The sequence below is a fragment of the Thioalkalivibrio sp. ALE12 genome (assembly GCF_000381105.1).
Lineage (GTDB): Bacteria > Pseudomonadota > Gammaproteobacteria > Ectothiorhodospirales > Ectothiorhodospiraceae > Thioalkalivibrio.
Window position 1 is genome coordinate 225,498 of sequence record NZ_KB905906.1, and the last position, 54,536, is coordinate 280,033.

A 54,536-nucleotide genomic window follows, 5' to 3' on the forward strand; every position below is an offset into this window, starting at 1 on the left:
CGGCTGCGCCGGTGGGGGTTACGGGGCTGACAGAGATGTCATTGACACGTGCGGCCACCGGCGCCTCTTGCGCCAGTGCCGAACGAAACGCATCCAGGCGAGCCGCGTCCCCCTCGACCTGGATCACCACGCCCTCGGGCGTGTTGCCGACCGTGCCGGCCAGCGCCAGCCGTTTTGCCAGCGCCGCGACGAATGGGCGAAATCCCACGCCCTGCACCCGGCCGGTGACGACCAGGCGCCAGCGCTCCCGCGCCGGGCTAAGTGTCGCGGGCGTGTTCACGCCACGTCCAGGCTCCGCAGCAGGATCTGTTGCGCCTCGGGGTGGGTCTCGTCGTCGGAGGTCTCCACCTCCAGCTCGGCGCCCTCGGCCAGCGTGCCGCGGGTGCCATCCTCGAAGTGCTCGCGAAAATGCTCCGGCGTGATGTGCGACAGCGCGCCCAGCCAGACCCGCACCCGGGTGACCCGCTCGGCGTTGTTATCCGCCGCCACCTGCTCGATCTTGCGCATCAGGTCGGCCATCAACGAAAACTCGTGCATCCGTGTTCCCCTATCCGAAAAAGCAGGCGTACTCGTCTTTCTCCACCACACTCAGCACATCCTCCAGCGAGGCCAGTTCCGGGTGTGGGTCGTAGCCGTGCCACTTCAGGTCTGCCCGTTGCCAATAGAGTTTCCAACGGCCCGATTTGCGCACGAACGTGGCCTTGAACACCGGGTGTTCCATGACCCTTGTGGGAGCATCCATCAGCGGGCGCACTTCGTACAGCACCACGCTTTGGCCTTCGAGACGCCAGACAAGGTCCAGACGGTCTCGAACATGGGCGGGCGGTCGGCGCCTTTCCATGAACCCCTCCATCACTTTTTCAATCCGCTTGCGCTCGAATTCGCTCAGGGCCATATGTATCCGTTCTCCGTTGCTGTCGGGGCCAATCGCTGGCTAGTCGGGGTCGGCAAAGTGACGATCCCGATAGTTTAGAGTGTGTGCCACGAGACAGCGCTGAAGCGATCCTACGGGCAAGGCTGCCCGTGTCCGGCCAAGTCTCCGTAAAGCGCGACCCCTTCCACCAGCCGACCCCCTCGGGAGACCTCATGCAGATTAACCTCGACACCCCGGATCTGATGACCCGCGTACGGCTGGAGTCGCGCTGGCGTTCGGCCGGCGCCGTGGTCACCTCCAGCCAGACACCGGAGGCGCCTGACCTGGTGGTGGTCGATCTCGGCAGCCGTGGCGTGGAAGCGGTATCGAGCTGGCGCGAGCGCTACCCGGACGCAACGATCCTGGCCTTTGGCCCGCACGTGGAAGGGGCCATGCTCAAGGCCGCGCGCCAGGCGGGCGCCGACGAGGTCGTGGTCCGCGGCAAGGTGGCCGATCGGGTTGCTTCCAAGCTGGGGTGCTGATTGAATCGGAAGGCGTTCGGCCGCGTCATCCGGCGCCCGCGCTCATGCAGAGGCGGTACGGCGTGAGGCGGACAGAGCGCGCAGGCGGCGGCGCTGCATCTTGAGGCGATACTCCAGCTCCTTGAACTGGGTGTGCAGTTCCGTGCGCAGCCAGCGGTCGTTCAGGACCTCGCGCCCGGCCCGCATGTTGCGCGCGTGGACCTCCTGCCACTGGTTCACGATTTCACGGAAGCGCTGGTACTCGCGCTCCAGGGTCGCGCGCCAGTTGTCGTGGATTGCGCCCGCTGTGTCGGCGTTGAGCAGCCGGCGAAACTCGGTGTGCAGCCGCGCGCGCAGGATCTTGAATCGCGGCGTCCAGCGCCGGTCATACACCAGTCCCGTCCAGGCAAAAAGGTTGATCAGCCATTTCGAGGGGTCGTACTGCCACCAGCGCACCCCGTTGCGGTAGTCCGCCTGAAAGGCGTGGTGGAAGTTGTGGTACCCCTCGCCCCAGGTGAGCAGGGCGACCAGGCCGTTGTCCACGGCGGTGTTCTCGTCGCTGTAGGGGCGCCGGCCCCACCAGTGCGCCAGGGAGTTTATGAAGAACGTGAAGTGGTGGCTGAGCACCAGGCGCAGCACGCCGGCCAGCAGCAGCATGCCGACCACATCGCCGAACGCCAGCCCCAGCAGCAGCGGCAGGCCCAGGTTCAGCCCCCATGCGAGCGTCCAGTAATGACGGTGCTGCCACATTACCACCGGGTCCTTCGCCAGGTCCTTCACGCGCGAATAGTCGGGCTCGCTGGTGGGCCAGTTGCGCAGCATCCAGCCCATGTGGGCGTGCCAGAAACCGCGCTTGATCGAATGCGGATCGCGGTCCACGTCATCCACGTAGCGATGATGCACGCGATGCCGCGCGCCCCAGTTGTAGATGCTGTTCTGCAGCGCCAGGGCGCCACTCAATGCCAGCAGAACGCGCAGAGGCCCACGCGCCTTGAGGGTGCGGTGCGCCCACAGCCGGTGATAACCGACCGTGACGCCCAGCCCGCTCAGCACCAGGAACAGCCCGAAGAACAGCCAGGCCGCGCCGCTGAAACCCTGGGTGAACCACCACCACGGCACCAGCGTGACGGCGGCCAGGTTGGTCAGTACGAAGAAAACTGCCGGGGTCCAGGCAATCGGAGGGGAGCGTTCGGACATCGGGGAGACCTGCTGACGATCGGGGCGAGCGAGGGTGCTCGTCCATTCATACTGTATGAGACCACTGCGGGCGCAAAAAATGCCCTTGTGCCGGAAGGCCGGCCCCAGCGACCGGTCGGATGCGGGGCATTCCACCGGAGCCGACGTTCGGCGCCGGGTCTTTCCAACCGTGTCGGGCCTCCCTGTAAGATGTGACGCTTGTTTCGAAGGCCGGCCCGGTCGCTCCCGTGGCCGAATACCCGCCATTGCTGGCCACGTCGAGTCACCGACTACGGCCCGTTACATCCAGCGATCAAAGGGAGTGATTGATGGGCCTCGGTGTTGGACTCGTGGTGCTGGCGGCTTTCTTCTGGGGGTTGTCCGGCGGGATCGGCGGCATCCTGATGGCCGAGGGCTGGGACGCCTTCGTGGTCTCGTTCTACCGCGGTGCCATCGGCCTGCTGTTCGTGCTGATCTGGCTCGCCTGGCGTCCCGGTGGCAGCGGGCTGGGCAGCGGCAAGATGTGGTTCTGGTCGGCCGTGGCCGGGCTGGGCGTGGCCGGCAACTTCGCGTTCTACTTCCTCAGCATCGCGCATGGCAGTGTGGCGGTCGCCGCCACGTTGATGTACTGCGCCCCGGTGTTCGTCTACATCATCTCCTTCGCCCTGCGGCTGGAATCCCCGACCACGCTCAAGCTGGTGGCCATCGCGATGGTCATGGTCGGCATCGTGCTGCTGACCCAGATCTACGACACCGGAGCGGGCAATGTGACCCTGATCGGCGCCGGTGCCGGCCTGCTGGCGGGCCTGTCCTACGCGATCTTCATCTTCGGCTTCAAATACGCCGGGCAGCACGGCAGCCCGCAAGCGATCCTGACGATTGCCTTCGGTGTGCTGGTCATCCTGCTGATGCTGCCGGGCGACAATACCCAGATGGTGGAGGTCCTGAGCACCTCCGACTGGCCGCTGTTCCTGGCCCTCGGCATCTTCGGTGCCGGGCTGTCGTTCGCGTTCTACATCAATGGCCTGCGGACTACGGCCCCCGCCGTTGCCTCGATCGTCGCGATGATCGAACCGGTCACCGCCACGCTGTTCGGCGTGGTGATCCTGCACGAAAGCCTGGCACTGGTTCAGATCATCGGCATGGCCCTGATCCTGGTCACCGTCACCGCCCTCAGCGTGTCCTCCCGCGCCACGCCGCCCCCGGTCCCCGAGCGGGGCCGCGACGCCGAGTAGCGTTGTCGCACGGAGTTCCGGATCGCCCGCGCGATCCCTCCTGCCGGGCGGCAGGCCTTTGATGCGCGGGGAGATGCCACGCCGGTCTGCAGGGCTGGTATCCTCGCAGCCTGTTGATGGTGGCCGCTGCGGGCGGTCACGCACGATCTTTCCGGGCTCGCCCGGACCGAGGATTCTGGAGGCTGCATGAGCAGTACGCACCGACCCACCGATATCCAGCTGCATCAGAAGTCGCGCATCCTGGAGTTGACTTACTCCGACGGTTCGCATTTCGAGCTGCCCTGCGAGTTCCTGCGCGTGTACTCGCCCTCGGCCGAGGTGCGCGGGCACGGGCCGGGCCAGGAGGTGCTGCAGGTGGACAAGGAGGACGTGAACATCACCGCGATCGAGCCGGTCGGCAACTACGCGGTGAAGCTGGTGTTCTCCGATGGTCACGACACCGGCATCTACGACTGGGACTATCTGCACAAGCTCGGCACGGAGCAGGAAAGTCTGTGGCAGGATTATCTGGATCGGCTGAAAGAGGCCGGCCACGAGCGCAAGACGCACTGACAACGGCAGCTTGATGAAAGAAGAACCCGGCAAGACCCACTTCGGCTACCAGACCGTACCCGAGTCCGAGAAGGCCTCGCGGGTCGGCGAGGTCTTCCATTCGGTCGCATCGCGCTACGACGTGATGAACGACCTGATGTCGATGGGCATCCATCGCATCTGGAAGCGCTACACCCTGGAGCGCACCGGGGTGCGCCCGGGCATGAAGATCCTCGACCTGGCCGGGGGCACCGGGGACCTGGCCGGGGCCTTCGCCCCACGTGTCGGGCCGAAGGGGCAGATCGTGGTCTGCGACATCAACGCCTCGATGCTGGAGGCCGGGCGCGACCGCATGCTGGACGAGGGCCATGTGGGCAACCTCGACTTCGTGCAGGCGGACGCCGAACAGTTGCCCTATCCGGATGACTACTTCGACCGCGTAACCATCGCCTTCGGCCTGCGCAACGTGACCCGCAAGGAACGCGCACTGGCCGAGATGCGCCGGGTGATCAAGCCGGGCGGGCGCGTGCTGGTGCTGGAGTTCTCGCAGCCGATGGCGCCGCTGCGCCCGCTCTACGATGTCTATTCGTTCAAGATGCTGCCGCTGATGGGCAAGCTGGTCGCCAACGATGCGGACAGCTACCGCTACCTGGCGGAGTCCATCCGCATGCACCCGGATCAGGAGACCCTGGCCGGGATGATGCGCGACGCCGGCCTGGAGAGGGTCGAGTACGACAACCTGACCGGCGGCATCGTCGCGCTGCATCGCGGCACAAAACTGTAACGTTTTCATGGCCGAACCCTTCGCTCTGCCCAGTCCGTTCACGGCCCTGATCGAGGCCACGCTGAACGAACACCTGGCGAGCGCGCCGGAGAAGGACCGGGCGCGCCTGGCCGGGCGCGCAATCGCCATCGTGATCGAGCCCCCGGGGCTGGCCCTTTCGCTGGTCGGGGCCGCCGACCGACTGCAGGTCATCGGCGGTGTCGAGGAGCCGGTGGATGTGCAGCTGGCGGGCTCGCCCCTGTCGCTGGCCGCAGCGCTGGCCCGCGACGACCGTTCCGGGCTGACCATCACCGGTGACGCCACCGTGCTCTCCGATCTGCAGCATGCGCTGCGGGATTCCGGAATCGACTGGGAGGGGCTGTTCGAGCGCTTTGCCGGCGCCGGGGCCGCCGGACCGCTGCGCCACCTGCTCGATCAGGCCCGCGGCAGCCTGCGCCACCTCGGCCGCCGCTCCGCCGAGGATACCGCCGACTATCTGCGCGACGAGCTCGAGTGGCTGCCGGCCGGCGGGGCCTTCGAGGCCTTTGCCGAGGACGTCGCCGACCTGCGTGACGGGGTCGCCCGCCTAGATGCCCGGCTGCGCCGTCTGGAGGCACAGCCCTCCGCACCTGACGACCGGCAGTCCTGATGCGCCGCGCGCTGTACCGGGGCCTGCGGCTGTGGACCATTGCGCGGGTCCTGGTGCGCTATCGCCTGGACGTCATCCTGTTTACGTTGAAGCCGCTGCGCCCGCTCAGCTTCCTGCTCTACCTCGCGCCCTGGAACTGGTTTCGCCGTACCGAAGGTACGCGCGGCGAGCGCATCCGCCGCGCACTGGAGGACCTGGGGCCTATCTTCATCAAGTTCGGGCAGATGCTGTCCACCCGGCGTGACCTGCTGCCGGACGACATCGCGGTGGAGCTGGCCCGGTTGCAGGACCGGGTGCCCCCGTTCCCGTTCGAGCAGGCGCGCGCGCTGATAGAGTCCGAACTCGAGCGTCCGATCGAGATCGCCTTCGCCACGTTCGAGGACACGCCGATCGCCTCGGCCTCCATCGCCCAGGTACACGCGGCCACGCTGCAGGACGGGCGCGAGGTCGTGGTCAAGGTCGTGCGCCCCGGCATCCTCAAGACCATCCGCGCCGATCTCGAGGTGATGCACCTGATCGCGGACCTGGCCGATCGCTACTGGTCCGAGGCCAAGCGCCTGCGCCCGCGCGAGGTGGTGGACGAATACGAAAAGACCGTCACCGACGAGCTGGACCTGATCCGCGAGGGCGCGAACGCCGCCGCGATCCACCGCAACTTCGAGGACAGCCACCTGCTGTACATCCCGGAGATCATCTGGGACTACACGCGCCGCAGCGTGCTGGTGATGGAGCGCATCGGCGGCATCCCGGTGGCCGACATCGCCGCGCTGCGCGAGCGCAACGTGGACTTGAAGCTGCTGGCCGAGCGCGGGGTGGAGATCTTCTTCACCCAGGTGTTTCAGCACAACTTCTTCCACGCCGACATGCACCCGGGCAACATCTTCGTCGATGCCACCCACCCGGACGACCCGACCTACCTGGCGGTGGACTTCGGCATCGTCGGCTCGCTGCTGGACTCCGACCAGCGCTATCTGGCGGAAAACTTCCACGCCTTCTTCAACCGCGACTACCGCCGCGTGGCCGAACTGCACGTGGAGTCCGGCTGGGTGCCGAAAGACACCCGCGTGGACGAGTTCGAAGCGGCCATCCGCACCGTCTGCGAGCCGATCTTCCAGCGCCCACTGGACGAGATCTCGTTCGGCCAGGTCCTGCTGCGCCTGTTCCAGACCGCGCGGCGCTTCAACATGGAGGTCCAGCCACAGCTGGTGTTGTTGCAGAAGACCCTGCTGAACATTGAGGGTCTGGGCCGCCAGCTGTACCCGCAGCTGGACCTGTGGACCACCGCCAAGCCATTCATCGAGAAGTGGATGCACGAACGCATGGGCGTGCGCGCGTTCATCCGCAATGCGCAGCAGCACCTGCCGCGCCTGCTTGCCCAGCTGCCCGAGATGCCCATGCACCTGGAAAAGGCCCTGACGGTCGAAGAGCAGCGCGCCGAGCGCGACGCCGCTCTGCGCCAGCAGATCCGTGACCTGGAGGAAGGCCTGCGCCGCCAGAACCGTCGGCGCCACGAGGCCTGGGGGGGCGCGGGACTGCTCGCCTTGGCGGGGCTGGCCACCCAGCTCGACGTGTCCACCTGGCTCGGCCTGGCCTGGCCGGCCTGGCCGCTCGGCCTGGTTGGCGCCGCCATGCTGCTATTCGGCCTGCGCCCTGGCCCGTACCGTCGCCCCGTCGATCGCACCTGAACCCCACAGGCAGCGTCGCCCGTTCATGCATGGGCCGTGTCGCTGCAGACAGTAGGAGGCCAGCCCTCTGGCCGATGGGGACCTGTCCAACGCCCCATCGGCCAGAGGGCTGGCCTCCTACGGGGAGCGGTCCGGCGCCCGGGGTCAGACGTCGAGGAGCAGGCGCGCCGGGTCCTCGATGGCGTCCTTGATGGCGACCAGGAACTGCACCGCATCGGCGCCATCCACCAGACGGTGATCGTAGGATAGAGCTACGTACATCATCGGCCGGATCACCACCTCGCCGTCCACCGCAACGGGGCGCTCCTTGATCGCGTGCATGCCCAGGATCGCGCTTTGCGGCGGGTTCAGGATGGGCGTCGAGAACAGCGAGCCAAACACACCGCCGTTGGTGATGGTGAAGGTGCCCCCGCGCAGCTCGTCGATATCCAGCTTGCCGTCGCGGGCACGCTCGGCGAAGTCGCGGATGCGGCGCTCGATGTCGGCGACGCTGGCGTTGCCGGTATCGCGCAGCACCGGTACGACCAGCCCGCGCGGTGACGACACCGCGATCCCGATGTCGCTGTAGTGATGGTAGACAATCTCCTCGCCGTCCAGCGCGGCATTGATCACCGGGAAGCGCTCCAGCGCCCGCGTGGCCGCGGCCACGAACAGGCCCATGAAGCCGAGCTTGATGGAATGGCGCTTCTCGAAGGTCTCCTTGTAGCGCCCGCGCAGGGCCATCGCCGCGGACATGTCGATCTCGTTGAAGGTGGTCAGCATCGCGGTGGATTGCTTGGCCTCCAGCAGGCGCTCGGCGATGCGCGCACGCAGCCGCGTCATGGGCACGCGCTCGATGCGTTCGGCACGGTCCGTCGGCTCGGTCGGGCGTTGCGCAGTGCGGGCGGCCGAACCGGAGTCTTCCGCCTGCGCACCCGTACGGGTCCCGGAACCCGCGGCCCGCTGGTCACGAACGCGCTCCACATCCTCGCGCTGGATGCGCCCATCTTCCCCAGTGCCCTCGACCTCCCCGGCACTGAGCCCGGCCTCCTGCAACAAGCGCCGAACGGAGGGAGAGGGCGGCGGCGCACTGCCGGCATCATCCGCGCCCGTACCGGACGCTGCGGACTCGGCAGCGGGCTGCGCGTCATCGCCTTTCCCTCCAGCGTCGGCGGTCGCCGCGGAGCCGGCGGGCTCTGGAGAATCTGCGGACTTCGCCGGTGCCGGTTCGTCACTGGCTTCGTCTTCCGTGTCTGCCGGCGCAGACTCGGCCGAGCCGATATAGCCCAGCACGGCATCGGCCTTGACCACGTCGCCCTCGCTGGCGGACAGCTCCACCAGGGTGCCGGGGCCAGGCGCCGACACCTCGAGGACCACCTTGTCGGTCTCCAGCTCGGCAATGAGTTCATCGCGCTTGACGGGGTCCCCGGCCTTTTTGTGCAGGGCGATTACGGTCGCGTCGGCGACCGATTCGGGGAGTTCCGGGACCTGGATCGGGGTGCGATCGGTTGCCATCTCGCTTCCTTGTGCTGTACGTCAGTTTCGAAGATTCAGGGCGTCGGGTGCGGCGTGTCCCGCGAGCTGATGGGCCCGAACGCACGTTCGAGCAGATCCTTCAGCTGGGCCTTGTGCACCTCGGGGTAGCCGACGGCAGGGGCCGCGGCCGGGGGCCGCGCCACCGCGTGCAGGGTCTGGCCGCGTACCGCCAGCAGCGGGTTGATGCGCGGCGCGACGAACTCCAGATACCCCTGGTTCTCCGGCTCGTCCTGGACCCAGACGAACTCGTCCGCCTCCGGGTAGCGGCCCAGCAGCTCGGTCAGGCGTGCCTCGGGGAAGGGGTAGCACTGTTCCAGGCGCAGGATGGCCGTGTCCGCGTGCTCGCCCTCGGCCTGGCGGGCGGCCAGGTCGTAGAAGATGCGGCCGCTGGTGAGCAGGACGCGCTTCACCCGGTTCGGGTCGTCAATGCCGGCGTCGTCGATGACCGTCTGGTACTGGCCGCTGGCCAGGGCATCGAGGTCGGAGACCGCGTCCTTGTGTCGCAGCAGGCTCTTCGGCGTCATCACGATGAGCGGCTTGCGGTAGGGGCGCAGCATCTGGCGGCGCAGCAGGTGGAACATCTGCGCTGGCGTGGTCGGCACGCAGACCTGCATATTCTCCTGCGCCGCGAGCTGCAGGAAGCGCTCCGGGCGCGCCGAGGAGTGTTCCGGACCCTGCCCCTCGTAGCCGTGCGGCAGCAGCAGGGTCAGACCGGACAGGCGGCCCCATTTCTGCTCCCCGGAGGAGATGAACTGGTCGATTACCACCTGGGCGCCGTTCACGAAGTCGCCGAACTGCGCCTCCCAGATCACCAGGGCCTCCGGGGCGGCGGTGGCGTAACCATATTCGAAGGCCAGCACGCCCTCCTCGGAGAGCAGCGAGTCGATTACCAGGAAGCGCGGATGGTCCGGGTCCAGACGCCGCAGCGGCACGATGGCCTTCCCGGTCTCCTGGTCGTGCAGCACCGCATGGCGGTGGAAGAAGGTGCCCCGGCTGGAGTCCTGTCCGGACAGACGGATACGGTAGCCATCCTGGATCAGCGCCCCATAGGCCAGGGTCTCGGCCGCGCCCCAGTCGAGCGGCTGTTCGCCCCGCGCCATGGCGACGCGGGCCTCCAGGATCTTCTGCACGCGGTCGTTCGGGCGAAAGCCCTCCGGCGGCGTGGACAGCTGCTCCAGGGTGCGCGCCAGACGCTCGGCGGGCGCACCGGTCTCCACGTCCTGGTCCCAGGTCTGGTTCACGTAGGGGCCCCAGTTGGTCGAAGACCCGGTATGGCCATTGCGCTCGCGCAGCAGCGACAGCGCCACCGGCTGTCCGGCATCCAGCCGGCCGCGGTAGTCCTCCAGGGCCTGATCCTGGGCCTCTTCGGTGGTCAGGCCGTCGCGGATCAGGCGCGTGGCGTAGCGCTCGCGGGTGGTCGGCAGCTCGCGGATGCGGTGGTACATGCGCGGCTGAGTGGCGGCCGGTTCGTCGGCTTCGTTGTGCCCCTGGCGGCGATAGCAGACCAGGTCGATCACCACGTCCTTGCCGAAGCGCATGCGGTAGTCCAGCGCGATCTGGGTGACAAACACCACGGCCTCGGGGTCGTCGCCGTTCACGTGCAGGATGGGTGCATTCACCATCTTGGCCACATCGGTCGCGTAATGGGTCGAACGTGCGTCTTTCAGGGTCGATGTCGTGAACCCAATCTGGTTGTTTACCACCACGTGCACGGTGCCCTTGGTGGAGAACCCCCGGGTCTGGGACATGTTCAGGGTCTCCATGACCACGCCCTGCCCGGCGAACGCGGCATCGCCATGGATCACCACCGGCATCACGCGGTTGCCCTTGCGATCGCCAACGCGGACCTGGCGCGCGCGCACTGAGCCCTCGACTACCGGGGTGACGATCTCCAGATGCGACGGATTGAAGGCGAGCGCCAGGTGAACCGGCCCGCCCGGGGTATCCAGATCCGACGAGAACCCCATGTGGTACTTCACGTCCCCGGTACCGCGATCGTCACGCGGCCGGCCCTCGAATTCGTTGGCCAGTTCTTCCGGCGACTTGCCGAACAGGTTGACCAGCACGTTCAGGCGCCCGCGATGGGCCATGCCGACCACGAGTTCGTGCAGCCCACGCGCGCCGCCGCGCTGAACCAGGGCATTCAGCAGCGGGATCAGGCTCTCCGCGCCCTCCAGCGAGAAACGCTTCTGTCCGACATAGCGCCGGTGCAGGTAGCGCTCCAGACCCTCGGCCGCGGTGAGACGCTCGAGGATGGCCAGGCGCGTCTCGTCGTCGAAGCCGAACCGGCCATGCGCGGACTCCAGGCGTTCCTGCAGCCAGCGCTTCTCGTCGGTGGCCATCAGGTGCATGTATTCCGCGCCGATACTGGCGCAGTAGGTCTCCTTCAGGACCCGCTCGATGGTATCGAGCGAGACGCGCCCCTCGATAAACAGGGAACCCGGATCGAAGGTGATGTCCGGGCCGACCTGGTCCAGCCCGTGATGCTCGCGGCTCAGCTCGCGCGGCGGCTCGGGGGACTCGCGTTCCAGCGGGTCGAGGCGGGCGCCGAAGTGCCCGAGATAGCGGTAGGCGTTGATGAACTGCAGCACCCGGATCTGCAGTTGTTCGTGCGCCAGGTCCGGACGGTCGGTCGAACGCCGGCGGCGTTCCGGCCGCGACACACCTTCCAGCGAGCGAAAATAGTCGGCCCAGGCGGGCGGGACCGAATCGGGGTCCTCGCGGTAGCGCTCCAGCAGACCCTCGGCAAAGGCCAGATTGTCGGGGTGCAGTTCCTGGCCGGAGACGGGGCTGTCCAGCCGGTGCCGGGATGGCATCTCGTTCATTCGCGGTCTTCCCATTCCTGATGCGACTACCCTTGTGACTCCGTCGGCGTGCGAGGTTCCTTGCAGGCACCCTGGCGCTTCGACGCGGGCTGACTTCGAGAGTAGCGCGTTTGCCCGGCCGAAGGCACACGGCCCGCATGTGGAACGTGCGATTCCGGCCGGGTTTCCCTACCATTCGCGCATGGATGTCTCCCCCCTGCTTGATTCCCTGAACCCGGCCCAGCGCGAGGCCGTGGCCGCCCCGCCGCAGCCGCTGTTGGTACTGGCCGGCGCCGGCTCCGGCAAGACCCGCGTGCTGGTGCACCGCATCGCCTGGCTGATCGGCGTGGAGGGCGTGGCCCCGCACAGCCTGCTGGCGGTCACCTTCACCAACAAGGCGGCGGCCGAGATGCGCGGGCGCATCGAGGCGCTGCTGGGCCACCCGGCCACGGGGCTGTGGGTCGGCACCTTCCACGGCCTGGCGCACCGGCTGCTGCGCCAGCACTGGCAGGAGGCGAAACTGCCGCAGGGCTTCCAGATCCTCGACTCCGACGATCAGCTGCGCATGGTCAAGCGCGTGCTGCGCGGCCTGGAACTGGACGAGGCGCGCTGGCCGCCGAAGCAGGCGCAGTGGTACATCAACGCGCGCAAGGACGAGGGCTCGCGCCCGGAACACCTGCCGGATACCGGCGACCCCGTCGCGCGCCAGTGGGTGCGCGTCTACACCACCTACCAGCAGGCCTGCGAGCGCGCCGGCGTGGTGGACTTCGCCGAGCTGATGCTGCGCTCGCTGGAGCTGCTGCGCGACAACAAGGCGCTGCTGGAGCACTACCGCACGCGCTTTCGCCATGTGCTGGTCGACGAGTTCCAGGACACCAACGATATCCAGTACGCCTGGCTGCGCCTGCTGGCCGGCGACAGCCCCGTGTTCGCGGTCGGCGACGACGACCAGTCCATCTATGGCTGGCGCGGCGCGAAGATCGAGAACATCCAGCACTTCCAGCAGGACTACCCGGGCACCCAGGTCGTGCGCCTGGAGCAGAACTACCGTTCCAGCGCCAACATCCTGAACGCGGCCAACGCCTTGATCCGCCACAACGCCGGCCGCCTCGGCAAGGAGCTGTGGACCGAGGACAAGGAGGGCGCGCCGGTGCGCCTGTACACCGCGCTGAACGAGCAGGAAGAGGCGCGCTTTATCGCCGAGACCATCGCCCGCCATGTGGACGAGGGCGGGCTGTACCGCGAGTGCGCCGTGCTCTACCGCTCCAACGCCCAGTCGCGCGTGCTGGAAGAGACCTTCATCGGCCGGCGCATGCCCTACCGCGTCTACGGCGGTCTGCGCTTCTTCGAGCGCCAGGAGATCCGCGACGCACTGGCCTACCTGCGCCTGGCCGGCAACGGCGATGACGACGCCGCGTTCCTGCGCGTGGTCAACCAGCCGCCGCGCGGGATCGGCGAAAAGACCCTGGAGGGCCTGCGCCAGGCGGCCCAGGCGGCGGACACCAGCCTGCTTCAGGCGGCGGCCCACGCGGTGGATGCCGACGCCCTGCCCGGGCGCGCGCGCAACGCGGTCGCCGGGTTCGTGCAGCTGGTCCGCGATCTGCAGCAGGAGCTCCCGCGCCAGCCGCTGGCGGACCAGGTGGAGCAGGCGATCGAACGCGCCCAGCTGCGCGAGCACTACAAGAAGGAAAAGGGCGAGCGCGGCGAGGCGCGCCTGGAGAACCTGGACGAACTGGTGGGGGCGGCGCGCGCCTTTGACATGGAATCCACCGCCGAGAGCGAGGAAGGCGAGGGCAATCCGCTGACCGAATTCCTCGCCCACGCGGCGCTGGAGGCCGGCGAGGGCGCGGCCGACCCGCACGAGGACGCGGTGCAGATGATGACCCTGCACTCCGCCAAGGGCCTGGAGTTCCCGCTGGTCTTCCTGACCGGCATGGAGGAGGGCCTGTTCCCCAACGCGCGCTCGCTGGAGGAGCCGGGACGGCTGGAGGAGGAGCGCCGCCTGGCCTACGTCGGCATGACCCGCGCCGAGAAGGAGCTGTACCTGATCCACGCCGAGACCCGTCGGTTGTACGGGCGCGAGTCCTACAACGTCGCCTCGCGCTTCATCAACGAGATCCCGGAGGACGCGCTGGAGGTACTGCGCCCGCAGGCCTCGCCCTACGGCGCCGGACGCTTTGCGGCGGCCCGGCAGAAGACGGCGGGCTTCGGGTCCATGGATGCACAGGCCGCCGAGGCCTCCGCGGCGGGCCTGGCCATCGGCGCCCGTGTGCATCACGCGAAGTTCGGCGAGGGCCTGGTCACCCAGTTCGAGGGCTCCGGCAACTCGGCGCGGGTACAGGTGAACTTCGCCCACGCCGGCTCCAAGTGGCTGGTGCTCAGCTTCGCCAAACTGGAGGTTCTGGGTTAGGCGGAATGCCGCTTATTGCACCACGGAGAACACAGAGGGCACGGAGAAGGGCCAGGGCGATTTACAGGAAGGTGGGGAGACAGGAAGAGAAGGGCTGGATTAACAGGGCTGGCATTGTGAGCGTCGCGCGGCAATCTTTTCGCTAACACTGGCGGGAGTCCCAACCGAGGGTGTCAATTTTTCTGTGTAAGTGGGGTTAGGTCGGCATCCGTTCGGGGAACAGGATGATGAACTGGTTGAGGGCCTGGCGCCAGTTGTGGAGGGGGCGGGTCCATTTCTTGGCGACGTTGCGCAGGGCGAGGTAGAGGACCTTGGTCACGGCGCTGTTGTTGGGGAATGCCCCGCGGGTTTTGAGGACCCGGCGCAGCGAGTAGTTGAGCGACTCGATGGCGTTGGTGGTGTAGACCACCCGGCGGATCGGCGGCGGATAGTCGAAGAACCCCGACAGGCGGGGCCAGTCGGCGCGCCAGCTGGGGCTGATGGCGGGGTATTTGGCGTCCCAGGTTTCCGCAAAGCGGGTGAGCGCGGCCTCGGCCTCGGCGCGGGTGGCGGCGCCGTAGATGGCGCGCAGATCCCGGGCCACGGCCTTGCGCTCCTTCCAGGGCACGTACTTGAGGCTGCCGCGGACCTTGTGAACGATGCACAGTTGCACCTGGGTGTTCGGGAACACGCTTTCGATCGCCTCGGGCAGGCCCTTGAGGCCGTCCACGCAGGCGATGAAACAGTCCTGGACGCCGCGACTGTTGAGCTCGGTGAACACCGCGTGCCAGAACGAGGCACCCTCGGCCTGACCGACCCAGAGTCCCAGCAGCTCCTTCTCGCCTTCCAGGTTGATGCCCAGGGCCAGATAGACGGCCTGGTTCTTGACCGGCCCGTGCTCGCGCGACTTCACGTGCAGGGCGTCGAAGTAGAGGATGGGGTAGACCGCCGCCAGGGGCCGCTCCTGCCAGGCTTGCAGCTCTTCACGCACCGCCTCGGTGACGTTGGAGATCAGGGTCGGCGAGACCTCCACGCCGTAGAGCTCTTCCAGTTGCGCCTGGATCTCGCGGGTGGACTGGCCCCGCGCATAGAGCGCGATGACCTTGTCGTCAAAGCCTTCCAGGCGGCGCTGCCGCTTGGCAATCAGCTGCGGCTCGAAGCTGCTGTCACGATCCCGCGGAACCTCGATCTCGAACGCCCCGGCTTCGCCCTGCACGCGCTTGCGCGTCTTGCCGTTGCGGCTGTTGCCACTGCCGCGGCCTTCCGGGGCATGCGGCGGATAGCCCAGGTGGGTCGTCATCTCCGCCTCAAGCGCCCGCTCCGCCAGGCGCTGGGTCAGCTGCTGGAGCAGTCCGCCCTGACCCAGCAGATCCTTCGGGTGCTGATAGTCCTTCAGCAGCTCATCCAGCAAAGCATCGGGAATCGTCTTCGAATCGGTCATCGCATACTCCTTGCTCAGGTCTGCTAAATGACCACTTACACAGTTCCTTGTACACCCTCTCCCAACCCGATCGCCGCGTCGCTTCGCTCCTCGCGATGACGTACTCAATAGCGACACGATGCGATTCGCCGCGCTCGCCACATCCTGCCCCTCTTCGCAGGGTTTCTGGTGCAAACGCCCTTGATCCCCTTCGTATCTTCGTGGTGACACAAAAAAGCCCCGCCGAGGCGGGGCTTGTGAGCATCAAGCCGAACGGCGATCACTCGATCTTGATGTAGGCGAAGCCTTCCTCGTTCTGCAGTTCGGCCACGCGCACCACGCCCGAGGGGACGAAATTCACGTGGTCGTAGATCAGATCCTCGTCGAGGCCGATCTGCGAGCGCGTGATCTCGCACAGCTCCAGTTGCACGCCATGGGTGCTCGCGAGGCTCATCAGGCGGCCGCGCAGGGTCTCGCGCTCTTCCTTCAGCTCCTCGTCGGCCTCGAACGGCGTATCGGCGAGATTGTCGTCGGTCAGGAAGCGGATGCCGTGGGCCACGAACACGATGCGCACGTCGGCGTCGATGAACTCGTTCTGGTAGTGCGTCATCATGTTATTGATGCTGGTCAGCATCGCGGAGAAGCGGCGCGGGTCGGCGAAGTCGGCGTGATAGACCACCTTGGCCTCCGGCTCGAAGGCCTTGGCCTGGGGCATGAAGGCCAGGCTCGCGACCAGCAGGGTGGCCAGCAGGAGGGCCATGCCCGCGGCGGTTGCCGAGGTGGTTTGAAGGGTCCGGGGAAAGCGGTTCATCGTGGTCTCCTTTGTATGGTGTTGTTTCTTTCTAGAGTAGACGCCCCGGAACCCCCCTGTCATTCCCGCCACGCCCCGCTCCCGGTTGACGCGCAGCCGGCCCGGCGGTATGCTCTGCCGCCTTTTCCAGAACCTAGCGATTCAACGCGAGGGAAGTACTTTGGCGAATATTGCTTCTGCCCGTAAGCGGGCCCGTCAGGCGGTCAAGAACCGCGCCCACAACATGGCGCTGCGCTCCCGTTTCCGTACGGCCATGAAGGCCGTGCTGAAGCCGCTGCACAAGGGCGATGCCCAGGCTGCCGCCGAGGCCTACAAGTCGGCCGTGCCGGTGATCGACAAGACCGTGAGCAAGGGCCTGATCCACAAGAACAAGGCGGCCCGTCACAAGAGCCGTCTGAACGCCCGCATCCGCGACCTGGCCCAGGGCTAAGCCCCCGGGCATCTGGCCGGCCTCGCGCCGGCCGCGGATAGCTGAATCGCGAAGCCGCGCCCCGCAAACGGGCGCGGCTTTTTGCGTGGGTGGCATTCGGCGCGCCCCTGAACGTATTCGTCGCCGCTATCCCCCGTCATCGCGAGTCGCACAGCGACGTGGCGAGCTCTCGGGGTACCCCGCGACCGCCGCGTTCCTTCCACAATGAGGGTTACCGGGGCTGAAAGACGCGCGCCTCGCCCTCACCGCGCGGGTCGGAGGCGGCCTCCAGACGGTCGGCCTCGGGCTCCCACAGAATGGCGTGCATGTCGCCGAACGGGCGGACCTGAGGCACCAGCTGGTGCCCGCGCGCGACCAGCTGGCCGCGCAACTCGGCATCAAAGGCGCCGGTCTCGTGCTCGACCCGGTCCGGCAGGTACTGGTGGTGATAGCGCGGAGCCGCCACCACATCCTCGATGGACTGTCCCTCGAGCACCCCGAGGATGCCGTGCAGCACCATGGTGATGATACGGCTGCCCCCGGGCGTCCCCAGGATCGCCACCCGCTCGCCGGTGTCGACGAAGGTCGGGCTCATGCTCGACAGCGGCCGGCGCTGCGGGGCGATGGCGTTGGCCTCGAAGCCGACCAGGCCGTAGGCGTTGGGCTCGCCCGGTTTCGCCGAGAAGTCGTCCATCTCGTTGTTCAGGAGCACACCGGTGCCGGGCACCACATAGCCGGCGCCGAAGGGGTAGTTGAGGGTCAGGGTAGCCGCGACGCGGTTGCCCTCGGCATCGATCACGGAGAAATGCGTCGTCTGGCGGCTCTCGGTGGCGGCGGCCTCCGGGTGGTCGGCCTGCGGATCCACCGACAGCGGCAGGTAGCGGCTGGGGGTGGCCGTGTCCGGATGGATCGTGGCGCGCAGTCCGGCGGCGTAGTCGCGCGACAACAGCCGCTCCAGCGGCATCTCGACATGATCCGGATCGCCCAGATACTCGGCCCGGTCGCGGTACGCGCGGCGCATGGCCTCGATGGTCAGATGGGCGCGCATGTCCGGCGCCAGTGCCTCGAGGTCATAGAATGAAAGGATGTTCAGGATCTGCCCCAGTGCCACCCCCCCGGAGGATGGCGGGGATGCCGTGGTGATCTCGGCCCCGTGGTAATCGAGTCGGATCGGGTCGCGCTCGACCACCGCGTAACCGGCGAGGTCGTCCAGCGTCCAGATCCCGCCCGCCTCGCGCACCCCCGCGACCAGCTGCTCGGCCAGTTCGCCGGTATAGAACCCGTCGCGGCCGGCGTCCGCCAGGCGCCGCAGGGTCGCGGCCAGATCCGGCTGGCGCAGGGGCGTCCCTTCGTCCGGCAGCTGGCCGTCGTCCAGGTAGATGCCGCGCGCGTCTGCCCCGTCGCGCAGGGCCTGGTGGCGGAACCCCGCCATCTGCCGATAGCGACCGCTGACGGGGACACCGTCTTCGGCCAGACGGATCGCCGGGGCCAGGCTGTCCGCCAGCGACAGACGCCCGTAGTTCCGCGCGATGTGATCGAGGCCGGCCGGCATGCCGGGGATGCCCGCCGCCAGCACGCCGTCCAGTGACAGTCCGTCGACCACCTCGCCTTCCGCATCCAGATACATGTCGCGATGCGCCGCGGCCGGGGCGGTCTCGCGAGCGTCGACCATCACGCTGCGGTTCGAGTCGGCCTCGTACAGCAGGAAGAACCCGCCGCCCCCGAGGCCGGAGCCATAGGGTTCGGCCACGCCCAGCGCGGCGGTGATGGCCACGGCGGCGTCGAAGGCATTGCCGCCGTCGCGCAGCACGGCCTCGCCGGCCTCGGTGGCCGCGGGGTGGGCAGTGGCCACCGCATGCTGCCCGGGCCCGGCCCAGGCCAGCGGGGCGGCCAGTGCCAGGGTGACAAGGACGGCGCCGCGCTGGAGGGGTCGATGCCAGTCCACGAGGTTGCCTACTTCGCGGCCATCAGGGCTTCATACTTGGCCTGGAGCTGTTCTCGGGTCTCCTTGTGATCCGGGTCCAGCGGGATGCAGTCGACCGGGCAGACATCCTGGCACTGCGGCTCGTCGAAGTGCCCAACACATTCCGTGCACAGATTGGGGTCGATCTCGTAGATCTCGTCACCCGGGTAGATGGCCTCGTTCGGGCACTCGGGCTCGCAGACATCGCAGTTGATGCATTCGTCGGTGATCATCAGGGCCATGGGCCAATCCTCGTATCCAGTCGCAGGGCCCGGCCGCTAGCGCTCCAGGCCGTTTTGTTCGGCCAGCATGCGCGCCACGCCGGGGCTCACGAATTTTGAGACGTCGCCGCCCAGACGGGCGATTTCCCGTACCAGACTCGAGGAGACGAAGCTGTATTCCTCGGCCGGTGTCAGGAACAGGGTTTCGACCTCCGGCGCCAGCTGGCGGTTCATCGCCGCCAGCTGGAATTCGTGTTCGAAGTCGGACACCGCCCGCAAACCGCGCAGGATCACGTTGGCCCGCTGGGCGTGGACAAAATGCGCCAGCAGTACGTTGAACCCCTGCACCTCGACGCCGGGGATCTCGCCCACGGCCTCCCGGGCCAGGGCCACGCGCGTCTCCAGCGGGAAGGCCGGGCCCTTGTTGGGATTGGCGGCCACCGCGATCACCACGCGATCGAACAGGCGGGCGGCCCGGCGCACGATATCGGTGTGACCATGCGTGATGGGATCGAAGGTGCCGGGGTAGATAGCGGTAACGGACATGGGCGAAAGGCCGGCCGGGAAAGCCCCCATTAGACCCCAAGCACCGCAAGCAGACAAAATGCTCCCGCCGCACCGCAACCAGGGAATGCCCCATGAGTGACGACTACCGCCCTCCGCTTGCCGACTACTGGGATCAGCTCGAGTCCCGCTACGGTGGCGGCTTCAATTTTCACCAGATCTCGCGCGACGAACTGGCGCAACTGGTGGAACACCTGCGCCACGCCGTGAAGGAAGACCCGCAGGTCACGGACGTCGAGAAACAGAACCTGGGCCTGGTCCTCAAGCACGCTGAACAGACGCTCGAGAAGCGCAAGTAGGCGCGCCGCACACGCCCCGGCCGGAGAGGACCGGCGTGCCCCGCGCAAGCGTGCACCTGCCTAATGGCGCTCCGGTAAAGCCGCGGAGTCCATCGTCGCGGCACAAGGCGGCAGGGCGCGGCATTCGGCCCCCGTGTCCGGCGCATCCGCCGCCGCACCGAGGGTGCGAGCGTAGCTGCCCGGCCCCGCCAGACCGGCCGCACAGCTTGCCGCCTCGCGCGCTTGCTCACCGCACTCGCGGGCGATCAGTACATGCGCCAGGTTGTTCCACCCTTCGTGACGCGCCGGATCACGCTCCACGAGGTTCCGCAGGGCGTCCTCGGCCGTGGTCAGGTCGCCCTGGGCAAACGCCACGTTGGCCCGGCCCACATAGGGGATGGCCTCGTCGGGCCAGCGCTCCATCGCCGTTTCATAGCCAGTGGCGGCCGCCGCGAGGCGTCCGGTCTGCTCCAGCTCGTTGACCGCTCGCAGCCAGCGCAGGGGCGTGGCCGTTGCCGGCAGGGTGTCCGGTGCCATCACCAGGAAGGCCCAGCGTTCCCCGCGGACCCAGGTCCGCTCGAAGCGGGCAAACGAGTTCACATGGCGCTGGATGGGGCCGCTGCGCAGGAAGATCTCGCGATCTTCCAGGTCATAGCCGATCACCACCGCGAAGTGCCATTCCGGGATCAGGGCCACGCCGAGGTTCTGGAACACCACCACCGGGTTGCCGGCGGCCACTTCGCGCAGGACGGTTTCCAGTTGCGGCTCGATGCGGTAGGCGACCTGGTCGCGGGCCCGCACCGCCGCGCGCATCTCGGCCTGGAGACTGCCCTCGCGGCCGGGGAGGTAGACCTCCTCGATCAGGTCATCCAGCGCGGCGTCGATGCCGCGGGCGTTCAGGGCCGTGGCCAGGGCGGCGGGGCCGCACTGGTATTGCTCCTGCGGGAAGAAGGGCGTGTCCGTCAGTTCCACGCGGGTCGGCAGGTCGGCCGGGCGCTCGCTCGCCAGGCTCGCGCTCTGCGGCGCGGTGGCGCAACCGCCCAGGGCGAATGCGCCCATCACCAGGCCGAACACAAGAACGGCGAGCCCGGAGGCTCGCCGTCGGTTCCACGATGCCATGACCGCGTCAGCGGTTGGCGCGCGCCGGACCCACGAACGAGAAGATGTCGGTCACGCCGACCGCATCGAGGATCACGAACACCACGAACACGATGGCGACCACACCGAGGGCGCTGGCGGCGCCGGCCGGGTCGGTCTCCATGTGCGCCTCCAGGCGGGCGAGTTCCTCGTCGGTCAGACGCGCCACGCGCTGCTCGGCCCGTTCGGGGTCGACCCCCATCTCGATCAACTGGGCACGGACCTCGGCGTCATTGAGCTGTTCCAGCAACTGGGCGCGGGTGTCATCCGCGCTGGCCTGCTGGATCATGCTGCCGGTGTCGAGCATGCCCACGCCGGCGAAGGCCGGGGTGGCGGGCAGCAGGGTCAGCGTCAGCGCGACCAGGAAGGCCGCAGGGGCGGACAGGACTTGGCGAAACGAAGGGACGCGCATGGACAGACTCCTCGAATGGGGACGGGGTGCATAACGCTTACGAGTGTAGCGCGCCCACGGCGCAAGGGAACCGGCCGCGAAGAAAAATCGCGGCCGGAATCACAGGCCTCAGCTTTCGTCGGGGGCGTCAACCACGTTGATCTCGTACTCCAGGACCTCGACCCCGCGCGCCCAGGCCCCACCGCACACCGAGTTGTCACGCGTGCGTTCCTGGGTCTCGCCCGGACCGAGGGTGCGCCACAGGCGGGTGGTCGTGCGGACATCGTCCTCCAACTCGCCGGGGCAGTTGTAGGCGGTCTTGGTGACGCGCACCTCCAGCCAGTCGTCGGTGTTGTTGGTCGCCCGCCATTGGCCGCGCACGTTGGCACAGCCGTATTCGCGCATGCGGTACTCGAAGGTGACCTCGTCCGGCGAGCCATCGGCCGGCGCGAAATAGGCGCCCTGCGCGGCGACCTGGCCTGGCGCCAGGAATGCGGCGGCCAGGACGCTGGCGGCCGACAGGGCAAACGTGCGGTTCAGGATTCGCGTGTACATCGTTTCCTCCATCCGGTATCCGGTGTTGGCGCCCGTCTTGCGCGGGCTTGCAGTGCTGTAGACTCCGGAACCGCCCGTTTTGTGCCGATCCCGGTTGTCCGGCGGGGTTTTTCGCCTGCCCGCCTGGATCTTGCATCCCATCCTCGCAAACCGACCTGAAACGCATATGAACGAGATCATCCCCGACTCGACCCTGACCTGCCCGGAGTGCGGCCATCAGAAGACCGAGACGATGCCCACCGATGCCTGCCAGTGGTTCTATGAGTGCACCGGCTGCGGTGCCCTGCTGAGGCCGTTGCCGGGGGATTGCTGCGTCTTCTGTTCCTACGGGTCCGTGCCCTGTCCGCCGATCCAGCAGGAGGGCCCCGGTGCTTGCTGTACCCCGGGGAGGCCTTCGGGTCCGTAGTCCGCGTATCTACTCGGTCTTCACGTCGAATGGCGGGCAGCGTTTTGGCAACAGCTCGCCGCGGATGCGCGGGTAGCAGGGCAGGCCCCGTTCGAATGGCGGGGCATCCTCGCCCTGTATCAGCGGGCGCAGGTAGTCGCGCGCGGCCTGGGTGATGCCGTAGCCATCCGGGGTGATGTAGTTGCGCGGCATGCCCTGCTCGATGTCCGCGACGGTCTCCAGCGGGGTAAAGCCGATGCTCCAGCGGTACGGCTGGTTGGAGTCCCGGCGAATGATCGGCATGAAGGCGTCCTCGCCGGCCACCACCCCCTCCACCGCCGCGCGACCGCAGGCATAGGCCTGCTCCACGTCCACCTTCGATGCGATATGGCGCGAGGCGCGCTGGATATAGTCCACCACGGCCCAGTGCAGCTTGTGGCCGGTCTTCTCGCGGATCAGCTCGGCCAGGCGCGGGGCGGCACCGCCGAGTTGGGTATAGGCGTACACGTCGTGACTCTGCGCGACCGAGAACAACTCCCCGTCCGGGTTCTTGATGCCCTCGGAGACGACCACCACGCAGTAGCCGTGGCGCTCGATGGTGCGGTTCAGGTGCTCCAGAAAGTCGTCCTGGTCGAACGGGACCTCGGCGAACAGGATCAGCATCGGCGGCTGACCGTCGAACTCCTGCGCCAGCGCCGCGGCGGCCGCCAGCCAGCCGGCATGCCGACCCATCACCTCCATCACGAACACCTTGGTGGAACTGGTGTGCATGGACTCGACGTCCAGGCTGGCCTCGCGCACTGCCGTGGCGATGAACTTGGCGGCCGAGCCGAACCCCGGGCTGGAGTCGGTCACGGCAAGGTCGTTGTCGATCGTCTTCGGCACGCCGATCGCCTTGATCGGAAAGCCCATGCGCTCGCCCATCTTTGCGATCTTCAAGGCGGTATCCATGGAGCCGCCACCGCCGTTGTAGAAGAAGGTGCCGATGTCATGGGCGCGGAAGACCTCGACCAGGCGCTCGTATTGTTGCGGGTCCTTGTCGGGGTCACCCAGATCGAAGCGGCAGGAACCGAACGCACCGCCCGGCGTATGGCGCAGGGCGGCGAGGGTCAGCGGGTCCTCCTGGTCGAGGTCGATGATCTCTTCGCGCAGCACACCCAGGATGCCGTCGCGCGCCGCATAGATCTTGCCGAAATGGGCCGGGTGGGCGCGCACCGCCTCGATCACCCCCCAGGCGCTGGCGTTGATGACGGCAGTGACTCCGCCCGACTGGGCGTACAGCGCGTTCTGCGGCATGCGAATCCTCCATTTCCTGTTGGTTCCCGAAGGCCGAGCAAACACAGTGCCAGGCCGATCACGCCACGATCCGTACCGTGGATCGGCCACTCCGGGTGCTTTTGCTACACTATGCCGCCTTTGACACCCGGCGCGCCGGGGCCGTTCGCCCCGCGACGGGGCTGCTGTGCCCCATTTCGCGCCGTGTCGCCCGATTCACAACAGCATCAGGATTGCATCATGCATATCGGTACCACTCTGACCAACTGCATCATCGAAACCCAGCGCGGCATCCAGGGCGCGACCGGCGAATTCACCGGTCTGCTGAACGACATCTCCGTGGCGTGCAAGAAGATCTCCGACCTCGTCGACAAGGGTGATCTGGTCGGCGTGCTCGGCTCCGCCGGCTCCGAGAACGTGCAGGGCGAGACGCAGAAGAAGCTCGACATCATCACCAACGAGGTGTTCATCGAGAGCCTGAGCCACAACGGCCACGCCGCCGGCCTGGCCTCCGAGGAGATGGACGAGATCTGCGAGATGCCGGCCAACGAGCCGCGCGGCCACTACCTGGTGCTGTTCGATCCGCTGGACGGTTCCTCGAACATCGATGTGAACGTTTCGGTCGGCACGATCTTCTCCATCCTGAAGGCCCCGGAGGGCGTCACCGATCCCAAGACCGAGGACTTCCTGCAGCCGGGCACCAAGCAGGTCGCCGCCGGCTACTGCCTGTACGGCCCGTCCACCATGATGGTGATGACCACCGGCCAGGGCGTGAAGATGTTTACCCTGGACAAGGACTTCGGTGAATTCCTGCTGACCAAGGACAGCGTGCAGATCCCGGAAGACACCCAGGAGTTCGCGATCAACATGTCCAACAGCCGATTCTGGGAGGCCCCGGTCAAGCGCTACATCGACGAATGCCTGGCCGGCAAGGAAGGCGCCCGCGGCAAGGACTTCAACATGCGCTGGGTGGCCTCCATGGTGGCCGAGGTGCACCGCATCCTTTCGCGTGGCGGGGTGTTCCTGTACCCGATGGACACGAAGATGCAGGCCAAGGGCACGGCCGGCAAGCTGCGCCTGATGTACGAGGCCAACCCGATGAGCTTCATCATCGAGCAGGCCGGCGGCGCCGCCACCACCGGCCGCGAGCGCATCATGGACATCAGCCCCGAGGGCATCCACCAGCGCGTACCGGTGGTCCTGGGCGCGAAGAACGAAGTAGAGCGCATCACCGGCTACCACAACGAGGGCTGATCGCCACGCCCCCGGCAGCGCAAGCCCGGCCCCGCAAGGCGCCGGGCTTTTTTGTGCCTGGTACACGGAGTTTGTAACGTCTATTACATTGCTGATATACATGTAACATGCATTCTGCGGATACCGACTGGCAACTGCTCATCCTCGCCTTTCAGAGCGGGCAGGACTCGACCCGGGTCCGGCTCTGGCGCGCGCTGAAGGCGCTGGGCGCCGCCACGCTGCGCGATGGCGTCTACCTGCTGCCCAATCGCCCGGATCTGCGCGACGCTCTGCTGGAACTGGCGGAATCCGCCCGGGCGGCAGGCAACCAGGCCTACCACCTGCCGGTGGCGGCCAGCGCCGAGGAGCAGGCGCACTACCGCAGCCTGTTCGATCGCGAGGCCGAGTACCGTACGCTGCAGACCAGCGCCGAGACCCTGCTGGGCCAGCTGCCCGGACTGGGCGAGGCCGAACTGCTCAAGCGCCTGCGCCAGGTCCACCGCGAGGCGGAGCAGCTGCGCCGCACCGATTACTTCCCGGGCCCCGGACGCGGCCCACTGGAGGCCCAGCTGGCCCGGCTCGAAGCCGCAGCCCAGTCGATGCTCTCGCCGGACGAACCATCGCCCGCGCCGGATTCCGGAATCCCCCGCCTGGACCCGGCGGACTACCGGGGCCGGCTATGGGCCACGCGCGCGGCCATGTGGGTGGACCGGGTCGCCAGTGCCTGGCTGATCCGCGAATTCATCGACCCGGAAGCCCGCTTCGTCTGGATTCCCACCCCGGCCGACTGCCCGCCCGAGGCCCTGGGCTTCGACTTCGACGGGGCCGCCTTCACCCACGTCGGTGACCGCGTCACCTTCGAGGTGCTGCTGGCGGCCTTTGGACTGGAGCGCGACAGCGGTCTGGCCGGACTGGCCGAGATGGTGCACTTCCTAGATGTGGGGGGGCGTCCCATCCCCGAGGCGGCGGGCTTCGAAAGCATCCTGACCGGGGCCAAGCAGCAGTGCGCGGACGACGACGCCCTGCTGGCCCGCGTGACCCCGGTGCTGCACGACCTCCGCCAGGCCTATGAACAACAATCCGGACACAGTACACAATGACCGAACCTGAACACTCCGCGACCCAACGACCCGACCCGCCCACCCGGACCGAGGCCTTTCGCTACTGGCTGAAACTCGGTTTCATCAGTTTTGGCGGTGCCGCCGGGCAGATCGGGATGATGCACGAGGAACTGGTGGAGCGCCGACGCTGGGTCTCCGAGAACCGCTTCCTGCATGCGCTGAACTACGCGATGGTGCTGCCGGGACCGGAGGCACAGCAGCTGGCGACCTATCTCGGCTGGCTGCTGCACGGGACCTTCGGCGGTCTGATGGCCGGGCTGCTGTTCATCCTGCCTTCGCTGTTCCTGATCACCGGGCTGTCCTGGGTGTACCTGGCCTTTGGCGATGTACCGGCGGTGGAGGCCGTGTTCTACGGCATCAAGCCGGCCGTGGTCGCGATCATCGTCTACGCCGGCTGGCGCATCGGCGGACGGGTTCTCAACAACGGCCTGCTATGGCTGATGGCCATTGCGGCTTTCCTGGCGATATTCGCGCTCAACATCCCGTTCCCGTACATCATCATCACGGCGGGGGTCCTCGGCTGGCTGGGCAGCCGCGTCTGGCCGCAGCGCTTCGAGAATGGCGAATCTCACGGGACCGGGGGTGTTGAGTCGCGCGGCCCGGCGGTGGTGGATGACGACACGCCACCCGCCCCCTGGATGCAGTTTCGCTGGTCGCGGGTGGTCCGCTTTCTGGTGGTGGGCCTGGGCCTGTGGGCTGCCGTGTTCGGCGCCCTGCTCGCGGTGTTCGGCTGGGACGCCACGCTGACCCGCATGGGGCAGTTCTTCACTCAGACCGCGCTGGTTACCTTCGGCGGCGCATATGCGGTGCTGCCCTATGTGTACCAGGGTGGGGTCGAGACCTATGGCTGGCTGAGTCCGACGCAGATGATCGACGGCCTGGCCCTGGGCGAATCCACGCCCGGCCCGCTGATCATGGTGGTGACCTTCGTCGGCTTCATCGGTGGCTGGACGCAGGCCTTTCTCGGGCCGGACCAGATCGTGCTGGCCGCCCTGCTGGGTGCGCTGGTCGCGACGTTCTTTACCTTCCTGCCGTCGTTCCTGTTCATCCTGGTCGGGGCACCGCTGGTCGAGCGCACCCGCGGGGACCTGCACTTTACCGGCCCGCTGACGGGCATCACCGCCGCTGTGGTCGGGGTGATCGTGAACCTTGCCGTCTTCTTTACCTGGCACGTCCTGTGGCCGGACGGGTTCGAAGGGGCCTTCGAATGGTTCTCCGCCCTGCTGGGCATCGCCGCCTTCATCGCCCTGGCCCGCTTCCGGGTCGGGATTATCCCGCTGATCGCTGTCTGTGCCGCTCTGGGCGCCGGGTATCAGCTTCTGCTCTAGGAGTACGTGACATGCTGAAAAACACACGCAACAGGGCCCTGCTTGTTCTGGCCCTGGCGGCTTTTGTTCTAAGCCCGATGCTCGCGGCCAAGGAGGCGCCCATCCTGCCGGAACCCGAAGCTGTCTCGGACCATGCCCACGCCTGGATCGGGCCGTACGGCGGGCCGGACACCGAGAACCAGGGGTTTCGCATGAACCTCGGCTATGTGGTCGGCGAAGACGCCGTGGCCGTGATCGATTCCGGCCACACCCCGGAGATGGCCAAAGAGATGCTGGAGCATATCCGCGCCACGACGGACAAGCCGGTGCGCTACGTGATCAACACCAACTCGCAGCCACACCGCTTTATGGGCAATGACGTCTTCCGCGAGGCCGGCGCCGACATCCTGGCCGCGCCCGGGGCCGCCGACCGCATGCAGGGCAGCGCCTCGATGTTCGCCATGCAGCTCGAGAACGCGCTGGATCGGCCGGAAGGCTCCACCGAGCACCCGGAACCGCCAAACGTAATGGTCGAGGATCGCAAGGAACTGGACCTGGGCGGCGTCACCCTGGCCGTTCGCCACGTGGGCAGCGCCCACACCCACGGCAGCCTGATCGCGGTGGTCGAGCCCGACAACGTCGTATTTGCCGGCGACGTGCTCTATGGCGGTCGCCTCCTGGCCATCCTTCCCGACGGCAGCATGGAGGGCTGGCTGCAGGCCTACGAACTCCTGCAGGATGAATACGCGGATGCGAAATTTATCCCGGGACACGGTGAACCGGGGGCCTTGTCGACCTTCGACCACCCGACCCACGACTACCTGCGCGCGCTGTGGGACCACATGTTCGAAGCGGCAGACATGGGCACCGATATGCAGTCCGCAATCCGCGCCTTTGACGACTCGCCCTGGCAGGACCTGGCCGACTTCGACGACCTGGCGCCGCGCAACACGAATATCGCCTATCAGGAGGCCGAACTAGCCCTGTTCTGACCGCCCCGGCTGCATTTCGCCCGGCGCCCACCCGGGGTCCCTAAACCACGCGGCCTTCGGGTTGCGCGTCCGGGTTTTGGTGCAGGGTGGTCAGGTTGGCCACGGTGGTGTCGGCGATGTTGGCCAGCGCCTCGTGGGTCAGGAAGGCCTGGTGGCCGGTGACCAGCACGTCGTCGCGCTGCATCAGCCGCGCCAGACGCCGATCCGGCAGACCGGCCAGTGACCAGTCGTGGAAGAACAGCCCCGCCTCGGCCTCGTAGACATCCAGCGCGAATCCGCCCAGCTGCCCGGAGTCCAGCGCGACCTCGGCGGCATCGGTATCCACCAGCGCCCCGCGTGCGGTATTGATCAGAAAGGCCCCGCGCGGCATCCGCGCCAGGGTGTCGGCATTGATCAGGTGCCGGTTCTCCGGCGTCATCGGGCAGCTCAGGCTCACCACCGAGGACTTGACCAGTAGCGTGTCCAGGTCCCGATACTCCACCCCCGCAGCCTGCAGCTCCGCATTCGGGTACGGGTCGTGCGCAAGCACGCGGCAGCCAAAGCCGAGCATGATCCGCGCGAAGGCCTGGCCGATGCGTCCAGTGCCGACCACCCCCACGGTGCGCCCGACGAGATCGAAGCCCGTCAGATGGTCGAGCCGGAAATCGCCGCGCCGGGTTCGTTCCCAGGCCCGGTGTACACGGCGGTTCAGGGTCATCAACAGGGCGACCGCATGCTCCGCGATCGCGTTCGGGGAGTAGGCCGGAACCCGCCCCACGCGCACGCCGCGCTCGCGGGCCCGCGCCACATCCAGATTGTCGTACCCGGAGCAGCGCAGCGCGATCACGTGGATACCCTGATCCGCCAGCCCGTCAATCACCCGGCGGTGCAGGTCGTCGTTGGTGAATACGCAGACCGCATCCGCACCCCGGGCCAGGTGCACCGTCTCCGCAGTCAGGCGCTCGGCGTACACCACCGGCACCATTTCGGCGGCCACCAGAGCCGGTATCAGGTGCTCGCGATCATGCTGCTGGGTACTGAAGACGGCGACCTTCATCGCATCCCCCGGACAGTGGTTGGGCCAAACTCCAGCATAACCGGGAAAGGTTACACCCTGATTGGCTCGCGAGTCGGGATGGCCACACTCGGTTTCGAGCCACACGTAGCGAGTTCGCTACTGCGTGTGGCAAACGCTCCGGTAGCGATTCCGGCATGTGGTCGCCACACAAGCCGCCTACACCCCTACTGCCACTGCAGGGTGCTTTCCACTGACCCCGTGCTCTTTCCCGGGGTTCAAGCTGGCTAGTTCAGACGAGGTCGCGGGGGATCCGGACATCCCAGTTGCGGGCATATACCCTGCGTTCACCCTCGTACGCATCCAGCTGTGCATGGATCTGGAACTCGGTGGGGGTCGAGGTGAGGACCGTACGGGTCACCGTGCGCACTTCCCAGTCGCCGCGCCGGAAGCCACGTTCCCAGAGGGTTTCCCCGCGCGCGGAGTTGAAGTCGTCGCCGCGGTAGCTGTACCACTCCAGCGCCTTGCGCTGCATCTCCAGATTCAGGTCATCCAGCTGGACGGTCCCCGCGTCATTGGTAACCGCGAGGGTCGATTCGTCCTCGGCCAGGTCGCGGATCACGCGCCAGTTGTGCTGCTGGGGGGTCAGCTGGTGGACGGACGTCGAGGGTGGACCACCCTCGGGTGGCGGAAAGGCGATGCCGGCGTCCAGCTCTTCCCGCCGCCCCCGTCGTGGCAGGAGCAGACGGCTTGCCCCCGCCATGATCCGCAGCCGCACGGGCTGCGGCGCCGGCCATGCCAGCGGGAAATACGACGTGGACAGCGACAATCGGATACGGTGCCCCGCCGGGAATTGCTGGGCCACGTCGTTGAACTTGATCCGGACCCGGTAGGTTGTGTCGGGTTCCAGCGGCTGCGGGGTCTCCGCGCCTTCGCGGTGGGTCAGGTTCAGCAGCCCGTAGGTGACACGGGTGGCCTTGTCGTCGGCCGCCACGTCGGACAGCCGCGCCGCCACCATGGCGACGGGCCGGTCGACCCTTAGCTGCAATTCCAGCACTGCGGCACCCAGGATCTCCAGCGACTCCTCCAGTGGGGCACTGGTGAATACCAGGGCACCCCCGTCCTCTTCGCGCTGGTCGTGCGGCAGGTCGGGTGTCGCTGCATACGAGCACCACTTGCCGGCAAAAAGTCCCACGCTCAGTGGCGACTGCAGCGTCATCTCGCGCTCCGGAGACGCGGCCGACGCGTGCTCCAGCCGCCCCGGCCAGGCCAGGGTCAATGGCTCCATCTCGACGTTCTTCGAGGGCCAGCAGGGTTCGCCCACCCAGCGCCCCGGGCGTTCCTCGTAGCGAGTGGTCGGCGGGACGCTGTCCTGGATCCAGGCACGCAGCATCGGCTCGTCCATGATCCCGTTGTCGATGCCCTTCAGCCAGTGATCCCACCAGCGCAGGCACTCCTGCAGGAAGCCGATCGCCGGGCCGGGCACGCCCTGATGCGGGTATTTGTGGCTCCAGGGGCCGACCAGGCCCAGGCGGGGTGCCCGGAGGTTGGCCAGCAGGCGGAACACGGCGTTGGAGTAGCCATCGGCCCAGCCGCTGACGGCCATCACCGGGATCTGCACCGCGGACCAGTCCTCGCAGATCGAACCGTGCTTCCAGTAGTCGTCGCGGCGCTGGTGGCGCAGCCACTTCTCCAGCCACAGCCCGCTGCCCTCCAGGCGCTGGAACCACATCTCGCGCCAGCGCTCGCCCACGATCTCCGGATCGGGGGGCAGGGAGTTGTAGGCGAACATGGTCGAGGCCCAGGACAGGTTGTCGCCCAGCAGGCAGCCACCCATGTGGTGGACGTCGTCGGCGTAGCGGTCATCGGTGGAACAGACGCTGACCACCGCCTTCAGCTCCGGCGGTTGCAATGCCGCGATCTGCAGGCCGTTGAAGCCGCCCCAGGAGATGCCGATCATGCCGACGCTGCCATTGCACCAGGGCTGCTCGCCCATCCAGCGCAGGACTTCCACGCCGTCGTCGAGCTCCTGCTGCAGGTACTCGTCCTCCAGTACCCCCTCGGAGTCGCCCGATCCGCGCAGGTCCACCCGCAGACAGGCGTAGCCGTGACCGGCGAAGTAGTGGTGGATCGCGTCGTCGCGCAGGCGGGTCGAGTCGCGCCGGCGATACGGGATGTATTCCAGGATTGCGGGGGCGGGCCGCTGTTCGGCGCCCTCGGGGCGCCACAGTCGGGCGGCCAGGTGCGTACCGTCGGACAGCGGGATCGGGATATATTCCTCGATTGCCACGGGGCAGGGAAGGTCGGTGACTGTTCTCACGTCGGCACGTTCTCCTCACGGTGGGGCGTGACGGGCTCGAATGCCATGGGCAGTCGCTCCATGACGCGCACGTAGGTTCGTTCCAGGTCGGTGTGGTTCGCAGCTCCCAGAAACAGTGTCGCCACCTCGTAGGAATAGCTGTCCTGCCAGCATAGCTCCGACAGCCGCATGCCCTCCTCGACCTCGACCTGAATGACCAGTCCCGGGAACTCGGCCTCGACGGCCGCGATCTCGGATGCCGTCGGAACCCGCACGACCCGCGCATCCTGATGCCGGCGCACCATGAACTTGGCCGCACACGCGAATTCCCCCTGGCGATGCGGCATGGCGGGCTCGCGGCCCAGTCCGAGGTCGATCATCACCTGGTGGTGGTAGCAGCCATCGACCATACGGAACAGCGGGGCGTGGGACTTGGAGATCCGTGTATTAATCTCCAGCAGCCAGATCCGGTCTGTGGCCTCGTCCCAGTAGAACTCCACGTTGAACGGGGCGCAGTCATAGCCCACCTGGTGGATCACGCGGGCGGCGATCTCGCCCATGCGCGTCTGCACGCCCTCCGGCAAGGTCGACGGATACTGGTAGCGCGAGAACGACGAGCCGGCCGCACCCTCGCGCAGGGAGTCGACCGCACCATAGATCCGGACCTCGCCCTGCCAGGCATACCCCTCCAGGGTGCACTGACGCCCCTCCGATATCAGGGCCTCGACAATGCAGTGGTTGCCGTCGATTCCGGCCACCTCCGGAGGCAACGTCGCGTGCCCCAGGACATGGTTGAAGGGTCCGCCAAAGTGATCGATCTCCCGGCGGATCCGCTGCATGGCACGCCGGAAGTCATCCGCATCGCCGATACGAAAGCCGAGATAGGAGAGAACCGACTTAACCGGCTTGATCCAGAACGGAAAGGCCAGCGTGACCTCGCGCAGGGGATCGCTGGAAAACGGGTTGACCGCGCAGAAGGCCGGGATGTTTTCGGGCACCACGCGGGCCTGTTCCAGCCGGCTCCAGTACTTGTGCTCGCACTTCAGCACGCTTTCAAGGGTCGGCCCCGGCAGGTCCGCGGCCTGGCGCAGGATGGGCAGGATCGTGCTCACCGGGAAGTCCCAGAATCCGACCACGGCATCCACCGTGCCGGGAAACCGCTGCAACCGTTCGCGACCCTCGGTCAGTATCCGTTGGATCGGAAACCGGGCACAGGGCTTGACCTCCGCGCGCGTGAAGAGCGCGTGGAAGGCATAGTCCTCCGCTGCGTGCAGGGTCCGGAGCTGGGCCAGATGAAAGTCATCCAGACCGACCACAAAGATGTTGCGCTTCACCGGCGCCCCCGAAATCGCCACTGCCACCTCCGGGCCACCGGCCGTCAAGATCGCATCACGCCTTTCCCGGAGTGTGGCACGTATCGGGGCTATTTCCAGTCCGTCACGCGCTGGATCATGGTCGGCACCTGGCGCAATATGAGTGGCACCCGGGTCGGCGGGGCGTGCTTGCCTGCCGTTCGGAGCCACTGACCGGGAGTCGCCGATGGACGTGATCTCGCCAAAAGCCGTGGATACGCTCATCCGCCTGCTGGCCAGTGATGGCTACGAGGTGGTGGGTCCGACGCGGCGCGACGGGGCGATCGTCTACGACCGCGTGCAAGGCCTGGATGACCTGCCGGCGGGCTGGGGGGACGAGCACGCCCCCGGTCACTACCGCCTGCGCGAGCGTGACGACGCGGCCCTGTTCGGCTACGTGGTCGGTCCGCACTCCTGGAAGAAATACCTGTTTCCCCCGCAGGAGACCCTGTTCCGGCTGACCCGCCAGGCGGACGGCAGCTTCACCACCGAGCCGGGCGAATCCGACGCGTCGCCGCGTGCGTTCATCGGCATGCGTGCCTGCGAGCTGGCGGCGATCGGCGTGCAGGACCGGGTGTTCCTCGGCCAGACGGTGCAGGACCGCGGCTATGCAGCGCGGCGTCGGGACGTGTTCATGGTCGCGGCCCACTGCGCCGAGCCCGGCGCCACGTGCTTCTGCGCCTCGATGGATACCGGACCGCGCGCCCGCGAGGGCTTCGACCTGGCCCTGACCGAGGTGATCGATGCCACGCAGCATTTCCTGGTCATCGAGGCGGGGAGCGAGGCGGGGCGCGCGATGTTCGAGCGGCTGGAGCCGCGCCCGGCCACGGACGCCGAGCAGGCCGCGGCCGAACAGGTGTGGGCCGAGGCCCCGGAAAAGATGGGACGGCAGATGCCCGGCGACGCGCGCGAGGTGCTGAACCGGGCCTTCGAGCACCCGCGCTGGGAGGAGACCGCCGAGCGCTGCCTGTCCTGCTCCAACTGCACCCTGGTCTGCCCCACCTGTTTCTGTTCCCAGGTCGAGGAGGTGCCCGATCTGGAAGGTCTGCGCACCGAGCGCCTGCGGCGCTGGGACTCCTGCTTCAACCAGGAACACTCGCACCTGGTCGGCGGCGCCCACCGCGACTCGGTAGCCGCGCGCTACCGCCAGTGGATCACCCACAAACTGGCCACCTGGCACGATCAGTTCGACACCTCCGGCTGTGTCGGCTGCGGACGCTGCATCACCTGGTGCCCGGTGGGGATCGACATCACCGAGGAGGTGACCGCCGTGCGCCGCGACCCGGAGGGCCGGGGATGAAGGAGCTGCTGGCCATCCTTGAGGAACAGCCGTTCTTCGAAGACATGGACGAACGGCACCGGCGCCTGCTGGCGGCCTGCGCGGCCGAACGCAGCTACGCGGCCGGGGCCATCCTGATGCGCGACCACGAACCCACCGAGACCTTCTGGCTGATCCGCGAGGGCCAAGTGGCGCTGGAGGGTCGCCTGCGCGAGGGCAATGTACCCTTTATGACCCTGGGCCCCGGCGACATCCTCGGCTGGTCCTGGCTGCTGCCGCCGTACCGCGCGAGCTACGACGCCCGCGCGACCACCGACTTGCACACCCTGCGCTTCGACGCCGGCGTGCTGCGCGAGCGCATGGAGGCCGACCCGGCGCTTGGCTATACCCTGATGAAGCACTTCGCCGCGCTGATCGTCCAGCGCCTGCAGGCCGCGCGGCTGCAGGCGCTGGACATCTACAGCCACGGAGGGCCCGGGCATGGCACCTGAGACCCTGCAGCCCCGCGCCGACAGTGACCTGCCGGAACAGGCGATGGCGCCGCAGCCCTGGCGCATCCATTCGGTGCGGCCGGATGTCGCCAGCAACGAGGTGTTCAGCTGGACGCTGTACCCCGAACCGGGAGTCGACCCGGGGCCGCTGCCGACCCCCGGGCAGTTCAACATGCTCTACCTGTTCGGCGTGGGCGAGGTGCCGATCTCGGTCTCCGCGATCACCGACGACGGCGGCATCGTGCACACCATCCGCGCGGTGGGCAGCGTGACCCGCGCGATGCAGGATCTGGAGGCCGGAGCGGTGGTTGGCCTGCGCGGGCCGTTCGGCACGGCCTGGCCGCTGGAACAGGCGCGCGGGCGCGATCTGGTGCTGGTCGCCGGCGGCATCGGCCTGGCCCCGCTGCGCCCGGTCATCCACGCGGCGCTCCAGCGGCGTTCGGAGTTCGGCCACATGGTGGTCTGTTACGGCGCGCGTTCGCCCGGCGACATGATCTTCCGCGACGAGCTGGACGACTGGGCGGCGCGCGATGATGTGGATCTGCGCATCACCGTGGATCGCGGCACCGCCGCCTGGCGCGGCGATGTCGGCGTGGTCACCCAGCTGGTCGATCGCGGCGGCTTCGACCGGCGCAATACTCTGGCGATGACCTGTGGCCCGGAGGTGATGATGCGCTTCACCGCGTCTACCCTGGAGCGCCGCGGCCTGAAGCCGGAGGATATCTTTGTCTCGATGGAGCGCAACATGCGCTGCGCGGTGGGCTTTTGCGGCCACTGCCAGATCGGGTCGCACTTCGTCTGCCGCGACGGCCCCGTGTTCCCCTACCCGGTGATGGAGCCGGCCTTCCGGATACGCGAGCTATGAGACGGGAACAACCGACCCTCGCGGTATTCAAGTTCGCCTCCTGCGACGGCTGCCAGCTCTCGCTGCTCGACTGCGAGGACGAGCTGCTGGCGGTCACCGACCAGATCCAGATCGCCCACTTCCCCGAGGCCACGCGCACCCGCATCGACGGGCCGTGGGACCTGACGCTGGTCGAGGGCTCGATCACCACGCCGCAGGCGGCGGAGGAGATCCGCGAGATCCGCCGCGCCTCGCAGTTCCTCGTGACCATCGGCGCCTGCGCCACCACCGGCGGCATCCAGGCCCTGCGCAACTTCGCCGACGTCGAGGAATTCACCCGCCAGGTCTACGCCCACCCGGAATACATCGAGACCCTGGCCACCTCGGATGCCATCAGCCAGCACGTGCCGGTGGACTTCGAGCTGCGCGGCTGCCCGATCGACAAGTACCAGTTGCTGGAGGTCGTCAGCGCCTTCCTCTACGGCCGCCGCCCGCAGATCTCCAGCGCCAGCGTCTGCGAGGAGTGCAAGCGGGCGGGGCAGGTCTGCGTGATGGTCGCCCACGGCACGCCCTGCCTGGGCCCGGTCACCCATGCCGGCTGCGGCGCGTTGTGCCCTGGTTGCAACCGCGGCTGCTATGGCTGCTTCGGGCCCAAGGAGACGCCCAACGCGCCGGGCCTGTCCGGCCAGCTGGAGACGCTGGGGATGGACCGCGCCACGCGCGTGCGCTTCTACCGCACCTTCAACGCCGGCGCCGACGCCTTCCGCGAGGAGAGCGAGCGCCAGGAATCAGGAAACGAAACATGAGCGAGACCCGCACTATCGAAGTCGACTACCTCGCGCGCGTGGAGGGCGAGGGCGCGATGTACGTGCGCACCGAGGGCGACCGCGTGGAGGAGGTGAAGCTGTCGATCTTCGAGGCCCCACGCTTCTTCGAGGGCTTCCTGCGCGGACGCGACTTCCGCGAGGCCCCGGACATCACCGCGCGCATCTGCGGCATCTGCCCCATCGCCTACCAGATGGGCGCCTCGCTGGCGATGGAGGACATCTGCGGGGTGACCGTGGACGGCGTGCTGCAGGACCTGCGGCGGCTGGCCTACTGCGGCGAATGGATCGAGAGCCACGCCCTGCACGTGTTCATGCTGCACCTACCGGACTTCCTTGGCTATCCCGACGCGGTCACCGCCGCGAAGGACCACCCGGACATGGTGCGCAACGGCCTGCGCATCAAGAAGATCGGCAACGCCATCCTGCGCTTTTTGGGCGGGCGCGAGATCCACCCGGTCAACCTGCGGGTCGGTGGCTTCTACCGCACGCCGACGCCTGCCGAGGTCGCCGGCCTGCGCGAGGACCTGGCCTGGGGCCTGGAGGCGTCCTGCGAGGTGGCCGAGTTCCTCGCCACCCTCGACTACCCGAACCTGGAACGCGACTACGAGTTCGTGTCGCTGGTGCACCCGGACGAATACCCGATCACCCACGGCCGGCTGGGCTCGAGCAGCGGCCTGGACGCCGCCATCCGCGAGTACGACGACGTCTTCACCGAGGAGCACGTGGCCCACTCCAACGCCCTGCACAGCCACCGCTCCGACAGCGGCGAACCGGTCTTCATGGGTCCGCTGGCGCGCTTCGCGCTGAACCGCGAGCGCCTCACCCCGCGCGCCGCCGAGCTGGCCGAGCGCGCCGGGCTGGGCGCGGCCTGCCGCAACCCGTTCCGCAGTATCCAGGTGCGCATGATCGAGATCGTGCTCGCCTTCGAGGAGGCCCTGCGCCTGGTCGACGGCTATCGGGCCGCACCGGCCGAACCCGCGCTGCCGGTCACCCCGCGCGCCGGCACCGGCTTCGGCGCCACCGAGGCCCCGCGCGGCATCTGCTACCACCGCTACCGCATCGACGACGCGGGCATCATCACCGACGCCAAGATCGTCCCGCCCACCTCGGTCAACCAGCCCACCATCGAGGCCGACCTGCGCGAACTGGTGCAGACCCACCTCCACCTGCCGGACGACGAACTGCGCCACCACTGCGAGGTCGCCATCCGCAACTACGACCCCTGCATCTCCTGCGCCACCCACTTCCTCGACCTCACGGTCGACCGCCAGTGAGCCCAAAGATTCAATGAGGAAAAGATGCCAATAGGCACACGTCCTGCTAGAGTCGACGAATGAAGCAGATCAACTGGGACGCTGCGAAAAACGAGAAGTTGATGGCGGAAAGGGGCATATCCTTCGAGGACGTGGTTTTCGCCCTTCAGTCGGGCAGCCTGCTGGACGACGTGGTCCACCCGAACGGGGAGAAGTACCCGAACCAGCGGATGTTTGTCGTCCGGGTTGATGCCTACGTATGGTTGGTGCCATATGTTGAAAACGACAAGGAATTCTTTCTCAAGACTGCAATTCCCAGTCGCAAAGCCACCCGACAATATTTGAGGGGATAGCATGGGAAAGCCCAATCTGAGCCAGGAAGAGCAGGAACTGCTCGATGCCTATGAGGCGGGCGAGTTCGAATCGGCTCTGGACGATGAGCGTCGAGAATACGTTGCGCACGCGGCTGAAGAGACCTTCCGAAAAAACAAGCGGATCAACATCCGCATTTCCGGGCGGGACCTGGAGGCCCTGCAGCGCCGAGCCCTCGAGGAAGGTATCCCGTACCAGACACTGGTCTCCAGTATCCTGCACAAGTACGTTTCCGGCGGGTTGAGAGACGCCGCCACCGGCAAGTCCCACGCGAAAACGCGATGAGAGAACACCGGTGCTGATTGGTTTCCGGTTCTACTGAAATATTCAGCCAGTGCGGCCCGGAAAACGCCGATCCAGTTCGTCACGCGAGAGGGTTTCCGCGTCCCCGCTCTCGACCTGCGCAAGGCGGCGGGCAATCTCCTGCTCCCAGGCCGCGGCGACGCCGGTGTCCGGCGCCCCCTCCAGGGTCTCCAGAAGATCATGCACCAGCCGTGCACGCTCCGAGTCCGGGAGCGCTCGCGCCTGGTCAAGAATCGTTTCGAAGTCGTCGCCCGGCATGTCTGACAGTGTTCACAAGGGGTGGTGGTCTTTCAGGTTACGCCTGTGCCGGAGCGTGTTCCAGCGAGCCTGGGCATCCCAGGGCTGGCCGGAGACCATCACTCTTGCTGGGAACCGATCCGGCAAGCGAATCGCATCGCGGGACAAAGCTCGTGAGTACTGAAAAGGGCCCGCTAGTGATCGGTATCGGCAACCCCTGGCGCGGCGACGACGGCATCGGCCACGCGGTAGTCGATGCACTCGAAGGCACGGCAGGCCTCGCCACCGCGAAAAGCCACGGCGAACCCGCTGAGCTGATGGAGCTGTGGCAGGGCCACGACCCGGTGATCCTGGTCGATGCCATTGTCACCGGCGCCGCCCCCGGCACCCTCCACCGCCTGGACGCCCGCGAGCCCCTGCCGCGCGGCGCGCGCTACTCCTCCCACGGTATCGGCCTCGCCGAAGCCGTCGAACTCGCCCGCTCCCTGGGCGAGCTTCCCCAGCACGTCATCGTCCACGGCATCGAGCCCGCCCGCCTCGAGGATGGCGCAGGGCTCTCCCCCGAGATCTCAGTTGCCATTGTCCGGATTTTCGAGAACATCCGAATGGAGCTCACCGGGCCCCGGCCTGACGCCTCTCGCTGACCGGAATCCTACGGGGGACGGATCAGGCGGAGGACGAGGCCGGGAAGGTAAAGGACTCATCTCGGCCGGCCCGGATGCAGTTGCTTTCGCTGGCGCCCAGGTAGAGATACCAGGTTTGCTGGGTAAGAGGTTCCGGCTGCGTGAATACTGCCGGGGCCAGGAGCGCCAGATTGGCGCCTCGCTGAGGGTCGCGCACAGATTCATAACGGATGGCCTGGATACCGGCTCGTCGCGCTTCGGCAGCGAGCGCCCGGGTGGCGGTGTAGTCGTCCGGGTGGGTCCACTGGGCGCGATCCTGGTTGAGCGGCGGACGGGTCAGGTCCAGGTGACTCGGGGTGCGCCAGGCGACGTTGAAGACCGTGAGCGATTCGTGGGCTTCAGGTAACGGTGTGCCCGGGGATGTCTCGAAAAAGTGTCGGCGCCAGTAGCTGAACTCGGCCAGTCCCGTGCGGACGGCTTCGGCACAGTAGAAGACGCCCTCCCCCTCCTGTGGCCGACGGAACCGGGAACCGAAGGGCGACGGCGGATAGCGGAACGGCGTCTTGAGGAGGTAATGCAAATGCGCCGTATTGGCGGGAAAGGCGGGCTTGGTCTCCTCCAGAATCGCCTCCAGCACTTCCTGCTCGTCCCGGGTACTCACAAGCTTGCGGGTGGACACGGTGTACTGATGCTCCACCACCCGCCATCCCTCGCCGTTCGCAGGCGCGGCTTCAGATGCGAGCGCGGTGTGCGTCCACATACTCGACTACGCGAGCCAGCCCCGCCACATTGTCCACTAGGTCTCCCGGAACACCGTGCAGGTCGGCATTGGGATTGCGCATCCAGGCCCGAAGGGAACGCTCGTCGCCGGCCGTGATGGCGTCAAGCCCACGGTAGAGACGGACCAGCAGGGCCGCGATCTCCCAGTGCTTGGTGCGCTCGTCCAGAAAATAACCACCGGCGTACATGCGGCTGATTGTAGCGGGGCTCAGCCCCAGGGCCCGGGCCAGCTCCGACTGTTTCATGCCGAGCCGTGCCCCGGCCTGCGCGACGGCCCTGGTGAGTACCTCCTGGCGCTGTTCCGCGTTTGCCGTTTGTTCCATATGGCCCTCCCGGGACAAGAACGAGTATTTCTATAGAAAATATAGAGCCAGGCTCTTCCTGACGCAAAAAAATCGCGTGGGCGTGAAGTCGCGGTGTCCCTTTTGGTTCACGCTGGGGTGTCCGGCGTCCCGGCGTGTCGTCAGGCCCGGGGCCAGTCGCGCGTGGCTTGCTGGTAGAAGGCCGCGTCGTCGGTGGTGGCGCCCTGCAGGGTGCAGACGGAGGCGGCAAATCGGAGGGCGCGCTCCAGGGTGGTCGCCCAGGGCCAGGCGTTTTGCAGGCCGATGATGGCGACGCTGGCGAAGGCGTCGCCGGCGCCCACGGCGTCGCGGAACCCGTCGACGGGCGGTGCCGGTGCCTGCCAGTGCTGGCCATCAGGCTCGTGGATGGCGGCACCACCGGCCCCGTGGGTGACGATCAGGGCGGAGCGGATCGCGGCCCGTTCGAGCAGCGCGGTCGGGCGCTCGGCCTCGGCGACATCCGGGGCCAGGGTCGCGGCCTCGTCGGTGTTCAGCTTCACCACATCGGCGCCGCGGATCAGCGCGAGAACGTCATCGGTGTCGTACCACGGTGCCCGCAGGTTCACGTCGACGAAGCGCTGGCGTGAGCGGGCCCGCAGGCGTTCCAGCAGCTCGCGATTGCCGGTGCGCAGGGCCAGCGTCCCGTGATAGAGGAGCGTGGCCGTAGCCGGCAGCTGCTCCGCCCAGTCCGCCGGGACGTCGTCATAGGCCTGGCCGGGGACGATGGTGTAGCTCGGCTCGCCCTGCTCCAGGGTGACGCGGACCTCGCCGGTCGGGGCCGTGGGGTGCTGGTACAGCCCGCGTGTATCCATCCCGATGTGGTGCATGCGTTCCCGCACGCGGCGGCCATCGGCGTCGTCGCCGATGCCGCCCACAAAGCAGGCGGCGGCACCCAGCTGATGCAGGTTCCAGGCGACGTTAAAGGGCGCGCCGCCGAGGACGCGCGTGCCGTCGGGGAAGCCGTCGAACAGGACCTCGCCGAAGATCAGGTGAGATGGGGGCGTGCCGTGCATGACGTCTCCCGGGGTGGATCAGCCGTCGGCGCGTTCAATGCGGTCGCGCCCGCGTTTCTTCGCCTCGAGCAACGCGTGGTCGGCCGCATCGAAGATCGCCTCCGGGGCGGCGGCGGGGTTGATGCCGGCCAGGCCCGCGGAGATGGTGACCTTCAGCCGGGTGTTCCCGGCGCGCACGATCAGGCGATCGACCGCCTCGCGGATAGTGTCCGCCTGTGTATGGGCGGCCGCGGGTTCGCGGTAGAGGATCATCACGAATTCCTCGCCGCCGTAGCGCGCGACAAAGTCGGGTGCGCGGACCCCTTCGGCCAGGATCTCGGCGACCGCCCGCAGGACCTTGTCGCCCGCGCTGTGTCCGTATTCGTCGTTGATGGTCTTGAAGTGGTCGATGTCCCAGACCAGCAGGGAGGCGGCGCCGGCCTTTTTCAGCTCCGCCGGGAGCTGGGCCAGGCGCTGTTCGAAGGCGGTGCGGTTGGGCAGGCCGGTCAGGCTGTCGCGCGTGGCCTCGGCGCGGGCCTGTTCCAGGCGCGTGCGCAGGGCCTGCACCTGGCCCTCCAGACTGCGGCCCTTGGAGCGCAGGGCGCGGTTGCGCTCCAGTGCTGCCAGCAGCTCGGTTTCCTGTTCATCGCGAAACGCGGTGACCCGCTCCACCATGCGGTCGAGGCCGCGGCTGACCTCGGTGCGCAGGGTCGCCAGATCGTCGACGTCGACGACCCGGCCCTTGATATGGGCGACATCGCCGGAGATCCCGGCATGCAGCTCGGACACGGATTCGCGGGCGCGTTCGCCGCGGGCCTCGTCCTCGGACAAGGCGGTGTCGACGTCCTCGAGGCGGTGCCAGATCTCGCCGACGACCTCGGTCAGCTCCTCGCGCTCGGTCATGGCCTTCTGGCACTTGTCGTGCAGGACCGTGAACAGACGGTTGAGGGTGCGTTCGATCTCCGCCTTGTCGCGGCGGTCAGCGGCCCGGGTCAGGGCGTCCACCTCGGAATCGAGGAACTCGAAGCCGTGCAGGCCGCGGCGCACCACCTCGAGGATGCCCTCGGCAAGATCCTGGCGATGGTCGCTGGAACGTACCGCGTCAGCGAGCTGGCCGCTCAGGCGGTCCAGCCAGGCGGTGTCGCCGGGGTCGGACTCGATGGCCCGGGTCAGGTCGCGGACCGCGCCCTCCAGTGCCGGCACCTTGGCGGACACCACCGCAAGCGAACGCAGCGCGACTCGGCGGATCGTGTCCTGCAGGGCCCGTTCCCGGTCCAGCGAGCGTTCGAGCTCGATGATGGTTCTACGCAGATCGCTGTCGGACATCGGGAAATCCCGGAAGCTAGGCGTGTCTATTTAAACGCGGAATAAGGGTAGATGCCACCGGGATCGTACCCGTATACGGGCAACGGTTTAGTGCGCTGGATCATGAAGGGCCTGGCGCTGCGGCAGTTCGATCTCGATGCCGACCGGGAGATGGTCGGACAGCGCAACGTTGTAGACGCGCACGTCGCTGACATGCAGGTCGGGGGTCAGCAGGATGTGGTCGAAGACCAGGCGCGGGTCCCAGGCGGGGTAGGTCGCGGGGCAGGCCATTGGCTCCATCAGGCCGGTGCGCGCGACCAGCTGGCGCAGTTCCTCACTGTCCTGCTGGCAGTTGAGATCGCCCATGACCACCGCATGGGGGAGGTCCTGGATGTGTTCCGCGACGTAGGCCAGCTGGGACTTGCGGGTCCGCTTGCCGAGGGCGAGGTGCAGCAGGAACAGGACCAGTTCGTCTCCGTCGCCCATCGCGTAGTGCGCCTCGATCGCGCCGCGTCCCGGCAGGGCGCCTGGCAGGCGGTGCATCTCGACCCGGTCCGGTTCCAGGCGCGAGAACAGGGCCAGGGAGTGCTTGGCGAACTGCCCGAGATCCCGGTTGATCCGGTTGTAGGTGTACGGGAACTGCGCGCGCTCGGAGAGATAGGACGCCAGATCGACGAAATTGCTGCGGATGCTGCCGCCGTCCAGCTCCTGCACGCCGACGATATCGAACTCGGAGATGAACCGCGCGACCCGGTCCAGGTTGTCCATGCGCCCGCCATAGGGGAGCACGTGCTTCCAGCTGTTGGTGACGTAGTGATGCAGGCGGGAAGAGTGGATGCCCACCTGGGCATTGAAACTCAGCAGACGCAGGCGCTGGCTGCCCTGTTCGTGCTGGTAGCTCAGTTGTTCCGGGGTGGCGGTTTCCGGTTGCGCCTCGCCTTCGGGGCCGGGGGGCGTGGCACGACGGTCGCCGGGCGCGATCGACGTCATCGCGGGTGGTCTCCTGCTGGAGGGAAAGTCCGTGTTCTCAGAATGGACAAACCAGCTCGCCCAAACGTTCCGTCAGCTTCATGTTCTCGCTGTAGTCGACCGGGCAGTCGATCACGGTCACGCCCGGCTCCACCAGGGCCTCGCGCAGGGCCATTTCGAGGCTGTCTCCCGGTTCGATGCGCACGCCGCGGGCGCCGAAGGCGCGGGCCAGCTGGACGAAATCCGGGTTGCCGAATTCGACGAAGGCCTTGCGCCCGTACTCGCGGACCTGCTTCCACTCGATCAGGCCGTAGGCGTTGTCGTTCCAGATCAGCACCACGAAATTCAGGCCCAGCCGGACCGCGGTCTCCAGCTCCTGCACGTTCATCAGGAAACCGGCATCGCCGGTGACGGCGACGACCTGGCGTTCGGGATGGAGTTTGGCCGCGGCGATGGCGCCGGGCAGCGCGATCCCCATGCTGGCGAAGCCGTTGGAGATCAGGCAGGTGTTGGGTAGCTCGCAGCGGAACATGCGCGCCATCCAGAGCTTGTGGGCGCCGACATCGGTGATCATGATCGCGTCGAGATCCGCCGCGGTGCGCAGGTCCCAGATCAGCTTCTGTGGCTTGAGCGGCACCTGGGTGTCGTCGCGGTGCTCGTTCATGTCCTCGATCAGGCTCTGGCGCAGCGGGCGCAGGATGGTCTCCTCGCGAGGACTGACCTGCTCGGCCAGTCGGTGCAGACACGTTGTCAAATCCCCGAGGACCTCGGCCGTCACGTTGTAGTGGCCGTCGATCTCGGCCGGGGCCGAATCGATGTGGATCAGGGTGCGGTCGCCGTCCGGATGCCAGAAGCTCGGCGGGTATTCGACCAGGTCGTAGCCGATGCAGACGATCACGTCGGCCTTGTGGAAGCCGAAGTTCACGAAGTCCTGGCTCTGCAGCCCGACCGAGCCGAGTGCCAGCGGGTGGCGGAACGGCAGTACGCCCTTGGCCATGAAGGTATTGGCCACCGGGATGTTCAGCGCGCTGGCGAGCGTGGCCAGGGCCCCGCTGGCGCCGGAGCGGATCACACCGTTGCCGGCGAGGATCAGCGGGTGGTGGGCCTCGTTCAGCAACCGGGCCGCGGCCTCCAGCGAGGCGTCGGCCGGCACGGCCGCCGGGCCGGCGTGGACCGGCAGGGGCGGGTTGGGGCACGGCTGCGAGGCGATGTTCTCGGGTAGTTCGAGGAAGCTGGCCCCGGGTTTGCCGCCTTCGGCCCACTTGAAGGCCTTGCGCACCACCTCCGGGAGAATCTCGGGCTCGACCACGCTGGAGCTGTACTTGGTGATCGGCTGGAACAGGCCCTTCAGGTCGAGGACCTGATGCGATTCCTTGTGCAGGCGATGGGTGCTGGCCTGGCCGGCAATCGCGACCAGCGGCGCGTGATCCATATTGGCGTCGGCAACGCCGGTGATCAGGTTGGTGGCGCCGGGACCCAGGGTCGCGAGGCAGACGCCCGCCTTGCCCGACAGGCGCCCGTGGACGTCGGCCATAAAGGCGGCGCCCTGTTCGTGGCGCGTGGTGACGAATTCGATGGAGGAGTCGGCCAGGGCATCGAGAACAGCCATGTTCTCCTCGCCCGGCAGACCGAAGATGCGTTCGACGCCCTCCTGCTCGAGGCATTCGACCAGGCGCTGGGCGGTGGTCGGCGTGCTCATGCTGAAGGCGCCCCGGCGGCCCGCGGCATAAGCCGCGCGCTAGCCGCGGGCACGTTCGATCAGGTAGTCGGCAACCTCCAGCATCTCGTCGTGCCCGCCGGCCATGCTGGCGGAGACGATGGCCTCGCCATTGATGACCAGGGTCGGCACGCCGCCAACGCCGTAGTCCTGCACGGCCTCGGTGGCCTCGACGATCCGGCGGCGGATCGCGTCGGAGCGCATGGTCTCGCGGAACTCGTCCGCATCCAGCCCGCGCTGGTTGATGAAGCGCAGAATTGCGCTTTCCGAGCGCATCTGACGGCCCTGATCGTGGATCGCGTCGTAGAACGCCTGATGCACGTCGTCGAGCACGCCTAGTTTCTCGGCGGTGTAGAACACCCGCGCATGCAGCGCCCAGACGTCGTTCATCGGCGCCGGGAGGTACTCGAACTGCACGTCGTCGGCCAGGTTCGGCTTCCAGGCCTGGACCTTGGGCTCGAAGGCGTAGCAGTGCGGGCAGCCGTACCAGAACACCTCGACCACCTGGATCTTGCCGTCCTCCAGCCCGGTATCCAGCGGGGGCTGGATGGCCCGGTAGTGCTGGCCCTCGCGGAACTCGGCCGCGAGGCTGGTGCCGGTGGCGAGGAGCAGGCCGGCGCCGCCCACGGCGCCCATGAATTCACGACGCTTCATTTACAGCTCTCCGTAGGAATGCAGGCCGGACAGGAACATATTCACGCCCAGGAAGGTGAAGGTCGTGACGAACAGCCCGATGATCGCCCACCAGGCCATGACCGGTCCGCGCCAGCCCTTGGTAAAGCGCATGTGCAGCCAGGCGGCGTAGGTCAGCCACAGGATCAGGCTCCAGGTCTCCTTCGGATCCCAGGTCCAGTAGCCGCCCCAGGCCTCGGCGGCCCACATCGCGCCGAGCACGGTGGCGATGGTGAAGAAGGCGAAGCCGATCGCGATGGCCTTGTACATCACGCTGTCCAGCGCTTCCTTGCTCGGGATGCGCTGGGTGAGGGCGGCGTCGGGCCGGGTGCGCTCGAGCCGATGCTTGACCAGATAGGCCACCCCCAGCATCGCGGCGATGGCGAAGCCGCCGTAGCCAACAAAGTTGGTAGGCACGTGGATCTTCATCCACCAGCTGTTCAGAGCGGGCACCAGCGGCTCAATCTCGTGTGCCTGGCGGTCCCACATGTACCACAGCAGGAAGGTGACGGATGCGGCGATCACCAGCATGACGAACGCACCCATGGTGCGCTGGCCGGTGCGGCTCTCGTAGTAGAGGTACATCAGCGTGGTCAGGGCGGCCAGCAGGATGAAGACCTCGTACAGGTTGGCGACGGGGATATAGCCCCAGGTCGGATCGGTCAGGTAGATCTCGCGCCAGCGCACCAGCAGGGCCATCAGCCCGGCCCCGGCACCGATCCAGGCGAACGCGCCGCCGACGCGGGTGGGGAAGTCGGAGCGGCTGAACAGCCCGGTGATGTAGGCCACCGTGGACAGGTACAGGAAGACGCTCATCCACATTACACCGGCCTGGCCCGAACCGACGTAGTTCAGCCAGAAGTTGGTGCTCCCGCGGGCGAGGTCGTCGCCGTACATCCAGATACCGAACAGTGCGAGGACCCCGACAATGATCGAGAACGCCTGCCACGGGCGCCAGAACCAGCCCATCCAGGCACTCAGGCCGACGGCCAGGATCAGGCCGCCGGTGTCGTAGCGGTCCATCATGTGGCCGTATTGCCAGAAGGCGATCAGCCCGACGGCGATCGTCAGGGCGATGTACGCCCAGTCGCGCGGCTGGATGCGCCGGAAGATGCCGGGCCGTTCGAAATCCAGGGCCTCGTGGGGGACTGACATGGGGTGCTCCTCCGACTGCTTAGCTTTTAGTCGTTTTTGTTGTTGGACTCATGGGTGCCGTCGCTGGCGCCATCGACCGGCTTCTGATCGATGATCCACCTCTTAAGATGCGCGAAACGTTCCTCGAATTCCACCTGGTGGCGGTTGCTCGTGCCGGCCATCACCACGTGAGTGCCTTCGCCGTTCTCGCTCCGCCGCGCCATGATCCACAGGCGCTGATAGGACACGTAGAAGAGGAAGAAGATCCCGACGATCAGCATCACGCTGCCGGTGTAGACGGTGCTCTGGCCGGGGGCGCGTGCGATCTGCAGGCCGGACGCCTCGCGGTGCTCGAAATCCTTCAGGTGGAAGAAGAACGGCGACTGATAAAGGCTGATGGCATTGATCGCGGAGATCGTATCCTCCAGGAAACGCTGCTCTTCTTCCTGGATCGAGACTACACCCTCGTCCTGAAGGACTTCCATGTAAAGCCCCTGGAGGCCGGCGTGCAGGATGCGGATCATCAGGTCGCGCACCTCGTCGATGCGCTCGCCCGGTACGCGCCGTTCGATCTCGTTGTTGACGGCCATGTAGCCGCCCTCGGCGAACAGCCCCATCAGCTCGGCCGTCGTGCGGGCGATGGCCTGGGTCTGCTCGTTGGGTACCGTCTCGTCGTCGCGCGCCACCTGGCGGGCAATCTCGTTGCGCACTTCGGGGTTGTGCAGCATGGCCAGGTAGGTGCGGAAGCGCTCCAGCGAATCGTCGGCATCTGCCGGCAGGAACAGGTAGTGGAATTCCTCCGCCGGACTCTCGCGCACGCCGCTGAGGAAATACATCGCCCCTTCCTGCAGGGCCGGGCGCTGGTAGTTGCGGTAGTACAGGCCGTGGCCGGTGCGGTCCATCAGGCGGAAATCGAAGCTCGGGCCCATATGGCGGTTCTCGCGCACGCCCTCTTCGTTGAGCAGCGGAACCACGTTCTCCAGCTGAAAGTTGGTGAACTCGATGATCCGGGTGTCGCCGTCCGGCGTCGGGACCTCCATCTCCTGGAACACACGACCGGGCACCTCGAGCTCGCGCAGGGCCTCGGCGCCCAGCGGGATGGCGTCGATATCCAGGCGGGTGCCGCCGTCGGCGAAGCTTGCCTGATAGATCGCGAAGCCGTTGTAGATCAACGGGTGGTTGACCGAGATGGTGTGCCGCAGCGGCTCGTCGCGGTTCGGATCATGGATAACCAGGTCCGACTCGTAGGAGCTTTCGGCACCGGTGGAGAAGCGTTCGATCCGGAACTCCTCCAGTTCGACGCGGAAGGGCAGCTCCTGCACGAAGTAGCCTTCCCGCATCGGCAGGAACACCACATTCGCCGATGCACCCTCGGGGATCTCCACCGAGCCGCGGAAGGACGGGTTCCAGTCCGGTATCCAGGCCGAACGCGGGACCTCGGAGATCGGTACGCTGCGGGTCTCGATCTCGAGATTCCCCAGCCACTCGTTAACCTTCAGCAGGGTCGTGCCGTCGGCCAGGGCGCCCACACAGATCACCACGATGCCGACATGGGTCAGCAGGTAACCCATGCGGTTCCAGCGCCCGCGCATGGCAGCGATCACGGTCTGTCCGTCGTGGTTCTTCTCGCGCGCCTTGAAACCCTGTGCCTTCAGCACCCGGTGGGCGTGCTGGATGAACTCCTCCGGTGACTGATCGAGATCGCCGGTGGCACTGGAATGGAACGAGCGCAGGGACTTTTCCTTGACCTGCGTGTTGTAGCGGCGCAGGTCCTTCAGCAGCCCGGGGGTCTGGCGATAGACGCAGAAGGAGGTCGAGATGACCAGGAAGGCCACCACCAGCAGGAACCAGGTCGCGGAATACACCTGATACAGGCCCATCCCGGCAAAGATCTCGTGCCAGAAAGGCCCGTAGTCCATCAGATACTCGGTGTACGGTTCGTTCTGCACCAGGACGGTGCCGATGACCGAGGCGATCGCGAGGGCCACCAGGAGGGTGATCGCCAGGCTCATCGAGCCCATGAAATCGACCAGTATGCGGCTGCGCCGCGGCTTGCGCGCGGCCTTCTGGCGGGATGCGGGGGCCGGGCCGGCGGTGGCGGCCTGATCGTTATTCGACATGCTGAAACCTGCTTTAGCCTGACGGACTATGCGAAGCAACCCGACAGGGGTTCAATTTCCAAGACAAACTGCGCGGGCGTTGCGCGACCAGTGGATGGACCGATGATCCGCCGGGGAGTTCGCGCGCCCCACCATGACGCCCCTGTACAGGATTGCATTCCAACTGGGTGCGTTTTTCTGCGCCCACAAAAAAGGGGCGGCCAAGGCCGCCCCTTCCCTGGGTCGCTTCGCCGCCACTCCTGCGCGGCGTACCCGAAGCCGAATCAGTTGCTCGGCTGCAGGCCGGCCATATACTGGGACACGGCCTCGATGTCTTCATCGGACATGTTGCGCACCACATTGCGCATCATGCGGCCATTGTCGTTGGCGCGCTCGCCGCTGCGGAAGTAACGCAGCTGATCCGCGCTGTACTGCGCGTGCTGGCTGGCGACGGCCGGGAACATGGCTTCCGGGTTGCCGTTGCCGTTCGGGCCGTGGCAGGCAATGCAGGCGGCGACGTTCTGCGACGGGATGCCGCCGCGGTAGATCTGCTCGCCCCGTTCGACCACCGACTCGTCGGCGGTGCCGGCGCTGATTTCCTGCTCGGCATAGAAGGCCGCCAGGTCGCGCATGTCCTGCTCGTCCAGGTTGGCCACTTGGCCCAGCATCAGGCTGTTCTCGCGGCGTTCGGACTTGTAGTCCTGCAGCTGCTTCACGGTGTACTTGGCGTGCTGGCCGGCCAGCTTGGGCCATTCCGGGTTCACGCTGTTGCCATCCGCCTGGTGGCAGGCCGCGCAGGCTTGGGACAGTTCCTGGCCGCGCTGGGGATCGCCCGCCTGGGCTGCCGACAGCGGGAGCAGCAGGGATACGGACAGGGCAGCAAAGAGAGCGGAAAGCTTGTGGTTCATGACGGAGAATCTCCTGCTTGTAAATGCGTGCCGGGTCGCGACCCGTTCCTTGTGCCCCATCGTAGGGCGATCAACATAAGGGGCGCAGTTTATAGCACAATGCTAATTTGTGCTCAAAAATAAACCGAGTCCGGCACTCGGCCAAGGGAAACACTGATCAATGTACACACTCGCGTTGGCACCCCAGGTTTTCCGAGACAAGGCGCGTCGCGCAGCGGGTAGTGGTTCTACCCGCAAGCGGCGCAACGCAGGATCGGGGAACCTGGGGTGCCAACCCCACAAATTGGTAAAGGAAGGGGCTCGGCCGCTTTTGCGCGCGCACGGCGTTGCGGCTCCCTTGTGCAGAATGACTGCACGGCAGTCACCGCGCCTTGTTCGCACGCAAAAGCGACTCGAGCGCGAATGTGTACATTGATCAGTGTTTCCCTAGGAACACGCCAACCCATGGGCATCGTCGCGCCGGTACCGTCCTTCTCGCTCGACCGGACGCAGCTACGGCCATCCGGACGCTGACATGCTCGCCCGCTGCCCGCAATGCGGCGTCACCCACGCCCTCGCCCGCGGGTCCAAGATCCGCCAGCGGCGGGTGCACTGCACCCACTGCGGCGCCGAGTTCGATCTGTTCCCGGCCCTCGAGATCGGCGGCGCCGGCGAACGCGTCCTGGGGGAGGGGCTCCTTCCCGCGCAGCCCGCTCGCACCCGCGCGATCGAGAGTGCGCCGGTCATCGCCACCGCCATCGACATCGAACGCCACCCGGGCCCTCTGGACCTGGCCGCCCCCGCCCGACGCCGTGTCTGGCCGGGGCTGTTCGTGGCCGCCGGCCTGAGCGTTCTGCTGGGCGCGCAACTGCTGGCCTTCCCGCCCGTGGCACCGGGTCATAACCATTACCTGGACCAGACTCGCGCCCAGCTGTGCGCCACCCTCCCCTGCCCGGTCTGGAACCCGCTGCGCGCGCCCGAGCGCATCCGGGTGTCGACACCGGACTTCTTCACCAGTATCGATGGCACGCTGCACCTCCAGTTCCAGCTGGAAAGCCCGGTGCGGCAGGCCTGGCCCGTCCTCGACATCCATCTGAGCGACCAGCTGGACACGCGCCATGGCGCTCTGCGCCTGACCCCGAACGACTACACCGACACGGACGCCCCGATGCCCCCCCACAAACCCGCCACCCAGCGCCTGAGCCTCACCAGCCCCCATGCCCGCATCACGGGCATCCAGATCCAGCCCCGCTGACCTATGCCCGACACCCCCGACCCGCAACTCGTTCAAGCGGCGCAGGATCGCCTAGCGCGAGATCCGGGGCGCATTGTCAGCCTGGATTTCTGCGGAGCACGCTACGTCATCAAGCGGGTACGCGAGAAGGCGCGCAGCCGTCACCAGCAATGGGCCATCCGGGTACTTTGCCGTACCTTCTTCCCATTCCTGACGGCGCCGGGCAACGCCCCGCCACGCGATGGCTGGTACGAGATGGAGCGCGTTCGGGCACTCCAGACGCTGGGGCAACCGGTTCCACAGGTGGTCGCGCAATTGCCGGACGCGGTGATGTACAGCCATTGCGGCGAAAATGTCGAACACACGCTTCGGGAACAGGACCCGGCGGCCCGCCGCGCCACACTCGAGGCAGTGACACGCAACCTCGCTACTTTTCATCGCGCCGGCTGCTGGCACGGCGGCGCCCAGTTGCGCAACGTACTGTTCGACGGCCAGCACTTCTATCGCGTGGACTTCGAGGAGGACCTTGACCGGGTCCTGTCACTGGAATTGGCCCAGGTCTACGACCTGTTCCAGCACCTGGCGGATGCCACCACCTGGGCCGCGGGAGACGACACCGCCGAGTCTCTGGGGCGCGACCTGCTGGCCCTGTACCAGGCCGAACACTGGAGCCCGCGGCACACCCGGGCCCTGCGCGGCGTGGCCCGGCTTCTGGCCCCGTTCCGCTGGCTGGGGCCGTGGCTGGACAACGCCCGTAGCCGCGACGTCCGACGCAGCGTGGCGATGGCCCGCGTGACCCGAGAGGGCATACGCCGAGGGCCAAGGAAACACTGATCCATCTACACGCTCGCAATAGCCTTGAGGCAGGGAGTGCGGATATCAATCCGTGTTTCCCTGGAACGGGAAATGCGAGCACGCTGACCACCGGCGGCGGGCGCCTCGAGGTGCTAGACTCCCCGGCTTCCCCGATTCAATCGTCAGCCCCAGATGCAGCTCGGAACCCATCACTTCGCGGACCCCGTCGTGTTCCTGGCCCCCATGGCCGGCGTGAGCGATCGCCCGTTCCGATTGCTGGCCCGCCGCCTGGGCGCCAGCGCGGCGGTATCCGAGATGGTCACCTCCGACACCCGGCTGTGGGCCAGCGACAAGAGCCGCCACCGGCTGGACCACCGTCAGGAGCCGCGCCCGCGCATCGTCCAGCTGCTGGGCAACGAACCCGAGCCGCTGGCCGAGGCGGCGCGGGAGAACGTGCGCCGGGGCGCCGACGTGATCGACCTGAACCTGGGCTGCCCCGCGAAGAAGGTCTGCAGCAAGGCCGCGGGATCGGCCCTGCTGGGCGAGCCGGAGCGGGTGCGCGAACTGCTCCAGGCGCTCACGGAGGCCGTCACCGTGCCGGTCACGCTGAAGATGCGCCTGGGCCTGGACCGCGAGCGAATGAACGGCGAAGAGATCGCATCCATTGCCGAGGCCTGCGGCATCGCGATGCTGACCGTGCACGGACGCACCCGGGCCGATGCCTACCGCGGGCAGGCGGACCATGCCGCGATCGCGCGCATCGTCCGGTCGGTCTCCATCCCGGTGCTCGCCAATGGCGACATCACGGACCCGGACACGGCGATGCGGGTACTGGATACCACCGGCGCGGCGGGGGTGATGATCGGACGCGCCGCCCAGGGACAGCCCTGGCTGCCGGGTCAGATCCGCGCCGCGCTGGCCGGCGAAGCGATCCCGCCGGCACCGGCCCTGGCCGCGCGCCTGGCTCTGATCGAGGAACACGTCACCGGCCTGCACACCCAGTACGGCGAACCGCAGGGTGTGCGTATCGCGCGCAAGCACCTGGGCTGGTATCTTCTTGGTCTGGGTCTCGACGAGGCCCGCACCCGGGCGGCCCGGGCTGACCTTCTCGCCGCCCCCACGGCCAGCGAACAACTGCGGCGCCTGCGCGCCCACCTGACGGGAATCGCAAGCGAGGCTGCATGAGCGTGAACATGCCACTCGAACAGGACCCGGACGTCCAGGAAGCATCGGTTGCGGCCACACTCCCGTCCGACTGTGTGCTGGCGGACTCGGTCCGGCGAGCGCTGGATCAGTATTTCGAGACCCTGGACGGGCAAAGCAGCCACGACCTTTACGCACTGGTCATGAACGAGGTGGAGCGCCCCCTGCTGGCCAGTGTGCTGGAGCGCTGCGGGGGCAACCAGAGCCGCGCCGCCGCCCTGCTCGGGCTCAACCGCGCCACCCTGCGCAAGAAGCTGCGCGCCCACGGGCTGGTGGAGGCCAACGGGAACGGCAACGGGAACGGCGCCGCGACCTGACGTTCGGTTCTGGTCACAGGAAGCCAGGAAGGCCGGAAGAATGACTTCGGTTTCCGAGACGGATACCATTTACGGCCAGCTGGAAAAACCAACAGGTTACTGATGCAGGGCCTGGCCAATGATCGCCCCGAAATGCGCGGCATCACCAGCCAGCCTGCAGCCAATCGCGGCTTTCCCCTTCCAATCTTCCCGTCTTCCTGTAGACCGCCCTTCTCGGTGTCCCCTGTGTCCTCAGTGGTTCAATCAGCCCGCCGCTAGTCCTTCCAGGCGAGACGGTTCAGGGCCGTCCGGTGCAATTCCGGAGTGGCCGCGGCCAGGACGTTCGCGGTCTTCAGGTCGAGCTCGCCACCGGAGAGGTTGGTGAACACGCCGCCCGCCTCGCGCACGATCACCGCCAGTGCGGCGATGTCCAGGATGTTGACGTCGGACTCGATGATCAGGTCGATGCTGCCACGTGCCAGCAGGTGGTAGTGGTAGAAATCCCCGTAGCCACGGGTGCGGTTGACCTCGGCCATAATGCCGCCCAGCGCGGTCCACCCCTCGGGGCTCTGCGCCAGGGACTTGAGGTTGCCGGTGGACAGCGAGGCGCGCCCGAGATCGACGGTCTTCTCGACCGCGATCGGGTTGCCGTTCAGGAAGGCGCCCTGGCCCTTCTCCGCCCAGGCCCGTTCGCCGAACTGGATGCCGTTGGACAGCCCCAGGATCAGCTCGCCCTTGTACATGAGCGCAATCTGGGTGGAGAAGAACGGGTAGCGCCGCACGAAGCTCTTGGTCCCGTCGATCGGGTCGATCAGCCAGACATAGTCGGAGTCCATGTCCGACTGCCCGGTCTCCTCGCCATAGAAGCCGTGGTCCGGAAAGTGCTCGCGGATCACCTGGCGGATCGCCTGTTCGCTCTCCACGTCGGCCCGGGTCACCGGGGTGTCGTCGGGTTTGGTTTCGACGTCGACACCCGCCTCGTAGTAGTGGCGGATCACCTTCTCGGCGGCATCAGCGGCGGCCTGGGCGGCCTCCATGAACGCGCTTCGCGACAT

56 protein-coding genes (1 of these 56 only partly in view) are annotated in these 54,536 nt (G+C 67.2%); 26 read left to right on the forward strand and 30 right to left on the reverse strand.

Annotated features, from left to right (window positions below):
* The 3 genes in view from hypF to F614_RS0104370 are tightly spaced (at most 10 nt apart) and all read right to left on the reverse strand, a layout consistent with a single transcriptional unit that may run on beyond the window.
* Positions 1–280 carry the 5' end (the start) of a carbamoyltransferase HypF gene (hypF, locus tag F614_RS0104360; RefSeq protein ID WP_019558353.1) on the reverse strand. The gene continues 2,027 nt to the left of window position 1, outside the view, so only the first 280 of its 2,307 coding nucleotides appear in the window; its start codon is at positions 278–280; its stop codon lies beyond the left edge, outside the window.
* Positions 277–537, reverse strand: a complete 261-nt coding sequence (locus F614_RS0104365) for a hydrogenase maturation nickel metallochaperone HypA (RefSeq protein WP_018863238.1) — start codon at positions 535–537, stop codon at positions 277–279. Before F614_RS0104365 ends, hypF begins: the two co-directional genes overlap by 4 nt.
* Positions 538–547: 10 nt before the next feature.
* Positions 548–895, reverse strand: coding sequence for a DUF3024 domain-containing protein (locus tag F614_RS0104370; protein WP_018877025.1), 348 nt, complete (start codon positions 893–895; stop codon positions 548–550).
* A 191-nt stretch (positions 896–1,086) separates the two neighbouring features.
* On the opposite strand from F614_RS0104370, the gene F614_RS0104375 reads away from it, so the two are divergent.
* Positions 1,087–1,395: a response regulator transcription factor gene (locus tag F614_RS0104375; RefSeq protein WP_018867573.1), complete on the forward strand. Its 309-nt coding sequence runs from the start codon at positions 1,087–1,089 to the stop codon at positions 1,393–1,395.
* A 42-nt stretch (positions 1,396–1,437) separates the two neighbouring features.
* On the opposite strand, the gene F614_RS0104380 is transcribed toward F614_RS0104375, so the two are convergent.
* Positions 1,438–2,571, reverse strand: coding sequence for an acyl-CoA desaturase (locus tag F614_RS0104380; RefSeq protein ID WP_018867572.1), 1,134 nt, complete (start codon positions 2,569–2,571; stop codon positions 1,438–1,440).
* A 308-nt stretch (positions 2,572–2,879) separates the two neighbouring features.
* Here F614_RS0104380 and F614_RS0104385 point away from each other — a divergent pair, with 308 nt between their 5' ends.
* From F614_RS0104385 to ubiB, 5 genes are all read left to right on the forward strand, one after another.
* A complete protein-coding gene (locus tag F614_RS0104385) occupies positions 2,880–3,785 on the forward strand; it encodes a DMT family transporter (protein ID WP_018878216.1) in 906 nt (301 codons plus the stop codon).
* 186 nt (positions 3,786–3,971) lie between these two features.
* Positions 3,972–4,337: a gamma-butyrobetaine hydroxylase-like domain-containing protein gene (locus F614_RS0104390; RefSeq protein WP_018867570.1), complete on the forward strand. Its 366-nt coding sequence runs from the start codon at positions 3,972–3,974 to the stop codon at positions 4,335–4,337.
* Between the two features lie 13 nt (positions 4,338–4,350).
* Entirely contained in the window at positions 4,351–5,100 is a 750-nt protein-coding gene (ubiE, locus tag F614_RS0104395) for a bifunctional demethylmenaquinone methyltransferase/2-methoxy-6-polyprenyl-1,4-benzoquinol methylase UbiE (protein ID WP_018867569.1), read from the forward strand.
* Positions 5,101–5,107: 7 nt separating this feature from the next.
* The gene (locus tag F614_RS0104400) at positions 5,108–5,728 is read left to right on the forward strand and encodes an SCP2 domain-containing protein (protein WP_018878214.1); all 621 of its coding nucleotides are present in this window, start codon (positions 5,108–5,110) and stop codon (positions 5,726–5,728) included.
* Positions 5,728–7,413 (forward strand): ubiquinone biosynthesis regulatory protein kinase UbiB, encoded by a 1,686-nt coding sequence (gene ubiB / locus F614_RS0104405; protein WP_018878213.1) that lies wholly within the window; start codon positions 5,728–5,730, stop codon positions 7,411–7,413. Before F614_RS0104400 ends, ubiB begins: the two co-directional genes overlap by 1 nt.
* Positions 7,414–7,557: 144 nt before the next feature.
* Here ubiB and odhB read toward each other — a convergent pair whose 3' ends face one another.
* Both odhB and F614_RS0104415 read right to left on the reverse strand, forming a co-directional pair.
* Positions 7,558–8,907: a 2-oxoglutarate dehydrogenase complex dihydrolipoyllysine-residue succinyltransferase gene (gene odhB / locus F614_RS0104410; RefSeq protein ID WP_019558354.1), complete on the reverse strand. Its 1,350-nt coding sequence runs from the start codon at positions 8,905–8,907 to the stop codon at positions 7,558–7,560.
* Between the two features lie 35 nt (positions 8,908–8,942).
* On the reverse strand, positions 8,943–11,753 hold the full coding sequence (locus F614_RS0104415) for a 2-oxoglutarate dehydrogenase E1 component (protein ID WP_018879298.1): 2,811 nt from the start codon (positions 11,751–11,753) through the stop codon (positions 8,943–8,945).
* A gap of 181 nt (positions 11,754–11,934) precedes the next feature.
* On the opposite strand from F614_RS0104415, the gene uvrD reads away from it, so the two are divergent.
* Positions 11,935–14,142 (forward strand): DNA helicase II, encoded by a 2,208-nt coding sequence (gene uvrD / locus F614_RS0104420; RefSeq protein ID WP_026280364.1) that lies wholly within the window; start codon positions 11,935–11,937, stop codon positions 14,140–14,142.
* A 196-nt stretch (positions 14,143–14,338) separates the two neighbouring features.
* Here uvrD and F614_RS0104425 read toward each other — a convergent pair whose 3' ends face one another.
* Together F614_RS0104425 and F614_RS0104430 are read right to left on the reverse strand one after the other, a co-directional pair.
* A complete protein-coding gene (locus F614_RS0104425; RefSeq protein ID WP_019558355.1) occupies positions 14,339–15,562 on the reverse strand; it encodes an IS256 family transposase in 1,224 nt (407 codons plus the stop codon).
* 259 nt (positions 15,563–15,821) lie between these two features.
* The gene (locus F614_RS0104430) at positions 15,822–16,352 is read right to left on the reverse strand and encodes a DsrE family protein (RefSeq protein ID WP_018878209.1); all 531 of its coding nucleotides are present in this window, start codon (positions 16,350–16,352) and stop codon (positions 15,822–15,824) included.
* A gap of 160 nt (positions 16,353–16,512) precedes the next feature.
* Here F614_RS0104430 and rpsT point away from each other — a divergent pair, with 160 nt between their 5' ends.
* Positions 16,513–16,782 carry a 30S ribosomal protein S20 gene (gene rpsT, locus F614_RS0104435; protein ID WP_018880926.1) on the forward strand — a complete coding sequence of 90 codons (270 nt, stop codon included), beginning with the start codon at positions 16,513–16,515 and terminating at the stop codon, positions 16,780–16,782.
* A gap of 211 nt (positions 16,783–16,993) precedes the next feature.
* Here rpsT and ggt read toward each other — a convergent pair whose 3' ends face one another.
* Genes ggt through coaD form a run of 3 tightly spaced genes read right to left on the reverse strand, consistent with a single transcriptional unit; the run spans position 16,994 to position 19,491 of the window.
* Entirely contained in the window at positions 16,994–18,706 is a 1,713-nt protein-coding gene (ggt, locus tag F614_RS0104440; protein ID WP_019558356.1) for a gamma-glutamyltransferase, read from the reverse strand.
* Between the two features lie 8 nt (positions 18,707–18,714).
* Positions 18,715–18,966: a YfhL family 4Fe-4S dicluster ferredoxin gene (locus F614_RS0104445; RefSeq protein WP_017942992.1), complete on the reverse strand. Its 252-nt coding sequence runs from the start codon at positions 18,964–18,966 to the stop codon at positions 18,715–18,717.
* A gap of 36 nt (positions 18,967–19,002) precedes the next feature.
* Positions 19,003–19,491, reverse strand: a complete 489-nt coding sequence (gene coaD / locus F614_RS0104450) for a pantetheine-phosphate adenylyltransferase (RefSeq protein ID WP_018867926.1) — start codon at positions 19,489–19,491, stop codon at positions 19,003–19,005.
* Between the two features lie 92 nt (positions 19,492–19,583).
* Here coaD and F614_RS0104455 point away from each other — a divergent pair, with 92 nt between their 5' ends.
* Complete coding sequence (locus tag F614_RS0104455) at positions 19,584–19,808, forward strand: hypothetical protein (RefSeq protein ID WP_018877013.1); 225 nt, start codon at positions 19,584–19,586, stop codon at positions 19,806–19,808.
* A 60-nt stretch (positions 19,809–19,868) separates the two neighbouring features.
* Here F614_RS0104455 and F614_RS0104460 read toward each other — a convergent pair whose 3' ends face one another.
* The 3 genes from F614_RS0104460 to F614_RS0104470 form a co-directional block, all read right to left on the reverse strand.
* Complete coding sequence (locus F614_RS0104460; RefSeq protein ID WP_051080436.1) at positions 19,869–20,846, reverse strand: PA2778 family cysteine peptidase; 978 nt, start codon at positions 20,844–20,846, stop codon at positions 19,869–19,871.
* Between the two features lie 67 nt (positions 20,847–20,913).
* On the reverse strand, positions 20,914–21,336 hold the full coding sequence (locus tag F614_RS0104465) for a PA2779 family protein (protein ID WP_018867923.1): 423 nt from the start codon (positions 21,334–21,336) through the stop codon (positions 20,914–20,916).
* Between the two features lie 108 nt (positions 21,337–21,444).
* The gene (locus F614_RS0104470; protein ID WP_018867922.1) at positions 21,445–21,882 is read right to left on the reverse strand and encodes a hypothetical protein; all 438 of its coding nucleotides are present in this window, start codon (positions 21,880–21,882) and stop codon (positions 21,445–21,447) included.
* Positions 21,883–22,036: 154 nt separating this feature from the next.
* Between F614_RS0104470 and F614_RS0104475 the strand changes: the two genes are divergently transcribed.
* On the forward strand, positions 22,037–22,276 hold the full coding sequence (locus F614_RS0104475; protein WP_018867921.1) for a GDCCVxC domain-containing (seleno)protein: 240 nt from the start codon (positions 22,037–22,039) through the stop codon (positions 22,274–22,276).
* Positions 22,277–22,285: 9 nt separating this feature from the next.
* Here the strand turns inward: F614_RS0104475 and F614_RS0104480 are convergent, their stop codons facing one another.
* Entirely contained in the window at positions 22,286–23,551 is a 1,266-nt protein-coding gene (locus F614_RS0104480; protein WP_019558359.1) for a 6-phosphofructokinase, read from the reverse strand.
* Between the two features lie 219 nt (positions 23,552–23,770).
* Here F614_RS0104480 and F614_RS0104485 point away from each other — a divergent pair, with 219 nt between their 5' ends.
* The 4 genes from F614_RS0104485 to F614_RS0104500 all read left to right on the forward strand — a co-directional run bounded on the left by F614_RS0104485 (position 23,771) and on the right by F614_RS0104500 (position 28,183).
* The gene (locus tag F614_RS0104485; RefSeq protein ID WP_019558360.1) at positions 23,771–24,784 is read left to right on the forward strand and encodes a class 1 fructose-bisphosphatase; all 1,014 of its coding nucleotides are present in this window, start codon (positions 23,771–23,773) and stop codon (positions 24,782–24,784) included.
* Between the two features lie 107 nt (positions 24,785–24,891).
* Entirely contained in the window at positions 24,892–25,863 is a 972-nt protein-coding gene (locus F614_RS0104490; protein ID WP_019558361.1) for a chromate resistance protein ChrB domain-containing protein, read from the forward strand.
* On the forward strand, positions 25,860–27,212 hold the full coding sequence (gene chrA / locus F614_RS0104495) for a chromate efflux transporter (protein ID WP_019558362.1): 1,353 nt from the start codon (positions 25,860–25,862) through the stop codon (positions 27,210–27,212). Before F614_RS0104490 ends, chrA begins: the two co-directional genes overlap by 4 nt.
* A gap of 11 nt (positions 27,213–27,223) precedes the next feature.
* Complete coding sequence (locus F614_RS0104500) at positions 27,224–28,183, forward strand: MBL fold metallo-hydrolase (RefSeq protein ID WP_018878205.1); 960 nt, start codon at positions 27,224–27,226, stop codon at positions 28,181–28,183.
* Positions 28,184–28,223: 40 nt separating this feature from the next.
* On the opposite strand, the gene F614_RS0104505 is transcribed toward F614_RS0104500, so the two are convergent.
* The 3 genes from F614_RS0104505 to F614_RS0104515 form a co-directional block, all read right to left on the reverse strand.
* The gene (locus F614_RS0104505) at positions 28,224–29,219 is read right to left on the reverse strand and encodes a 2-hydroxyacid dehydrogenase (protein WP_019558363.1); all 996 of its coding nucleotides are present in this window, start codon (positions 29,217–29,219) and stop codon (positions 28,224–28,226) included.
* 250 nt (positions 29,220–29,469) lie between these two features.
* Entirely contained in the window at positions 29,470–31,467 is a 1,998-nt protein-coding gene (locus F614_RS0104510) for a CocE/NonD family hydrolase (protein WP_019558364.1), read from the reverse strand.
* 26 nt (positions 31,468–31,493) lie between these two features.
* The gene (locus tag F614_RS0104515) at positions 31,494–32,831 is read right to left on the reverse strand and encodes an acetyl-CoA carboxylase biotin carboxylase subunit family protein (RefSeq protein ID WP_019558365.1); all 1,338 of its coding nucleotides are present in this window, start codon (positions 32,829–32,831) and stop codon (positions 31,494–31,496) included.
* Between the two features lie 184 nt (positions 32,832–33,015).
* Between F614_RS0104515 and F614_RS0104520 the strand changes: the two genes are divergently transcribed.
* The 7 genes from F614_RS0104520 to F614_RS0104550 are packed head-to-tail and all read left to right on the forward strand — an operon-like array spanning position 33,016 to position 38,179.
* Positions 33,016–34,128, forward strand: a complete 1,113-nt coding sequence (locus tag F614_RS0104520; protein WP_018867912.1) for a sulfite reductase subunit A — start codon at positions 33,016–33,018, stop codon at positions 34,126–34,128.
* Positions 34,125–34,598, forward strand: a complete 474-nt coding sequence (locus F614_RS0104525; RefSeq protein ID WP_018867911.1) for a cyclic nucleotide-binding domain-containing protein — start codon at positions 34,125–34,127, stop codon at positions 34,596–34,598. Before F614_RS0104520 ends, F614_RS0104525 begins: the two co-directional genes overlap by 4 nt.
* Complete coding sequence (locus tag F614_RS0104530) at positions 34,588–35,463, forward strand: FAD/NAD(P)-binding protein (protein ID WP_019558366.1); 876 nt, start codon at positions 34,588–34,590, stop codon at positions 35,461–35,463. Before F614_RS0104525 ends, F614_RS0104530 begins: the two co-directional genes overlap by 11 nt.
* Positions 35,460–36,248, forward strand: a complete 789-nt coding sequence (locus tag F614_RS0104535) for an oxidoreductase (protein ID WP_019558367.1) — start codon at positions 35,460–35,462, stop codon at positions 36,246–36,248. The genes F614_RS0104530 and F614_RS0104535 overlap by 4 nt, the downstream gene beginning before the upstream one ends.
* Entirely contained in the window at positions 36,245–37,543 is a 1,299-nt protein-coding gene (locus F614_RS0104540; RefSeq protein ID WP_019558368.1) for a Ni/Fe hydrogenase subunit alpha, read from the forward strand. The genes F614_RS0104535 and F614_RS0104540 overlap by 4 nt, the downstream gene beginning before the upstream one ends.
* A 59-nt stretch (positions 37,544–37,602) precedes the next feature.
* On the forward strand, positions 37,603–37,875 hold the full coding sequence (locus F614_RS0104545) for a BrnT family toxin (protein ID WP_018867907.1): 273 nt from the start codon (positions 37,603–37,605) through the stop codon (positions 37,873–37,875).
* Position 37,876: 1 nt separating this feature from the next.
* Positions 37,877–38,179 (forward strand): hypothetical protein, encoded by a 303-nt coding sequence (locus F614_RS0104550; protein ID WP_018867906.1) that lies wholly within the window; start codon positions 37,877–37,879, stop codon positions 38,177–38,179.
* A gap of 42 nt (positions 38,180–38,221) precedes the next feature.
* Here F614_RS0104550 and F614_RS0104555 read toward each other — a convergent pair whose 3' ends face one another.
* Complete coding sequence (locus tag F614_RS0104555) at positions 38,222–38,455, reverse strand: addiction module protein (protein ID WP_018867905.1); 234 nt, start codon at positions 38,453–38,455, stop codon at positions 38,222–38,224.
* 176 nt (positions 38,456–38,631) lie between these two features.
* Here F614_RS0104555 and F614_RS0104560 point away from each other — a divergent pair, with 176 nt between their 5' ends.
* The gene (locus F614_RS0104560) at positions 38,632–39,078 is read left to right on the forward strand and encodes a hydrogenase maturation protease (protein WP_018867904.1); all 447 of its coding nucleotides are present in this window, start codon (positions 38,632–38,634) and stop codon (positions 39,076–39,078) included.
* A gap of 22 nt (positions 39,079–39,100) precedes the next feature.
* Here the strand turns inward: F614_RS0104560 and F614_RS0104565 are convergent, their stop codons facing one another.
* The 10 genes from F614_RS0104565 to F614_RS0104610 form a co-directional block, all read right to left on the reverse strand.
* Complete coding sequence (locus tag F614_RS0104565) at positions 39,101–39,817, reverse strand: RES family NAD+ phosphorylase (RefSeq protein ID WP_231373769.1); 717 nt, start codon at positions 39,815–39,817, stop codon at positions 39,101–39,103.
* Positions 39,789–40,160: an antitoxin Xre/MbcA/ParS toxin-binding domain-containing protein gene (locus tag F614_RS0104570; protein WP_018867694.1), complete on the reverse strand. Its 372-nt coding sequence runs from the start codon at positions 40,158–40,160 to the stop codon at positions 39,789–39,791. The genes F614_RS0104565 and F614_RS0104570 overlap by 29 nt, the downstream gene beginning before the upstream one ends.
* A 140-nt stretch (positions 40,161–40,300) precedes the next feature.
* Positions 40,301–41,191, reverse strand: coding sequence for a carbohydrate kinase (locus tag F614_RS0104575; RefSeq protein ID WP_019558369.1), 891 nt, complete (start codon positions 41,189–41,191; stop codon positions 40,301–40,303).
* Between the two features lie 18 nt (positions 41,192–41,209).
* Positions 41,210–42,496, reverse strand: a complete 1,287-nt coding sequence (locus F614_RS0104580; RefSeq protein WP_018878183.1) for a GGDEF domain-containing protein — start codon at positions 42,494–42,496, stop codon at positions 41,210–41,212.
* Positions 42,497–42,583: 87 nt separating this feature from the next.
* Complete coding sequence (locus F614_RS0104585; protein WP_019558370.1) at positions 42,584–43,465, reverse strand: endonuclease/exonuclease/phosphatase family protein; 882 nt, start codon at positions 43,463–43,465, stop codon at positions 42,584–42,586.
* Positions 43,466–43,502: 37 nt separating this feature from the next.
* Positions 43,503–45,143 carry an acetolactate synthase large subunit gene (locus F614_RS0104590; RefSeq protein WP_018867698.1) on the reverse strand — a complete coding sequence of 547 codons (1,641 nt, stop codon included), beginning with the start codon at positions 45,141–45,143 and terminating at the stop codon, positions 43,503–43,505.
* Positions 45,144–45,182: 39 nt separating this feature from the next.
* Positions 45,183–45,815 (reverse strand): thiol:disulfide interchange protein DsbA/DsbL, encoded by a 633-nt coding sequence (locus tag F614_RS0104595; RefSeq protein WP_019558371.1) that lies wholly within the window; start codon positions 45,813–45,815, stop codon positions 45,183–45,185.
* Complete coding sequence (ccsB, locus tag F614_RS0104600) at positions 45,816–46,988, reverse strand: c-type cytochrome biogenesis protein CcsB (RefSeq protein WP_019558372.1); 1,173 nt, start codon at positions 46,986–46,988, stop codon at positions 45,816–45,818.
* Between the two features lie 26 nt (positions 46,989–47,014).
* On the reverse strand, positions 47,015–49,087 hold the full coding sequence (locus F614_RS0104605) for a cytochrome c biogenesis protein ResB (RefSeq protein ID WP_018867701.1): 2,073 nt from the start codon (positions 49,085–49,087) through the stop codon (positions 47,015–47,017).
* 263 nt (positions 49,088–49,350) lie between these two features.
* The gene (locus F614_RS0104610) at positions 49,351–49,974 is read right to left on the reverse strand and encodes a cytochrome c (RefSeq protein WP_018867702.1); all 624 of its coding nucleotides are present in this window, start codon (positions 49,972–49,974) and stop codon (positions 49,351–49,353) included.
* A 514-nt stretch (positions 49,975–50,488) separates the two neighbouring features.
* On the opposite strand from F614_RS0104610, the gene F614_RS0104615 reads away from it, so the two are divergent.
* The 4 genes from F614_RS0104615 to F614_RS0104630 all read left to right on the forward strand — a co-directional run bounded on the left by F614_RS0104615 (position 50,489) and on the right by F614_RS0104630 (position 53,502).
* Positions 50,489–51,208: a DUF3426 domain-containing protein gene (locus tag F614_RS0104615; RefSeq protein ID WP_019558373.1), complete on the forward strand. Its 720-nt coding sequence runs from the start codon at positions 50,489–50,491 to the stop codon at positions 51,206–51,208.
* A 3-nt stretch (positions 51,209–51,211) separates the two neighbouring features.
* Positions 51,212–52,021, forward strand: a complete 810-nt coding sequence (locus F614_RS0104620; RefSeq protein WP_017942598.1) for a hypothetical protein — start codon at positions 51,212–51,214, stop codon at positions 52,019–52,021.
* Between the two features lie 153 nt (positions 52,022–52,174).
* Complete coding sequence (gene dusB, locus F614_RS0104625) at positions 52,175–53,167, forward strand: tRNA dihydrouridine synthase DusB (protein WP_019558375.1); 993 nt, start codon at positions 52,175–52,177, stop codon at positions 53,165–53,167.
* The gene (locus F614_RS0104630) at positions 53,164–53,502 is read left to right on the forward strand and encodes a helix-turn-helix domain-containing protein (protein ID WP_018158446.1); all 339 of its coding nucleotides are present in this window, start codon (positions 53,164–53,166) and stop codon (positions 53,500–53,502) included. Before dusB ends, F614_RS0104630 begins: the two co-directional genes overlap by 4 nt.
* Before the next feature lie 254 nt (positions 53,503–53,756).
* On the opposite strand, the gene F614_RS0104635 is transcribed toward F614_RS0104630, so the two are convergent.
* Positions 53,757–54,518, reverse strand: coding sequence for an inositol monophosphatase family protein (locus tag F614_RS0104635; protein WP_017942595.1), 762 nt, complete (start codon positions 54,516–54,518; stop codon positions 53,757–53,759).
* Positions 54,519–54,536: the final 18 nt, after the last annotated feature.

What these genes read in the sequence shown, in the direction of transcription:
- F614_RS0104465 (WP_018867923.1), bottom strand. Translation starts at nt 21,336, where the DNA reads ATGCGCGTCCCTTCGTTTCGCCAAGTCCTGTCCGCCCCTGCGGCCTTC.
- F614_RS0104535 (WP_019558367.1), top strand. Translation starts at nt 35,460, where the DNA reads ATGAGACGGGAACAACCGACCCTCGCGGTATTCAAGTTCGCCTCCTGC.
- F614_RS0104455 (WP_018877013.1), top strand. Translation starts at nt 19,584, where the DNA reads ATGAGTGACGACTACCGCCCTCCGCTTGCCGACTACTGGGATCAGCTC.
- F614_RS0104460 (WP_051080436.1), bottom strand. Translation starts at nt 20,846, where the DNA reads ATGGGCGCATTCGCCCTGGGCGGTTGCGCCACCGCGCCGCAGAGCGCG.
- F614_RS0104445 (WP_017942992.1), bottom strand. Translation starts at nt 18,966, where the DNA reads ATGGCCCTGATGATCACCGACGAATGCATCAACTGCGATGTCTGCGAG.
- F614_RS0104480 (WP_019558359.1), bottom strand. Translation starts at nt 23,551, where the DNA reads ATGCCGCAGAACGCGCTGTACGCCCAGTCGGGCGGAGTCACTGCCGTC.
- F614_RS0104540 (WP_019558368.1), top strand. Translation starts at nt 36,245, where the DNA reads ATGAGCGAGACCCGCACTATCGAAGTCGACTACCTCGCGCGCGTGGAG.
- F614_RS0104470 (WP_018867922.1), bottom strand. Translation starts at nt 21,882, where the DNA reads ATGGAGGAAACGATGTACACGCGAATCCTGAACCGCACGTTTGCCCTG.
- F614_RS0104595 (WP_019558371.1), bottom strand. Translation starts at nt 45,815, where the DNA reads ATGAAGCGTCGTGAATTCATGGGCGCCGTGGGCGGCGCCGGCCTGCTC.
- F614_RS0104500 (WP_018878205.1), top strand. Translation starts at nt 27,224, where the DNA reads ATGCTGAAAAACACACGCAACAGGGCCCTGCTTGTTCTGGCCCTGGCG.
- F614_RS0104375 (WP_018867573.1), top strand. Translation starts at nt 1,087, where the DNA reads ATGCAGATTAACCTCGACACCCCGGATCTGATGACCCGCGTACGGCTG.
- F614_RS0104620 (WP_017942598.1), top strand. Translation starts at nt 51,212, where the DNA reads ATGCCCGACACCCCCGACCCGCAACTCGTTCAAGCGGCGCAGGATCGC.
- F614_RS0104385 (WP_018878216.1), top strand. Translation starts at nt 2,880, where the DNA reads ATGGGCCTCGGTGTTGGACTCGTGGTGCTGGCGGCTTTCTTCTGGGGG.
- F614_RS0104380 (WP_018867572.1), bottom strand. Translation starts at nt 2,571, where the DNA reads ATGTCCGAACGCTCCCCTCCGATTGCCTGGACCCCGGCAGTTTTCTTC.
- F614_RS0104615 (WP_019558373.1), top strand. Translation starts at nt 50,489, where the DNA reads ATGCTCGCCCGCTGCCCGCAATGCGGCGTCACCCACGCCCTCGCCCGC.
- F614_RS0104475 (WP_018867921.1), top strand. Translation starts at nt 22,037, where the DNA reads ATGAACGAGATCATCCCCGACTCGACCCTGACCTGCCCGGAGTGCGGC.
- F614_RS0104430 (WP_018878209.1), bottom strand. Translation starts at nt 16,352, where the DNA reads ATGAACCGCTTTCCCCGGACCCTTCAAACCACCTCGGCAACCGCCGCG.
- F614_RS0104365 (WP_018863238.1), bottom strand. Translation starts at nt 537, where the DNA reads ATGCACGAGTTTTCGTTGATGGCCGACCTGATGCGCAAGATCGAGCAG.
- F614_RS0104635 (WP_017942595.1), bottom strand. Translation starts at nt 54,518, where the DNA reads ATGGAGGCCGCCCAGGCCGCCGCTGATGCCGCCGAGAAGGTGATCCGC.
- F614_RS0104610 (WP_018867702.1), bottom strand. Translation starts at nt 49,974, where the DNA reads ATGAACCACAAGCTTTCCGCTCTCTTTGCTGCCCTGTCCGTATCCCTG.
- ccsB (WP_019558372.1), bottom strand. Translation starts at nt 46,988, where the DNA reads ATGTCAGTCCCCCACGAGGCCCTGGATTTCGAACGGCCCGGCATCTTC.
- F614_RS0104630 (WP_018158446.1), top strand. Translation starts at nt 53,164, where the DNA reads ATGAGCGTGAACATGCCACTCGAACAGGACCCGGACGTCCAGGAAGCA.
- F614_RS0104425 (WP_019558355.1), bottom strand. Translation starts at nt 15,562, where the DNA reads ATGACCGATTCGAAGACGATTCCCGATGCTTTGCTGGATGAGCTGCTG.
- F614_RS0104575 (WP_019558369.1), bottom strand. Translation starts at nt 41,191, where the DNA reads ATGCACGGCACGCCCCCATCTCACCTGATCTTCGGCGAGGTCCTGTTC.
- F614_RS0104400 (WP_018878214.1), top strand. Translation starts at nt 5,108, where the DNA reads ATGGCCGAACCCTTCGCTCTGCCCAGTCCGTTCACGGCCCTGATCGAG.
- ubiB (WP_018878213.1), top strand. Translation starts at nt 5,728, where the DNA reads ATGCGCCGCGCGCTGTACCGGGGCCTGCGGCTGTGGACCATTGCGCGG.
- F614_RS0104370 (WP_018877025.1), bottom strand. Translation starts at nt 895, where the DNA reads ATGGCCCTGAGCGAATTCGAGCGCAAGCGGATTGAAAAAGTGATGGAG.
- F614_RS0104570 (WP_018867694.1), bottom strand. Translation starts at nt 40,160, where the DNA reads ATGGAACAAACGGCAAACGCGGAACAGCGCCAGGAGGTACTCACCAGG.
- F614_RS0104490 (WP_019558361.1), top strand. Translation starts at nt 24,892, where the DNA reads ATGCATTCTGCGGATACCGACTGGCAACTGCTCATCCTCGCCTTTCAG.
- chrA (WP_019558362.1), top strand. Translation starts at nt 25,860, where the DNA reads ATGACCGAACCTGAACACTCCGCGACCCAACGACCCGACCCGCCCACC.
- F614_RS0104555 (WP_018867905.1), bottom strand. Translation starts at nt 38,455, where the DNA reads ATGCCGGGCGACGACTTCGAAACGATTCTTGACCAGGCGCGAGCGCTC.
- coaD (WP_018867926.1), bottom strand. Translation starts at nt 19,491, where the DNA reads ATGTCCGTTACCGCTATCTACCCCGGCACCTTCGATCCCATCACGCAT.
- F614_RS0104525 (WP_018867911.1), top strand. Translation starts at nt 34,125, where the DNA reads ATGAAGGAGCTGCTGGCCATCCTTGAGGAACAGCCGTTCTTCGAAGAC.
- F614_RS0104580 (WP_018878183.1), bottom strand. Translation starts at nt 42,496, where the DNA reads ATGTCCGACAGCGATCTGCGTAGAACCATCATCGAGCTCGAACGCTCG.
- F614_RS0104550 (WP_018867906.1), top strand. Translation starts at nt 37,877, where the DNA reads ATGGGAAAGCCCAATCTGAGCCAGGAAGAGCAGGAACTGCTCGATGCC.
- F614_RS0104590 (WP_018867698.1), bottom strand. Translation starts at nt 45,143, where the DNA reads ATGAGCACGCCGACCACCGCCCAGCGCCTGGTCGAATGCCTCGAGCAG.
- F614_RS0104485 (WP_019558360.1), top strand. Translation starts at nt 23,771, where the DNA reads ATGCATATCGGTACCACTCTGACCAACTGCATCATCGAAACCCAGCGC.
- F614_RS0104530 (WP_019558366.1), top strand. Translation starts at nt 34,588, where the DNA reads ATGGCACCTGAGACCCTGCAGCCCCGCGCCGACAGTGACCTGCCGGAA.
- F614_RS0104390 (WP_018867570.1), top strand. Translation starts at nt 3,972, where the DNA reads ATGAGCAGTACGCACCGACCCACCGATATCCAGCTGCATCAGAAGTCG.
- F614_RS0104520 (WP_018867912.1), top strand. Translation starts at nt 33,016, where the DNA reads ATGGACGTGATCTCGCCAAAAGCCGTGGATACGCTCATCCGCCTGCTG.
- F614_RS0104415 (WP_018879298.1), bottom strand. Translation starts at nt 11,753, where the DNA reads ATGAACGAGATGCCATCCCGGCACCGGCTGGACAGCCCCGTCTCCGGC.
- F614_RS0104565 (WP_231373769.1), bottom strand. Translation starts at nt 39,817, where the DNA reads ATGTGGACGCACACCGCGCTCGCATCTGAAGCCGCGCCTGCGAACGGC.
- odhB (WP_019558354.1), bottom strand. Translation starts at nt 8,907, where the DNA reads ATGGCAACCGATCGCACCCCGATCCAGGTCCCGGAACTCCCCGAATCG.
- F614_RS0104605 (WP_018867701.1), bottom strand. Translation starts at nt 49,087, where the DNA reads ATGTCGAATAACGATCAGGCCGCCACCGCCGGCCCGGCCCCCGCATCC.
- dusB (WP_019558375.1), top strand. Translation starts at nt 52,175, where the DNA reads ATGCAGCTCGGAACCCATCACTTCGCGGACCCCGTCGTGTTCCTGGCC.
- ubiE (WP_018867569.1), top strand. Translation starts at nt 4,351, where the DNA reads ATGAAAGAAGAACCCGGCAAGACCCACTTCGGCTACCAGACCGTACCC.
- F614_RS0104505 (WP_019558363.1), bottom strand. Translation starts at nt 29,219, where the DNA reads ATGAAGGTCGCCGTCTTCAGTACCCAGCAGCATGATCGCGAGCACCTG.
- uvrD (WP_026280364.1), top strand. Translation starts at nt 11,935, where the DNA reads ATGGATGTCTCCCCCCTGCTTGATTCCCTGAACCCGGCCCAGCGCGAG.
- F614_RS0104545 (WP_018867907.1), top strand. Translation starts at nt 37,603, where the DNA reads ATGAAGCAGATCAACTGGGACGCTGCGAAAAACGAGAAGTTGATGGCG.
- F614_RS0104585 (WP_019558370.1), bottom strand. Translation starts at nt 43,465, where the DNA reads ATGACGTCGATCGCGCCCGGCGACCGTCGTGCCACGCCCCCCGGCCCC.